Annotated in this window: 37 protein-coding genes; 28 read left to right on the top strand and 9 right to left on the bottom strand. The window is 54.3% G+C overall.

The annotated features are described in order from the left end of the window. Nucleotides 1-379: 379 nt before the first annotated feature. Together A6013_RS15945 and mdtD are read left to right on the top strand one after the other, a co-directional pair. Nucleotides 380-1,087, top strand: a complete 708-nt coding sequence (locus A6013_RS15945; protein WP_028014903.1) for a FadR/GntR family transcriptional regulator — start codon at nucleotides 380-382, stop codon at nucleotides 1,085-1,087. After that, nucleotides 1,084-2,517 carry a multidrug transporter subunit MdtD gene (mdtD, locus tag A6013_RS15940; protein ID WP_069733410.1) on the top strand — a complete coding sequence of 478 codons (1,434 nt, stop codon included), beginning with the start codon at nucleotides 1,084-1,086 and terminating at the stop codon, nucleotides 2,515-2,517. Before A6013_RS15945 ends, mdtD begins: the two co-directional genes overlap by 4 nt. Here the strand turns inward: mdtD and rbsR are convergent. The 7 genes from rbsR to kup form a co-directional block, all read right to left on the bottom strand. Next, entirely contained in the window at nucleotides 2,483-3,475 is a 993-nt protein-coding gene (gene rbsR / locus A6013_RS15935; protein ID WP_028014905.1) for a ribose operon transcriptional repressor RbsR, read from the bottom strand. The two genes, mdtD and rbsR, sit on opposite strands and share 35 nt — an antisense overlap. Before the next feature lie 3 nt (nucleotides 3,476-3,478). Next, nucleotides 3,479-4,408 carry a ribokinase gene (gene rbsK, locus A6013_RS15930; protein ID WP_041911755.1) on the bottom strand — a complete coding sequence of 310 codons (930 nt, stop codon included), beginning with the start codon at nucleotides 4,406-4,408 and terminating at the stop codon, nucleotides 3,479-3,481. A 108-nt stretch (nucleotides 4,409-4,516) separates the two neighbouring features. Then, a complete protein-coding gene (rbsB, locus tag A6013_RS15925; RefSeq protein WP_010426610.1) occupies nucleotides 4,517-5,407 on the bottom strand; it encodes a ribose ABC transporter substrate-binding protein RbsB in 891 nt (296 codons plus the stop codon). 27 nt (nucleotides 5,408-5,434) lie between these two features. After that, nucleotides 5,435-6,400, bottom strand: a complete 966-nt coding sequence (gene rbsC, locus A6013_RS15920) for a ribose ABC transporter permease (protein ID WP_006808742.1) — start codon at nucleotides 6,398-6,400, stop codon at nucleotides 5,435-5,437. A gap of 4 nt (nucleotides 6,401-6,404) precedes the next feature. After that, the gene (gene rbsA, locus A6013_RS15915; protein WP_041911754.1) at nucleotides 6,405-7,910 is read right to left on the bottom strand and encodes a ribose ABC transporter ATP-binding protein RbsA; all 1,506 of its coding nucleotides are present in this window, start codon (nucleotides 7,908-7,910) and stop codon (nucleotides 6,405-6,407) included. Nucleotides 7,911-7,917: 7 nt separating this feature from the next. After that, nucleotides 7,918-8,337: a D-ribose pyranase gene (gene rbsD, locus A6013_RS15910; RefSeq protein ID WP_063437512.1), complete on the bottom strand. Its 420-nt coding sequence runs from the start codon at nucleotides 8,335-8,337 to the stop codon at nucleotides 7,918-7,920. Between the two features lie 227 nt (nucleotides 8,338-8,564). Then, nucleotides 8,565-10,433, bottom strand: coding sequence for a low affinity potassium transporter Kup (kup, locus tag A6013_RS15905; RefSeq protein ID WP_045261172.1), 1,869 nt, complete (start codon nucleotides 10,431-10,433; stop codon nucleotides 8,565-8,567). Between the two features lie 221 nt (nucleotides 10,434-10,654). On the opposite strand from kup, the gene ravA reads away from it, so the two are divergent. Then, nucleotides 10,655-12,151 (top strand): ATPase RavA, encoded by a 1,497-nt coding sequence (ravA, locus tag A6013_RS15900; RefSeq protein ID WP_049001581.1) that lies wholly within the window; start codon nucleotides 10,655-10,657, stop codon nucleotides 12,149-12,151. Beyond that, on the top strand, nucleotides 12,145-13,596 hold the full coding sequence (gene viaA, locus A6013_RS15895; protein ID WP_028014911.1) for an ATPase RavA stimulator ViaA: 1,452 nt from the start codon (nucleotides 12,145-12,147) through the stop codon (nucleotides 13,594-13,596). Before ravA ends, viaA begins: the two co-directional genes overlap by 7 nt. Here the strand turns inward: viaA and asnA are convergent, their stop codons facing one another. Then, nucleotides 13,597-14,589 (bottom strand): aspartate--ammonia ligase, encoded by a 993-nt coding sequence (gene asnA / locus A6013_RS15890; RefSeq protein WP_069733409.1) that lies wholly within the window; start codon nucleotides 14,587-14,589, stop codon nucleotides 13,597-13,599. It lies immediately after the preceding gene. Nucleotides 14,590-14,740: 151 nt separating this feature from the next. Between asnA and asnC the strand changes: the two genes are divergently transcribed. The 24 genes from asnC to phoU all read left to right on the top strand — a co-directional run bounded on the left by asnC (nucleotide 14,741) and on the right by phoU (nucleotide 39,990). Further along, complete coding sequence (asnC, locus tag A6013_RS15885; RefSeq protein ID WP_008500198.1) at nucleotides 14,741-15,199, top strand: transcriptional regulator AsnC; 459 nt, start codon at nucleotides 14,741-14,743, stop codon at nucleotides 15,197-15,199. A 90-nt stretch (nucleotides 15,200-15,289) separates the two neighbouring features. Continuing rightward, nucleotides 15,290-15,739, top strand: a complete 450-nt coding sequence (gene mioC, locus A6013_RS15880; RefSeq protein ID WP_069733408.1) for an FMN-binding protein MioC — start codon at nucleotides 15,290-15,292, stop codon at nucleotides 15,737-15,739. Between the two features lie 374 nt (nucleotides 15,740-16,113). Next, nucleotides 16,114-18,003, top strand: a complete 1,890-nt coding sequence (gene mnmG / locus A6013_RS15875) for a tRNA uridine-5-carboxymethylaminomethyl(34) synthesis enzyme MnmG (RefSeq protein WP_048961467.1) — start codon at nucleotides 16,114-16,116, stop codon at nucleotides 18,001-18,003. A gap of 107 nt (nucleotides 18,004-18,110) precedes the next feature. After that, complete coding sequence (gene rsmG / locus A6013_RS15870) at nucleotides 18,111-18,734, top strand: 16S rRNA (guanine(527)-N(7))-methyltransferase RsmG (protein ID WP_049001577.1); 624 nt, start codon at nucleotides 18,111-18,113, stop codon at nucleotides 18,732-18,734. A gap of 616 nt (nucleotides 18,735-19,350) precedes the next feature. Next, nucleotides 19,351-19,731: a F0F1 ATP synthase subunit I gene (atpI, locus tag A6013_RS15865; protein ID WP_008500194.1), complete on the top strand. Its 381-nt coding sequence runs from the start codon at nucleotides 19,351-19,353 to the stop codon at nucleotides 19,729-19,731. Nucleotides 19,732-19,739: 8 nt separating this feature from the next. Continuing rightward, on the top strand, nucleotides 19,740-20,555 hold the full coding sequence (atpB, locus tag A6013_RS15860) for a F0F1 ATP synthase subunit A (protein ID WP_028014916.1): 816 nt from the start codon (nucleotides 19,740-19,742) through the stop codon (nucleotides 20,553-20,555). A 49-nt stretch (nucleotides 20,556-20,604) separates the two neighbouring features. Next, nucleotides 20,605-20,844: a F0F1 ATP synthase subunit C gene (atpE, locus tag A6013_RS15855; RefSeq protein WP_000429386.1), complete on the top strand. Its 240-nt coding sequence runs from the start codon at nucleotides 20,605-20,607 to the stop codon at nucleotides 20,842-20,844. A 48-nt stretch (nucleotides 20,845-20,892) separates the two neighbouring features. Further along, a complete protein-coding gene (atpF, locus tag A6013_RS15850; protein WP_003862370.1) occupies nucleotides 20,893-21,363 on the top strand; it encodes a F0F1 ATP synthase subunit B in 471 nt (156 codons plus the stop codon). Between the two features lie 14 nt (nucleotides 21,364-21,377). Further along, a complete protein-coding gene (atpH, locus tag A6013_RS15845; RefSeq protein WP_003862369.1) occupies nucleotides 21,378-21,911 on the top strand; it encodes a F0F1 ATP synthase subunit delta in 534 nt (177 codons plus the stop codon). A 12-nt stretch (nucleotides 21,912-21,923) separates the two neighbouring features. After that, complete coding sequence (gene atpA, locus A6013_RS15840) at nucleotides 21,924-23,465, top strand: F0F1 ATP synthase subunit alpha (RefSeq protein ID WP_003862367.1); 1,542 nt, start codon at nucleotides 21,924-21,926, stop codon at nucleotides 23,463-23,465. Nucleotides 23,466-23,516: 51 nt separating this feature from the next. Next, nucleotides 23,517-24,380 (top strand): F0F1 ATP synthase subunit gamma, encoded by an 864-nt coding sequence (atpG, locus tag A6013_RS15835; RefSeq protein WP_003862364.1) that lies wholly within the window; start codon nucleotides 23,517-23,519, stop codon nucleotides 24,378-24,380. A gap of 31 nt (nucleotides 24,381-24,411) precedes the next feature. Further along, nucleotides 24,412-25,794 carry a F0F1 ATP synthase subunit beta gene (gene atpD, locus A6013_RS15830; RefSeq protein ID WP_003862362.1) on the top strand — a complete coding sequence of 461 codons (1,383 nt, stop codon included), beginning with the start codon at nucleotides 24,412-24,414 and terminating at the stop codon, nucleotides 25,792-25,794. 20 nt (nucleotides 25,795-25,814) lie between these two features. After that, the gene (locus A6013_RS15825) at nucleotides 25,815-26,234 is read left to right on the top strand and encodes a F0F1 ATP synthase subunit epsilon (RefSeq protein WP_006177560.1); all 420 of its coding nucleotides are present in this window, start codon (nucleotides 25,815-25,817) and stop codon (nucleotides 26,232-26,234) included. Nucleotides 26,235-26,372: 138 nt separating this feature from the next. Continuing rightward, nucleotides 26,373-27,743: a bifunctional UDP-N-acetylglucosamine diphosphorylase/glucosamine-1-phosphate N-acetyltransferase GlmU gene (gene glmU / locus A6013_RS15820; RefSeq protein WP_049137078.1), complete on the top strand. Its 1,371-nt coding sequence runs from the start codon at nucleotides 26,373-26,375 to the stop codon at nucleotides 27,741-27,743. Between the two features lie 223 nt (nucleotides 27,744-27,966). Beyond that, nucleotides 27,967-29,796, top strand: a complete 1,830-nt coding sequence (glmS, locus tag A6013_RS15815) for a glutamine--fructose-6-phosphate transaminase (isomerizing) (protein WP_069733407.1) — start codon at nucleotides 27,967-27,969, stop codon at nucleotides 29,794-29,796. Nucleotides 29,797-30,238: 442 nt separating this feature from the next. Beyond that, nucleotides 30,239-30,820 (top strand): chaperone-usher fimbrial major subunit, encoded by a 582-nt coding sequence (locus A6013_RS15810; protein ID WP_069733406.1) that lies wholly within the window; start codon nucleotides 30,239-30,241, stop codon nucleotides 30,818-30,820. 70 nt (nucleotides 30,821-30,890) lie between these two features. Further along, the gene (locus A6013_RS15805; RefSeq protein ID WP_049001568.1) at nucleotides 30,891-31,577 is read left to right on the top strand and encodes a fimbrial chaperone; all 687 of its coding nucleotides are present in this window, start codon (nucleotides 30,891-30,893) and stop codon (nucleotides 31,575-31,577) included. Nucleotides 31,578-31,594: 17 nt separating this feature from the next. Beyond that, nucleotides 31,595-34,117 carry a fimbria/pilus outer membrane usher protein gene (locus tag A6013_RS15800; RefSeq protein ID WP_069733413.1) on the top strand — a complete coding sequence of 841 codons (2,523 nt, stop codon included), beginning with the start codon at nucleotides 31,595-31,597 and terminating at the stop codon, nucleotides 34,115-34,117. Nucleotides 34,118-34,126: 9 nt separating this feature from the next. Continuing rightward, nucleotides 34,127-35,200, top strand: coding sequence for a fimbrial protein StgD (gene stgD, locus A6013_RS15795; protein ID WP_052954293.1), 1,074 nt, complete (start codon nucleotides 34,127-34,129; stop codon nucleotides 35,198-35,200). A 245-nt stretch (nucleotides 35,201-35,445) separates the two neighbouring features. Further along, nucleotides 35,446-36,486, top strand: a complete 1,041-nt coding sequence (pstS, locus tag A6013_RS15790) for a phosphate ABC transporter substrate-binding protein PstS (protein ID WP_028014923.1) — start codon at nucleotides 35,446-35,448, stop codon at nucleotides 36,484-36,486. Between the two features lie 81 nt (nucleotides 36,487-36,567). After that, nucleotides 36,568-37,527 (top strand): phosphate ABC transporter permease PstC, encoded by a 960-nt coding sequence (gene pstC, locus A6013_RS15785; RefSeq protein WP_028014924.1) that lies wholly within the window; start codon nucleotides 36,568-36,570, stop codon nucleotides 37,525-37,527. After that, complete coding sequence (gene pstA / locus A6013_RS15780) at nucleotides 37,527-38,417, top strand: phosphate ABC transporter permease PstA (protein ID WP_014881893.1); 891 nt, start codon at nucleotides 37,527-37,529, stop codon at nucleotides 38,415-38,417. Before pstC ends, pstA begins: the two co-directional genes overlap by 1 nt. Nucleotides 38,418-38,464: 47 nt before the next feature. Then, complete coding sequence (gene pstB / locus A6013_RS15775) at nucleotides 38,465-39,238, top strand: phosphate ABC transporter ATP-binding protein PstB (RefSeq protein ID WP_069733405.1); 774 nt, start codon at nucleotides 38,465-38,467, stop codon at nucleotides 39,236-39,238. Nucleotides 39,239-39,264: 26 nt separating this feature from the next. After that, entirely contained in the window at nucleotides 39,265-39,990 is a 726-nt protein-coding gene (phoU, locus tag A6013_RS15770) for a phosphate signaling complex protein PhoU (RefSeq protein WP_003861153.1), read from the top strand. A gap of 44 nt (nucleotides 39,991-40,034) precedes the next feature. On the opposite strand, the gene yieH is transcribed toward phoU, so the two are convergent. Beyond that, nucleotides 40,035-40,700, bottom strand: coding sequence for a 6-phosphogluconate phosphatase (gene yieH / locus A6013_RS15765; RefSeq protein ID WP_047366739.1), 666 nt, complete (start codon nucleotides 40,698-40,700; stop codon nucleotides 40,035-40,037). Nucleotides 40,701-40,730 lie beyond the last annotated feature (30 nt).

The raw sequence follows: 40,730 nt of genomic DNA, 5'->3' as shown, positions 1-40,730 counted from the left end.
TCCGAGGACGTTAAGAATCCATGTCACTTTGAGTGCCCACACAGATTGTCTGATAAATTGTTAAAGAGCAGTGCCGCTTCGTTTTCGCTGCGGCGCGGGGTGTGCATATTACGCTTTCCCGCTTCAGAGTCAAGCGTTTATTTTCGCTGCTCTCTGCTGACCCGGCGGCGTGTGTGCCGTTGTTCCGTGTCAGTGGAGGCGCATTATAGGGCGTTATTCTTAAGTGACAAGAGGAAATTCAAAAAAAGTTTCTGACCGTGTTTTTTTTCACCAACAGAGGTGATATCAAGCTACAAATTGTTCTATTTGATGTATCTGCAACCACAATCACATTCGAGGTGGCATAATTAACAGCATGAAACATTAAGGAATAAAAGCGATGCCATTAAGCGCACAACAGCTGGCCGCCCAAAAAAATCTGTCCTATGTGCTGGCAGAAAAGCTGGCGCAGCGGATTTTAGCGGGTAAATATGCCCCGGGGAGCATCCTGCCGGGCGAATTGGAGCTGGGTGAGCAGTTTGGAGTAAGCCGTACCGCGGTTCGCGAGGCGGTGAAAACCCTGACGGCAAAAGGTATGGTACTTCCACGCCCTCGTATTGGCACGCGCGTGATGCCACAGAATAACTGGAATTTTCTCGATCAGGAGCTGCTCTCCTGGTGGATGACCGAAGACAACTTTCATCAGGTCGTCGATCACTTTCTGGTAATGCGCAGCAGTCTTGAACCTCAGGCATGCCTGCTTGCCGCCACGCTCGGGACAGCAGAGCAGAAAGCGCAGCTTAACGCACTCATGGAAGAGATGGTGTTCCTGAAAAAACACTTCAACCGGGAACGATGGATTGAGGTCGATATGGCCTGGCATGAACATATCTATATGATGAGCGCCAATCCGTTCCTCACTTCCTTTGCTTCGTTATTCCATTCGGTGTACCACACCTACTTTACCTCTATTACACAAGACGAAGTGGTAAAGCTGGATTTGCATCAGGCGATAGTAGATGCCATTCAGGAGAGCGACGGGCAGCGAGCCCTGACTGCATGTCAGGCATTGCTGACCGCACCAACCCACCAGCAGGTAAATAAATGACAGAGAAAAAAGCGCGCAGCATGGCCGGATTGCCGTGGATTGCAGCCATGGCGTTCTTTATGCAGGCACTGGATGCCACCATCCTCAATACGGCGCTTCCCGCCATTGCGCAAAGCCTTAACCGCTCCCCGCTGGCAATGCAGTCCGCCATCATCAGCTACACCCTCACGGTGGCGATGTTGATCCCGGTAAGTGGCTGGCTGGCCGATCGCTTCGGTACCCGCAGAGTTTTCATGCTGGCCGTAACGCTCTTTACGCTCGGTTCACTGGCCTGCGCGCTCTCCACTTCATTAACGGAGCTGGTTATCTTTCGCGTACTGCAAGGAATAGGCGGCGCGATGATGATGCCGGTGGCGCGCCTCGCTTTGCTGCGTGCCTACCCACGCAGCGAACTGCTCCCCGTACTCAACTTTGTCACCATGCCGGGGCTGGTCGGCCCAATACTTGGCCCGGTCCTCGGGGGTGTGCTGGTTACCTGGGCAAGCTGGCACTGGATTTTCCTGATTAATATTCCGATTGGCGTGGCAGGGCTGATCTATGCCCGCAAATATATGCCGAACTTCACCACGCCAAGGCGCAGCTTCGATATGGGCGGCTTTTTCCTGTTTGGACTGAGCCTGGTGCTGTTCTCAAGTGGCATGGAGCTCATTGGCGAGAAGCTCGTTGAAACGTGGCTGGCGCTCGCCGTCATCCTCAGTGGTATTCTGCTGTTCCTTCTTTATATACGCCATGCGCGTCGTCACCCGACACCGCTTATCTCTTTATCTCTCTTTAACACCCGAACCTTTTCCGTCGGGATCGCGGGCAATATTGCCTCACGTCTGGGCACGGGCTGCGTACCGTTCCTGATGCCATTGATGCTGCAGGTGGGGTTCGGCTACCCGGCGCTGATTGCCGGCTGCATGATGGCGCCCACGGCAATGGGTTCCATTCTGGCGAAATCAACGGTCACGCAGGTACTGCGCTGGTTTGGCTATCGTAAAACGCTGGTTGGCGTGACGGTCTTTATCGGTCTGATGATTGCGCAGTTCTCGCTGCAATCCGCGGCGTTACCGGTCTGGATGTTGATCCTGCCGCTGTTTGTGCTGGGAATGGCGATGTCAACGCAGTTCACGTCGATGAACACCATCACCCTTGCGGACCTGACCGACGAGAACGCGAGCAGCGGCAACAGCGTACTGGCGGTGACCCAACAGCTGTCGATCAGCCTCGGGGTAGCCGTGAGCGCGGCGGTGCTGCGGTTTTATGAAGGGTTTGGCGGCACGAATACCGTTGAGCAGTTCCACTATACCTTTATCACCATGGGCGCGCTTACCGTGGTGTCGGCGCTGGTCTTTATGTTGTTAAAACCGAAAGATGGCCGGAACCTGATTAAAGAGCGTCACAAAGAGAAAGCTAAACCGAACCGCGTTCCATCAGAACAGGAGTAAGCTGCAAACGTTGCTGTTGCAGCGTGGGCTGCGCCATACGGTGGATCAACACGTCTATGGCCAGCTCACCCAGTTCATCCTTCGGCTGATGGATCGTGGTCAGCGGCGGCGTCATGTAGCGCGCCAGTTCGATATCATCGTAGCCCACGATAGCCATATCGTCCGGAACGCGCAGTCCCGCCTGATACAGCGCCTGATAGGCACCAAACGCCATCGCATCGTTGCCGATAAACACCGCCTGCGGGCGAGGCTCTTGCGCCAGCAGCGTCTGCATTGCCTCGAAACCGCCGTTAAACTCGAAATCGCCGGTGATGCGATAGCCATCAGGAATGGCAAGCCCTGCCCGCTCCATTGCCGAAAGATAGCCTTCCAGACGCAAGCGCGCCGGGGTTTTATCCAGCGGGCCGGTAATGCAGGCAATGCGGGTATGGCCTTTATCAATCAGGTGCTGCGTCGCCATATCGCCGCCCAGCAGCGAGTTATCCTGAATCAGATCGCTGGTCCCGTCGAACGGCGCCCAGTCCATCATTACCGTGGGAATAGAAGGGTAGCGCTGAATGATCTCTTTTGAAGGTTGATGCGTTTCGGTACAGAGCAGCAGCAGCCCGTCGACGCGTTTTTGCATCAGCGTTTCCAGGTTGCGGTTCATGCGCTGCTCGTCGCCTTCAGTATTGCACAGCACCAGACTGTAGCCACGCTCGAAGCAGCTGCGCTCTACGCCACGAACAAGTTCAGAATAGAAAGGATTGGTACTGGCCGTGATCAGCATGCCGATGGTGCGCGTCTGGTTAAGCTTCAGACTGCGCGCCAGCGCCGACGGCGCATAGTTGAGATCTTTTACTGCGGCTTCGACTTTCTCCCGAATCGCCTCGCTGACGAAGCGGTCGTTATTAATAACGTGAGAGACGGTCGAAGTAGAAACGCCCGCCATGCGGGCGACATCTTTCATCGTAGCCAAGCGTTACCCCTGCTGACTTAAGAATTCATCGATCTCTTTACGCCACGGAACGGAAGGCTGTGCGCCTTTGCGCGTCACCGCAATCGCGGCGGCGGCATGCGCAAAGCGGATCGCGTCATCCATCGCTTTTCCTTCCAGCAATGCCGTCGCCAGCGCACCGTTGAAGGTGTCTCCAGCGGCGATGGTATCGATGGCTTTGACCTTAAAGCCCGGCACGCGACGGCCTTCGCCATTGACGCTAGCCCACACCCCGCGGCTACCAAGAGTAATGATAACGGTCCCGATGCCTTTTGCATGCAGCACTTTCGCCGCACGCGCGGCATCATTGTCATTTTCAACGCGAATGCCCGTCAGCTTTTCCGCTTCGGTTTCGTTCGGCGTAATGATGTCCACCAGTGCCAGCAGTTCATCTGATAATACACGGGCAGGCGCAGGGTTAAGTACGACAGTTGTATGATTTTCATGCGCAATTTTCGCGGCGGTCAGCACGCTTTCAACCGGAGACTCCAGCTGCATCAGCAGGGCTTCCGCTCCGGCGATGATCCCACGCTGCGCTTCGACGCGTTCAGTCGTTAACGCGGCGTTAGCCCCCGCATGAATACCGATGACATTCTCACCTTCCGCATTGACGAAGATCAGCGCCACACCGGTAGATTCCCCTTCAACAACGCTGACGGGTGCAGTATCGATGTTGTCACTTGCCAGCTGCTTGCGTACGCGCTCGCCGGTATCGTCATCACCCGTACAGGCGATAAACGCGATATTCGCCCCGCTGCGCCCGGCGGCAACTGCCTGGTTTGCGCCCTTACCGCCAAACGCGACCTGATACTGATTGCCGGTGACGGTTTCGCCCGGAGTGGGGAACGTTTCAAGGTTAAGAATGTGATCGGCATTGATACTGCCAAGGACGACGAGGTTGCCTGCGGTTTTCATGTATTGAGGTGTCCATCTGAGAGCGCCACCGGTATTACCCGGTGGCGTATGCCACACTTTTCTTTTATTTGGTGTCCCTCAGGCAGCCAGCGACTGCCTGAATCGCCTTTACTGCTTAATGACCAGCTTCAGGTCAACAGGGTATTTGGCCTGAACTTTTTCGCCCTTCAGCACTTTGTCGGCAGTTTCAACGCCAGTCGCGCCAATCTGCTCAGGCAGCTGAGCGATGGTCGCAGCCAGTTTGCCATCATTTACTGCTTTTTCACCATCCGGCGTGCCGTCAAATCCGACAACCATCACATCTGATTTACCCGCAGTCTGGAGCGCACGCAGCGCACCGAGCGCCATCTCATCGTTCTGTGCAAATACCGCCTGCACATCTGGATGCGCGGTCAGCAGGTTCTGCATGACGTTCAGACCCTTAGTACGGTCGAAGTCTGCCGGCTGGCTGGCCAGCACGTTGAATTTGTGTGCAGCCACGGCCTGCTGGAAGCCTTCACCACGTTCACGGGCCGCGGAAGTCCCGGCAATGCCCTGCAGTTCGATAACTTTCGCGCCTTCACCGGCTTTCTTCGCGATGTAGTCACCAGCAATTTTACCGCCCAGCACGTTATCAGACGCAATGTGGCTCACAACTTCGCCTTTCGTTGCCTGACGGTCCAGAGTGATCACCGGAATTTTCGCCTGGTTTGCCATCTTCACGGCGTTACCTACGGCATCAGAATCGGTTGGGTTGATCAGCAGAATTTTGGTGCCACGAACGGTTAAGTCCTGAACGTTAGCCAGCTCTTTCGCCGGGTTGTTCTGTGAATCCAGCACCACCAGGTTGTAGCCCAGTTTGTCCGCTTCTTTCTGCGCACCGTCCTTCAGGGAGACGAAGAACGGGTTGTTCAGGGTAGAGACAACCAGCGCGATGGTGTCTTTCGCCATGGCGTTAGCACTTACGGTTGCGCTCAGCGCGACAGCGGAAACCAGGGTAGCCAGTTTTTTCATGTTCATATCTAAGATGTCCTGTAGTGTCGTCAGTTACTGTTTTTTGTTGTCTACCAGTACCGCCAGCAAAATCACCACTGCCTTAACGATCATCTGGTAATAGGAGGAAACACCTAACAAATTCAAACCATTATTCAGGAAACCGAGGATCAGTGCGCCGATCAATGTCCCAACAATGCGACCTTTACCGCCCGCAAGGCTCGTACCGCCCAGAACCACCGCCGCGATGGCATCCAGCTCGTACCCCGTCCCCGCCGTCGGCTGTGCGGAAGAGAGGCGCGCCACTTCGATGATGCCCGCCAGAGAGGCCAGCAGGCCGCACAGGGAGTACACGATAATTTTGACTTTATTAACGCTGATACCGGACAGGCGCGTGGCCGCTTCGTTACCACCCAGCGCATAGATATAACGTCCCAGACGGGTATGGTGCAGCATGTACCACGCCGCCAGGAAGACGATAGCCATGATCCAGACCGGAGTCGGGACACCCAGCGGGCGACCGATACCGAACCAGCCAAACAGATCCGCGTTATCCGTAAACCCGGTATTCACCGGGCTACCGTTGGTGTAAACCATGGTCACACCGCGCAGCAGCAGCATCATCACCAGCGTGGCGATAAACGCCTGAACGCGGCCTTTTGCCACAATCACACCGGTAACGGCACCAATCGCCGCGCCAGCCGCCAGTGCAGCCGCAACGGCCACCAGCGCGTTGACCTCAATTCCCACAATTGAAGCGGCGATCGCACCGGTGAGCGCCAACAGGGAACCGACGGACAGATCGATACCCGAGGTCAAAATCACCAGCGTCATGCCGACCGCCATAATGGCGTTCACCGACGTCTGCTGCAGAATGTTGAACAGATTATTGACGGTAAAAAAGTTCGGGCTCATGGTCGAGACAATCGCGATCAGCACCAGCAGGGCAATCAGCGATTTTTGTTCCATCAGCCATGCCTTTGTGAAATAGCGGCGACCAGAAACAGCCTGGGTAGTCATCTTCTTACTCCTGATTCACGCGATTAAGCTTGCCCACAGCGGCAGCCATCAGAACTTCCTGGGTGGCCTGCTCGCGAGTGAATTCACCGCCGAGATGCCCTTCATGCATGACGATAATGCGATCGCTCATGCCTAATACTTCTGGCATCTCGGAAGAGACCAGAATGATGCTCAGACCGTCGGCTTTGAACTGGTTAATCAGCTGATAGATCTCTTTTTTCGCGCCCACGTCCACGCCGCGGGTTGGCTCGTCGAGGATCAACACTTTCGGGCGAGTCATCAGCCCGCGGGCAATCGCCACTTTCTGCTGATTCCCGCCGGACAGCAGGCCAATAGCCTGCTCCATCGACGGGGTTTTAACGTTGAAGAGACGGATAAAATCACTGACCGCCTGCTGCTCATCTTTATGCTTCAGGCTGCCGCCGCTATGGCTGAAATAGCGCAGCGCGGTGAGGGACATATTCTCTTTCACCGACATGCCCAGCACTAAGCCGTCGCGCTTGCGGTCTTCGGAGATATAGACGATGCCGTTCGCCAGCCCGTCCTGAGGCGAGCGGGTCACCACTTCATGGCCGTCAAGAGTAACGTAACCGCTGGTGCGCGGCAGTGCGCCGTACAGCACTTTCATCAGCTCGGTACGGCCCGCGCCCATCAGGCCCGCCACGCCCAGGATCTCGCCCTGACGCAGGGTAAAGGTCACATCATTTACGCCTGGGCCGCAGAGGTTATCTACCTTCAGGCGGATCTCGCCCGGTGCTTTGTCCAGATGCGGATATTGGTCTTCGAGCTTACGTCCCACCATCATTTCGATCAGCGTATCTTCGGTCAGCGTCGCCACTTCGCGCTCGGCGATAAACTGGCCGTCGCGGAAGACGGTAACGTCGTCGCAAATTTCGAAGATCTCTTTCATGCGGTGAGAGATATAGACAATGCCGCGCCCCTGCGCTTTCAGTTCGCGGATCACGCGGAACAGGGATTCGGTTTCGGTATCGGTCAGGGCATCGGTCGGTTCATCCATAATGATGACCTTCGACTCGAAGCTCAGCACCTTCGCGATTTCCACCATCTGCTGATCGCCGATGGAGAGGTCGCCCACCAGGCGGTCGCTCTTAAAGCGCAGGTTCAGCTTCGCCAGCAGCTTGTCCGCTTCGGCGTACATGGTTTTCCAGTCGATTTTGCCGAACCGGTTCACGAACTCGCGGCCCAGGAAGATGTTCTCCGCAATGGTCAGCTGCGGGATGAGGTTCAGCTCCTGGTGAATAATGCCGATGCCCGCTTCCTGAGAGGATTTCGGGCCGTTAAAGGTGGTTTCTTTACCCAGCCAAACGAGTGAACCGGCATCGCGCTGGTAGATCCCGGTCAGCACTTTCATCATGGTGGATTTGCCGGCACCGTTTTCGCCCACCAGCGCCATCACGCGTCCTGGGTAGACGTTAAGCGCCGCACCGGAGAGGGCTTTTACGCCCGGGAACGACTTATCGATCCCTTTGAGTTGCAGTAATGCGTCCATGATGGCCTCAAAAGGTGACGCCAGCACAGAGAATGATATTCGCATACGGGGAACACTCCCCGCTGCGAATCACCGCCTGACTGTCTGCGGTTTGTTGTTTGAACTGTTCGTGCGTTGTGTAACGAATTTCTATGGTGTTTCCCTGGTGTTGTTGCAGTTGCTCAATGTGGCTGAGCAACGTTTCGTGGAGTTGCGGATTATGTTGTTTGATTTCCGCCGCGAGAATGGCCGCCTCAACCTGCATCTCCGTCGTCACCACCTCCAGTACCTGCATAAACGAGGGCACGCCCTGCGTTAACGCCATATCGATACGGGTTGTGCTGCGCGGAACCGGTAAGCCTGCATCGCAAACCACCAGCGTATCGGTATGCCCAAGACGGGAAATAACCGATGAGATTTCTGAGTTGAGAACCGTGCCTTTCTTCATTTTCTTGCTCCACTAGCGAAACGTTTCGCTAAAAATAGTGTAGCCGCATAAATGTTCAGAAAACCATCATGACGTAACGGATTTGTGATCAACGTCGAAACGTTTCGCTAAGTGAAATGGAGGGGGAGGTAAATGCAAAACGGTAACCGTCAGGTTACCGTTTTAGATGTTTGCGCCCTCTCCCTGTGGAAGAGGGACGGGGTGAGGGTATCAGGCCGCACGAAGACTTAAATCTCGACCTGCGTCCCCAGCTCAATGACGCGGTTAGGCGGGATCTCAAACTGGTCAGGCGCGCGCAGGGCGTTACGCTGCAGGATCAGATACAGCTTGCCGCGCAGACGCAGGTACCATGGGCGCTTGCCGATGATCAGCGACTCGTGGGACATAAAGAACGACGTCTCCATCATCCGGCAGCTTAACCCTTCCAGACCGCAGCGGTGGAACACCTCTTCCACGTTCGGCGTTTCGCGCCAGCCGTAGCTCGCCACCACGCGCCAGAAGGTCGGGGACAGCTGCTCAATCTGTACGCGGCGCACGTTGTGAACGTACGGCGCATCTTCGGTGCGCAGCGTCAGCAGGATCACGCGCTCGTGCAGCACTTTATTGTGCTTAAGGTTATGCATCAGCGCAAACGGGATCACATTCAGGGCACGAGACATGTAAACCGCGGTACCCGGCACGCGCACCGGCGGGGATTTCTCCAGCGACGCGATCATCGCCTCCAGAGAATTACCGTGCTCATGCATGCGGCGCAGCAGGCGGAAGCGCTCGCTTTTCCATGTGGTCATGACAATGAACATCAACAGGCCCAGCGTCAGCGGCAGCCAGCCACCGGAGACAATTTTGTCGAGGTTCGCAGAGAACAGCGGCACGTCAATGCACAGGAAGCCCACCAGAATCATCCCCACGAGGAACTTATTCCAGTGCCAGTTGCGGTACGCCACCGTGGTGGAGAGAAGCGACGTCAGCACCATCGTACCGGTCACGGCAATACCGTAGGCCGCCGCCAGATTACTGGAGTGTTCGAAGCTAACAATCACGATCACAACAGCAAAATAGAGCAGCCAGTTAACGAACGGGATGTAGATCTGGCCCGACTCCATCTCTGAGGTATGGATGATGCGCATTGGCGAGAGATATCCCAGACGAACGGCCTGACGGGTTAGAGAGAACACCCCGGAAATCACCGCCTGAGAGGCAATCACGGTCGCCAGCGTTGCGAGGATCAGCATAGGCACCAGCGCCCAGTCAGGTGCCAGCAGGAAGAATGGGTTCTTAATCGCTTCCGGGTTCTTGAGCAACAGCGCGCCCTGACCGAAGTAGTTCAGCACCAGCGACGGGAGCACCACAATAAACCATGCCACGCGGATAGGCAGCTTCCCGAAATGCCCCATGTCAGCATAGAGCGCCTCCACACCGGTGATGGAGAGCACGACCGCACCCAGCGCCACGAAGGAAACCACTTTGTATTCAAGGAAGAAATGCACCGCCCAGTAAGGGTTCAGTGCATGCAGCACTTCCGGGTTCGCGATAATGCTGCGTAAACCGAGCGCCGCCAGGATCAGGAACCAGGCCAGCATAATCGGCGCAAACAGTTTGCCCACCAGCCCGGTACCGTGTTTCTGGATCATGAACAGCAGCGTCAACACGATGATTGCCAGCGGGACAACCCAGGCATCAAGCTGCGGGGCAATAATCTCCAGCCCTTCAATCGCCGAGAGCACCGAGATAGCCGGTGTTATCACCACTTCCCCGTAGAAGAAGCTGCCACCTATCAGGCCGATAATCACCAGCACAGACGTCATTCTGGCCGAGGTATTGCGACCGGCAAGGGACATCAGGGTCAGGATCCCGCCTTCGCCCGCATTATCTGCACGCATAACGAAGGAGAGATATTTAACGGAAACGACCAGAATCAGCAGCCAGAAGATGAGGGACAGGAAGCCAAACACGGCATCGCGCTCAACACCAAAGCCAAACTGGCCGGACAAACATTCACGAAGCGTATAAAGTGGGCTGGTGCCGATATCACCGTAGACAACCCCGATCGCCGCAAGCGTTATTGCGGGTAATGATTGCTTATTATCAGTGCTCATAGACTAGTCTTTTCGTTTAAATAACAAATGTGTTCCTGTCCCTTGGTCCACAAAAAGCGCACAGTATGCACGATTCATTGCAAAATCGTACCCCTAAATGCAACCGCATTAATGTAGCGCAAAGAAAATTGCGCCGCACTTCAGCCTATTACCAGCCCTGACTGAAACGTCTATACTCGCTTCAATTGGCCGCCACAACGGCGAAAGGATGCAAAACTATTATGGCTCACTCACATTTATTAGCAGAAAGAATTTCCCGCCTCAGCAGCGCGCTGGAGAAAGGCCTTTACGAGCGTAGCCACGCCATTCGCCTTTGCCTGCTGGCGGCATTGAGCGGTGAAAGCGTATTTCTGCTGGGACCGCCGGGCATTGCCAAAAGTTTGATTGCACGCCGCCTAAAGTTCGCTTTCCAGAACGCTCGCGCATTCGAGTATTTGATGACGCGCTTCTCCACGCCAGAAGAAGTTTTCGGCCCGCTTTCTATTCAGGCGCTGAAAGATGAAGGGCGCTATGAGCGTCTGACGGCGGGCTATCTCCCGGAAGCGGAAATCGTCTTTCTTGATGAGATCTGGAAAGCCGGCCCGGCCATTCTGAATACCCTGCTGACGGCAATCAACGAACGCCGCTTCCGCAACGGCGCGAGCGAAGAGAAGATCCCCATGCGCCTGCTGGTGGCCGCGTCAAACGAACTGCCCGAAGCCGACAGCAGCCTGGAAGCGCTGTATGACCGTATGCTGATCCGCCTGTGGCTGGATAAAGTCCAGGATAAATCAAACTTCCGTTCAATGCTGGTGAGCCAGCAGGACGAAAACGAAAACCCGGTGGCACCTTCACTGCAGGTGACGGACGAGGAGTACCATCAGTGGCAGGAAGAGATCGGCAAAATTAAGCTGCCCGACGCCGTCTTTGAGCTGATCTTCATGCTGCGCCAGCAGCTTGATTCCCTGCCTTCCGCCCCGTACGTCTCGGATCGTCGCTGGAAAAAAGCGATCCGTCTGCTCCAGGCCAGCGCGTTGTTCAGCGGTCGCGACGCGGTCGCCCCTATCGATCTGATCCTGCTAAAAGACTGCCTCTGGCACGACGCAGAAGGCATGAACCTGATGCAGCAGCAGCTGGACGTTTTGATGACCGGGCACGCCTGGGGGCAGCAGGCGATGCTCAACCAGCTGGGGGCGATTGCCCAACGGCGCATTCAGCTCCAGCAGCAGCAAAGCGATAAAACCGCGCTAAAAGTGAACCGACTGGGCGGCATGTTCGCCCGCAAACCGCATTACGAGCTACCCGCCGATCTGACCGGCACGACGCTGACACTGCTGCTCCAGCAGCCCCTCAAGCTGCATGATATGCAGGTGGTGCACATTACGATTGAACGCGAGCCGCTGGCGCAGTGGCTGGATAAGGGCGGGGAGATCCGCGGAAAGCTCAACGGCATCGGTTTCGCGCAGCCGCTGAATATGGAAGTGGACAGCAGTCAGCACCTGGTGATCCGCGACGTGAGCCTTCAGGGATCGCGTCTTGCGCTTCCCGGCACCGCCTCGGACAGCGTGCCGGAAGAGATTAAACAGCAGCTGGAAGCGCTGGATACCGAATGGCATCAGCAGCACACCCGCTTCAGCGAGCAGCAAAAATGCCTCTTTATTCATAGCGATTGGCTAGGTCGCATTGAAGCCAGCCTGCAGGACGTCAGCGCGCAGATCAAACAGGCGCGTCAATGCTAACGCTGGACACGCTCAATATGATGCTGGCCGTCAGCGAGGAAGGGTTGATCGAGGAGGTGGTGATTACCCTTCTGGCATCGCCGCAGCTGGCGGCCTTCTTTGAAAAATTCCCGAAACTCAAAAAAGCGATGACGGACGATCTCCCGCGCTGGCGCGACAATCTGCGGCAGCGGTTTAAGGAGACAGAAGTCCCGCCCGAACTGACGGAGGAAGTCGCGGCCTATCAGCAGTGTCAGCGGCTATCGACGCCACAGTTTATCGTCCAGATCCCGCAAACCCTTACCCTGCTCGATAAAGTCCACTCTCCGTTTGCCAGCCAGGCCAGAACGCTGGTCACAGAAAACGTCACCTTTACCCCGGCGCTGCACACGCTCTTTTTACAGCGCTGGCGCCTGAGCCTGGTCGTCCAGGCTACCACGCTGAACCAACAGCTTCTGGATGAAGAGCGGGAACAGCTGCTCAGCGAAGTCCAGGAACGCATGACGCTGAGTGGCCAGCTCGAAGAGGTGCTGGTAGAAAATGAAAACGCCGCTGGTCGCCTTTGGGATATGAGCGCCGGGCAGCTGCGGCGCGGGGATTATCAACTGATCGTGAAGTACGGCGACTTTCTTACCCAGCAGCCGGAGCTGATGAAGCTCGCGGAACAGCTCGGCCGCTCGCGAGAGGCCAAATCGGTCCCAAAGAAGGATGCCCCGATGGAAACCTTCCGCACCCTTGTACGCGAACCGGCTACCGTGCCGGAGCAGGTCGACGGACTCCAGCAAAGCGATGACATCCTGCGCCTGCTGCCGACCGAGCTAAGCACGCTGGGGATGACCGAACTGGAGTATGAGTTTTACCGGCGGCTGGTGGAAAAACAGCTTCTCACCTATCGGCTGCACGGCGAAGCCTGGCGAGAGAAGCTCAGCCAGCGCCCGGTCGTGCATCAGGACTTTGATGAGCAACCGCGCGGGCCGTTTATTGTCTGCGTGGATACGTCCGGCTCAATGGGCGGCTTTAACGAGCAGTGTGCGAAGGCGTTCTGTCTGGCGCTGATGCGCGTGGCGCTCGCTGACCGCCGTCGCTGCTTTATCATGCTCTTCTCCAGCGAAGTCGTGGGCTATGAGCTGACGAACCAGCAGGGCATTGAGCAGGCCATCCGCTTTTTAAGCCAGCGTTTTCGCGGCGGCACCGATCTGGCCAGCTGTTTTCGCAGCATTGTAGAACGGATGCAGGGCGGCGACTGGTACGACGCTGACGCGGTGGTGATTTCCGATTTCATTGCCCAGCGGCTGCCGGAAGATGTGGTAAATAAAGTGAAGGAGCTGCAGCGCGTGCACCAGCACCGTTTTCATGCCGTGGCGATGTCCGCACATGGAAAACCCGGCATCATGCGCATCTTCGATCATATCTGGCGCTTTGATACCGGGTTGCGTAGCCGCCTGCTCAGACGCTGGCGGCGTTAATTAAAGAAGAGAATCGACGCTTTCACGTACCTGCTGCGGCCAGACCCCACACTGCACCTGACCAATGTGAGACAGTTGCAGCAGCAGCATGGTCAGACGGGACTGCCCGATACCGCCGCCGATGGTCTGCGGCATTTCACCGCGCAGCAGCGCCTGATGCCACTCTAATTTAAGGCGATCTTCATCACCGGTCACCGCCAGCTGGCGCTTCAGCGCCTCTGCATCCACGCGGATCCCCATCGAAGAGAGCTCAAACGCATCTTCCAGAACCGGGTTCCAGACCAGAATATCGCCATTCAGACCGGCATATTCGCTTTCGCCCGCGGTGCTCCAGTCATCATAATCCGGCGCACGAACGTCGTGACGTTTGCCATCAGACAGTTTGCCGCCGATGCCAATCAGAAATACCGCGCCCAGTTCTTTGGCGATCGCACGCTCGCGGCCTTTGGCATCAAGATCCGGGAAGCGGCTCAGCAGTTCCTGGCTGTGGACAAAGTGGATCGTATCCGGCAGGAACGGTGCCAGACCAAACTCTTTGCTCACGGCCGCTTCGGTCGCTTTGATCCCCGCGTAGATCGCCTCAACGGTGGATTTCAGCGTGCCGACGTGGCGCTCGCCGTCACCCATTACGCGCTCCCAGTCCCACTGGTCAACGTAGACAGAGTGAATCGGGGAGAGGCGGTCTTCATCGGGGCGAAGGGCTTTCATGTGCGTGTAGAGCCCTTCGCCCGCGCTGAAGTCGTGTTGTCCCAGGGTTTGACGCTTCCACTTCGCCAGGGAATGCACCACTTCGAACTGGGCGTCTGGCAGTGTTTTCACTTTTACCTGTACCGCTTTTTCGCATCCAGACAGGTTATCCTGCGTCCCGTCACCCACGCGGCTCAGAATCGGCGCCTGAACTTCAATAAGACCAAGCTTCTCTTCCAGTTGGCGGGAAAAATGGGATTTTACGAAACTGATCTGGCGTTGTTTTGCGATGTAAGCGGTTTTCATTATTTATACTCCTGCGTCCTGTTGATAATGATTAAGCAACAGAAACGACACTTAATTCAATAACCCATCAACAAAAAGCCACCTTCACTTTTGATTCGTTAAAATAAGACGCTAGAATAGACGTATTCATTAATCTTCATAAGAAAAAGCTATGGAAAATTATCAGATCGACAATCTGGACCGCGGCATCCTTGAGGCCTTAATGGCTAATGCCCGTACAGCCTACGCCGAACTGGCGAAACAGTTTGGCGTCAGCCCGGGAACCATTCACGTTCGCGTAGAGAAGATGAAGCAGGCAGGGATCATTACCGGTGCGCGCATCGACGTCAGCCCGAAGCAGCTGGGTTACGACGTCTGCTGCTTCATCGGCATTATTCTTAAAAGCGCAAAAGATTACCCCTCCGCGCTGGCAAAACTGAACGCGCTCGATGAAGTCACCGAGGCTTACTACACCACCGGGCATTACAGCATCTTTATTAAGGTGATGTGCCGATCCATCGATGCCCTCCAGCAGGTACTTATCAACAAGATCCAAACAATCGATGAAATTCAGTCCACCGAGACACTGATCTCCCTGCAAAACCCGATCATGCGTACCATCCGCCCGTGATCGGGCAAATTCATTCCCACATTTTCCACAGGTAGATCCCAGCTCGTTCACAGCGTACAATGATCCCCTCTTTATCTGAGCGAGCGATCAATGGCGGACATTACCCTTATCAGCGGCAGCACTCTTGGCGGTGCGGAATACGTAGCGGAACATCTGGCTGAGAAGCTGGAAGATGCAGGCTTTTCTACACAAACGCTGCACGGGCCGCTGCTTGAAGATCTCCCGGTTGACGGGGTCTGGCTGCTGATCACCTCCACGCACGGCGCGGGCGATCTGCCGGATAACCTGCAACCTTTATATGACGAACTGCTGGAACAGCAGCCCGACCTGTCAAACGTCCGTTTTGGCGCAGTGGGGATCGGCAGTCGTGAATATGACACCTTTTGCGGGGCAATAGAGAAGATCGAAGCCGCTGTTACCGCTTGCGGAGCAAAACAGCTGGGTGAAACGCTCAAGATCAACATCCTCGATCATGACATTCCGGAAGATCCAGCCGAGATCTGGCTCGCGGAATGGAAAAATTTACTCAAAAACGATTAAAGATCGCGCGAACAGATGTGGATAACTCTGGTTAAAAGCTCGTATTAACCCGTAGTTATCCAAAGAACAACCCTAGCGTAGTTTTTGGCCTGTGTATAAAGTCGCGATCTGATCCCAGCTTATACGGTCCTGGATCACCGATCATTCACAGCAAACGATCCTTCCTAACTGCATGATCTTATTTGCAGGATCGGACTTATCCACACGTGTCCGCGATCCTAATAAGAGATCACAATAGAACAGATCTCTAAATAAAAAGATCTTCTTTTTAATAGCCCAGGATCCCAATGCTTTCTCGAAAGACTAAAGTTGAGTAGAATCCACGGCCCGGGCTTCAATCCATTTTCATACCGCTTTACGCGAGGCAGACCACCATGTTTTATCAGGATCCTTTTGACGTCATCATCATTGGCGGGGGTCATGCAGGCACTGAGGCCGCAATGGCCGCAGCGCGAATGGGTCAGCAGACCCTGCTTTTGACACACAATATCGACACGCTGGGACAAATGTCCTGTAATCCGGCGATTGGCGGCATTGGGAAAGGACACCTGGTAAAAGAAGTGGATGCACTTGGCGGCCTGATGGCGAAAGCGATCGATCATGCGGGCATTCAGTTTAGGATACTAAACGCGAGTAAAGGCCCTGCTGTTCGCGCCACTCGTGCGCAGGCAGACCGCGTGCTTTACCGCCAGGCCGTGCGCACCGCGCTGGAGAACCAGCCGAACCTGATGATCTTCCAGCAGGCGGTAGAAGATCTTATCGTTGAGAACGATCGCGTCGTGGGCGCCGTGACCCAGATGGGCCTCAAGTTCCGCGCCAAAGCCGTGGTGCTGACGGTCGGGACATTCCTGGACGGCAAAATCCATATTGGTCTGGACAACTACAGCGGTGGCCGTGCTGGCGATCCGCCGTCCATTCCGCTGTCTCGTCGTCTGCGTGAACTGCCGCTGCGCGTCAGCCGTCTGAAAACCGGCACGCCGCCGCGTATCGATGCGCGCACCATTGATTTCAGCGTACTGGCCCAACAGCACGGTGATAACCCGATGCCGGTTTTCTCGTTCATGGGCAACGCGGCGCAACACCCGCAGCAGGTACCGTGCTACATCACGCATACCAACGAAAAAACCCATGACGTGATCCGCAATAACCTCGATCGCAGCCCAATGTACGCTGGCGTGATCGAAGGGATCGGCCCACGTTACTGCCCGTCGATCGAAGACAAAGTGATGCGCTTTGCCGATCGTAACCAGCATCAGATCTTCCTGGAGCCGGAAGGGCTGACCTCGAACGAAATTTACCCGAACGGCATCTCCACCAGCCTGCCCTTCGACGTGCAGATGCAAATTGTTCGCTCAATGCAGGGGATGGAGAATGCGAAAATCGTTCGCCCTGGCTACGCTATTGAGTACGATTTCTTCGACCCGCGTGACCTGAAGCCGACGCTGGAGAGCAAATTCATCCACGGCCTGTTCTTCGCGGGGCAGATTAACGGCACCACCGGCTACGAAGAAGCCGCAGCGCAGGGTTTGCTTGCCGGTCTGAACGCTGCCCGCTTCTCGGCCGAGAAAGAGGGCTGGGCACCGGCGCGTTCTCAGGCCTATCTGGGCGTTTTGGTCGACGATCTCTGCACGCTGGGCACCAAAGAACCGTACCGTATGTTTACCTCTCGCGCGGAATATCGTCTGATGCTGCGCGAGGACAACGCCGACCTGCGTCTGACCGAGATAGGCCGCGAGCTGGGTCTGGTAGATGACGAACGCTGGACGCGCTTCAACGAGAAGCTGGAACGTATTGAACAGGAACGTCAGCGCCTGAAAACCACGTGGGTAAACCCACAGGCGGAAACCGCTGCCGAAGTGAACGCTCACTTAACAGCGCCGCTGTCGCGTGAAGCCAGCGGCGAAGATCTGCTGCGTCGTCCTGAAGTCACCTACGAGAATCTGGTCAAACTGACTGCGTTCGCACCGGGCCTTGAAGACGCTGAAGCTGCCGAGCAGGTCGAAATTCAGGTGAAGTACGAAGGCTACATCGCGCGTCAGCAGGATGAGATCGAAAAACAGCAGCGCAACGAAAACACGCTGCTGCCGGAAATGCTGGACTACCGTCAGGTGACGGGCCTTTCCAACGAAGTGATCGCTAAGCTGAACGATCACAAACCGGTATCGATTGGCCAGGCCTCCCGTATCTCGGGCGTTACGCCGGCGGCGATTTCGATCCTGCTGGTGTGGCTGAAAAAGCAGGGCATGCTGCGCCGTAGCGCGTAATTGACATTGCTTTTGGCGGGTAGCGCTTCGCTGGCCCGCCCTACTTATTCGTAGGCTCGGTAAGCGGCAGCGCCACCGGGCAAAAAAACTCTCAACAGGTATTCACCGTGCTCAACAAACTCTCTCGTCTGCTGGATCAGGCAGGTATTTCGCTCACCGATCACCAGAAAAACCAGCTGGTGGCGTATGTCGATATGCTGAACAAATGGAATAAAGCGTACAACCTGACGTCTGTGCGCGATCCCAACGAGATGCTGGTTCGCCATATTCTCGATAGTATCGTGGTGGCGCCGTACCTGAAAGGTGAACGTTTTATCGATGTGGGGACGGGGCCGGGTTTGCCGGGCGTTCCGCTGTCGATTGTCCGACCCGAGAGCCATTTCACGCTGCTGGACAGCCTGGGCAAGCGCGTGCGCTTTTTACGCCAGGTTCAGCATGAACTGAAGCTCGATAACATCACGCCCGTACAGAGCAGGGTAGAGGAGTTTCCGGCAGAGCCGCCGTTTGACGGCGTTATCAGCCGTGCGTTTGCTTCGCTCAATGACATGGTGAGCTGGTGTAAGCATCTGCCAGCAGAAGATGGCCGTTTTTATGCGCTGAAAGGACAGCTGCCCGGTGATGAAATTGAACAGCTTCCGGACGGTTTTAGCGTTGAAACCATCGAGAAATTAAACGTTCCGCAGCTCGACGGTGAACGTCATCTGGTGATAATTAAGCCAAACAATTTTTAAAAAAATAATAAAAAATGTGGAATTTGTGCTGTTCTGAGTATGTTAAAAAACAGCACAACTAACCGGGATTAACCAGAGAGCGTTTAACCGCTTTTTTACCAGGGATTTTCTTGCGGTTAACCTCACGTCGATTATTCATCGCGAAGATAGTCAACTATGAAAATATCAGCCTGCTAAAAGTGGAAGGCTGTAACCAGAACGCAATGTTAATTATTTATTAAGAATGTCAATAAAAGGTTTTTATTGTGTACGGGGCTGTTTTGAAAATAGTTGCGATATTTTGTGTTTAATTTCAGAAAGATAATCCTGGGCGATTTACGGCTTTGATAAATACAACCTTATCGCAAATGTGTGTTTTGTGATCTCGTGCACGCTTTGTAGTCAACGTTTTCGCGCTGTTTGCAGTTTTGCTCGAAGGTCGATGCTTTCTACGAAAGTTAAAAAATAGCGCTGGGGAAAAATATTTAAACATTTATTCACCTTTTCGCTACTTAATGTTTGAAATCACGGGTACGCACCGTATAATTTGTCCGCTTTTTGATGCTTGACTCTGAGCCTTAAAGGACGTTTTATACGACACGCGGCATACCTCGAAGGGAGCAGGAGTAAAAACGTGATGTCTGTGTCGCTCTTGAGTAGAAACGTTGCTCGTAAGCTTCTGTTCATTCAGTTTCTGGCTGTGATAGCAAGTGGACTGCTGTTTAGCCTCAAAGACCCCTTCTGGGGCATCTCCGCCGTGTGCGGGGGTTTGGCGGTCGTGCTGCCAAACGTGTTGTTTATGATTTTTGCCTGGCGTCATCAGGCGCATACACCCGCCAAAGGCCGCGTGGCCTGGTCCTTCGCCCTCGGCGAAGTGTGTAAGGTGTTGCTGACCTTTGCTCTACTGGTGATGGCGCTGGCGGTTTTGAAAGTGGTATTCATGCCGCTGATAGCAACGTGGGTTTTGGTGCTGGTGGTACAAGTTCTGGCTCCAGCTGTAATCAATAACAAAGGGTAAAAGGCATCATGGCTTCAGAAAATATGACGCCGCAGGATTACATAGGTCACCATCTGAATAACCTTCAGCTGGACCTGCGTACATTCTCGCTGGTGGATCCACATAACCCCCCGGCCACCTTCTGGACGATCAACATCGACTCCATGTTCTTCTCGGTGGTTTTGGGTCTTCTGTTCCTGGCCATGTTCCGCAGCGTTGCTAAAAAAGCGACCAGCGGTGTTCCAGGGAAATTCCAGACGTTCGTTGAGATGATCATCGGCTTCGTCCATGGCAGCGTGAAAGACATGTACCATGGTAAGAGCAAGCTGATTGCTCCGCTGGCCCTGACCGTGTTCGTTTGGGTCTTCCTGATGAACCTGATGGACCTGCTGCCAATTGACCTGCTGCCGTTCATCGGCGAGCACATCTTCGGCCTGCCTGCGCTGCGTGTTGTACCGTCTGCGGACGTGAACATCACCCTGTCGATGGCGCTGGGCGTGTTTATCCTGATTCTTTTCTACAGCATCAAAATGAAAGGCGTAAGCGGCTTTGTGAAAGAGCTTACCTTGCAGCCGTTCAACCACTGGGCGTTTATTCCGGTCAACCTGATCCTGGAAGGCGTTAGCCTGCTGTCCAAACCTGTTTCACTGGGTCTGCGACTGTTCGGCAACATGTATGCGGGTGAGCTGATTTTCATTCTGATCGCGGGTCTTCTGCCGTGGTGGTCACAGTGGGTTCTGAATGTGCCATGGGCCATTTTCCACATCCTGATCATTACGCTGCAAGCCTTTATCTTCATGGTTCTGACGATCGTCTATCTGTCGATGGCGTCTGAAGAGCACTGATTTTTTACCAACACTACTACGTTTTAATTGAAACAAACTGGAGACTGTCATGGAAAACCTGAATATGGATCTGCTGTACATGGCTGCCGCTGTGATGATGGGTCTGGCGGCTATCGGTGCTGCGATCGGTATCGGCATCCTCGGAGGTAAATTCCTGGAAGGCGCAGCGCGTCAACCTGATCTGATTCCTCTGCTGCGTACTCAGTTCTTTATCGTTATGGGTCTGGTGGATGCTATCCCAATGATCGCTGTAGGTCTGGGTCTGTACGTGATGTTTGCTGTCGCGTAGTAGTTGTTTTAAAACCCCAAGCCACAGAAATTTAAGAGGTATTGTGCTGTGAACATGAACGCAACAATCCTCGGCCAGGCCATCGCGTTTATTCTCTTTGTCTGGTTCTGCATGAAGTATGTATGGCCGCCTTTAATGGCTGCCATCGAAAAACGTCAGAAAGAAATTGCTGACGGTCTGGCTTCCGCAGAACGCGCTAAGAAAGATTTGGACCTTGCACAGGCCAACGCGACAGACCAGCTGAAAAAAGCGAAAGCTGAAGCTCAGGTAATCATTGAACAGGCTAACAAGCGCCGTTCTCAGATCCTGGACGAAGCCAAAGCTGAAGCAGAACAGGAACGTACTAAGATCGTGACACAGGCTCAGGCTGAAATTGAAGCTGAGCGTAAACGTGCTCGTGAAGAACTGCGTAAGCAGGTTGCGATTCTGGCTGTTGCTGGCGCCGAGAAGATCATCGAACGTTCCGTGGATGAAGCTGCTAACAGCGACATCGTGGACAAACTTGTCGCTGAACTGTAAGGAGGGAGGGGCTGATGTCTGAATTTGTTACGGTAGCTCGCCCCTACGCCAAAGCAGCTTTTGACTTTGCTGTCGAACACCAAAATGTCGATCGCTGGCAGAATATGCTGGCGTTTGCCGCAGAGGTGACGAAAAACGAACAAATGGCCGAGTTGCTTTCCGGTGCGTTAGCGCCTGAAACCCTCGCCGCGTCGTTTATCGCCGTGTGCGGAGAGCAACTGGATGCCAACGGCCAGAACCTGATTAAGGTCATGGCAGAAAATGGTCGTCTCCGTGTGCTCCCGGATGTTCTCGAGCAGTTTGAGCACTTACGTGCCCTTAGTGAAGCAACTGCAGAAGTCGAAGTGACTTCCGCGACTGAACTGAGTGACGAACAGCTTGCGAAAATCACCGCCGCGATGGAAAAACGTCTGTCACGCAAAGTTAAGCTGAATTGCAAAATCGATAAGTCTGTAATGGCAGGCGTAATCATCCGCTCGGGTGATATGGTCATTGATGGCAGCGTACGCGGCCGTCTTGAGCGCCTTGCAGACGTCTTGCAGTCTTAAGGGGACTGGAGCATGCAACTGAATTCCACCGAAATCAGCGAACTGATCAAGCAGCGCATTGCTCAGTTCAATGTTGTGAGTGAAGCTCACAACGAAGGTACTATTGTTTCTGTAAGTGACGGTGTTATCCGCATCCACGGCCTGGCCGATTGTATGCAGGGTGAGATGATTTCCCTGCCGGGTAACCGTTACGCTATCGCACTGAACCTGGAGCGCGACTCCGTAGGTGCAGTTGTGATGGGTCCATACGCTGACCTCGCCGAAGGCATGAAGGTTAAGTGTACTGGCCGTATTCTGGAAGTGCCGGTTGGCCGTGGCCTGCTGGGTCGCGTTGTTAACACCCTGGGTGCGCCAATCGACGGTAAAGGTCCGGTTGAGCACGATGGCTTCTCCCCAATCGAAGTTATCGCACCAGGCGTTATCGACCGTCAGTCCGTTGATCAGCCAGTGCAGACTGGTTATAAGTCCGTTGACGCCATGATCCCAATCGGTCGTGGTCAGCGTGAACTGATCATCGGTGACCGTCAGACCGGTAAAACCGCGATGGCAATCGACGCCATCATCAACCAGCGTGACTCCGGCATCAAATGTGTGTACGTGGCTATCGGCCAGAAAGCGTCCACCATTTCTAACGTGGTTCGTAAACTGGAAGAGCACGGCGCACTGTCTAACACCATCGTTGTGGTAGCAACCGCGTCTGAATCTGCTGCACTGCAATACCTGGCGCCATACGCCGGTTGCGCAATGGGCGAATACTTCCGTGACCGCGGTGAAGATGCGCTGATCGTATACGATGACCTGTCTAAACAGGCTGTTGCTTATCGTCAGGTTTCCCTGCTGCTCCGTCGTCCACCAGGACGTGAAGCATTCCCGGGCGACGTATTCTACCTCCACTCTCGTCTGCTGGAGCGTGCTTCCCGCGTTAACGCGGAATACGTCGAGAACTTCACCAAAGGTGAAGTGAAGGGTAAAACAGGTTCTCTGACCGCGCTGCCGATCATTGAAACCCAGGCGGGTGACGTTTCTGCGTTCGTTCCGACCAACGTAATCTCCATTACCGATGGTCAGATCTTCCTGGAAACCAACCTGTTTAACTCCGGTATTCGTCCGGCTGTTAACCCGGGTATCTCCGTATCCCGTGTGGGTGGTGCTGCTCAGACCAAGATCATCAAGAAACTGTCCGGTGGTATCCGTACCGCGCTGGCACAGTATCGTGAACTGGCTGCGTTCTCTCAGTTCGCATCCGATCTGGACGAAGCAACCCGTAAACAACTGAGCCACGGTCAGAAAGTGACCGAGCTGCTGAAGCAGAAACAGTACGCTCCAATGTCTGTTGCTCAGCAGGGCCTGGTACTGTTCGCGGCTGAACGCGGTTACCTCGAAGATGTGGAACTGGCGAAAATCGGTAGCTTTGAAGCCGCTCTGCTGGCTTACGTCGACCGTGATCACGCTCCGCTGATGCAAGAGATCAACCAGACCGGTGGCTATAACGACGAAATCGAAGGCAAGCTGAAAGCTATCCTCGATTCCTTCAAAGCAACCCAATCCTGGTAATCGTCCGGCGGCTTGTCTCAGGGCAAGCCGCCTGGCATTGAGGAGAAGCTCATGGCCGGCGCAAAAGAGATACGTAGTAAGATCGCAAGCGTCCAGAACACGCAAAAGATCACTAAAGCGATGGAGATGGTCGCCGCTTCCAAAATGCGTAAATCGCAGGATCGCATGGCGGCCAGCCGTCCTTATGCAGAGACCATGCGCAAAGTGATTGGTCACCTTGCAAACGGTAATCTGGAATATAAGCACCCTTACCTGGAAGAACGCGACGTTAAGCGCGTGGGCTACCTGGTGGTGTCGACTGACCGTGGTCTGTGTGGCGGCTTGAACATTAACCTGTTCAAAAAACTGCTGGCGGATATGAAAGGCTGGTCTGATAAAGGCGTTCAGTGCGATCTGGCACTGATTGGCTCTAAAGGCGTCTCTTTCTTTAACTCCGTTGGTGGCAACATTGTCGCTCAGGTGACCGGTATGGGTGATAACCCGTCCCTGTCCGAACTGATCGGCCCGGTTAAAGTGATGTTGCAGGCCTACGATGAAGGCCGTCTGGACAGACTGTACGTTGTCAGCAACAAATTCATTAACACCATGTCTCAGGTTCCAACGCTCACTCAGATGCTGCCGTTACCGGCATCAGAAGATGACGAGCTGAAGCAGAAAGCCTGGGATTACCTGTATGAACCCGATCCGAAACCGCTGCTGGATACCCTGCTGCGTCGTTACGTTGAATCTCAGGTTTATCAGGGCGTTGTAGAAAACCTGGCCAGCGAGCAGGCCGCACGAATGGTGGCGATGAAAGCCGCGACCGATAATGGCGGCAGCCTGATTAAAGAGCTGCAGTTGGTTTACAACAAAGCTCGTCAGGCCAGCATTACTCAGGAACTCACCGAGATCGTCTCGGGGGCCGCCGCGGTTTAACCAGGTTTACGAATTACGTAGAGGATTCAAGATGGCTACTGGAAAGATTGTCCAGGTAATCGGCGCCGTGGTGGACGTCGAGTTCCCTCAGGACGCCGTACCACGCGTGTACGACGCGCTTGAGGTACAGAATGGTAACGAGAGCCTGGTGCTGGAAGTTCAGCAGCAGCTCGGCGGCGGTATCGTGCGTACCATCGCCATGGGTTCTTCCGACGGTCTGCGTCGTGGTCTGGAAGTTAAAGACCTTGAGCACCCGATCGAAGTCCCGGTAGGTAAAGCAACGCTGGGTCGTATCATGAACGTATTGGGTCAGCCAATCGACATGAAAGGCGACATCGGCGAAGAAGAGCGTTGGGCTATCCACCGCGCGGCACCTTCCTACGAAGAGCTGTCCAGCTCTCAGGAACTGCTGGAAACCGGCATCAAAGTTATCGACCTGATGTGTCCGTTTGCGAAGGGCGGTAAAGTTGGTCTGTTCGGTGGTGCGGGTGTAGGTAAAACCGTAAACATGATGGAGCTGATCCGTAACATCGCGATCGAGCACTCCGGTTACTCCGTGTTTGCGGGCGTAGGTGAACGTACTCGTGAGGGTAACGACTTCTACCACGAAATGACCGACTCCAACGTTCTGGACAAAGTATCCCTGGTTTACGGCCAGATGAACGAGCCACCAGGAAACCGTCTGCGCGTTGCGCTGACTGGTCTGACGATGGCTGAGAAATTCCGTGACGAAGGCCGTGACGTTCTGCTGTTCGTTGATAACATCTATCGTTACACCCTGGCCGGTACCGAAGTATCTGCACTGCTGGGTCGTATGCCATCAGCGGTAGGTTATCAGCCTACGCTTGCGGAAGAGATGGGTGTTCTTCAGGAACGTATCACCTCTACCAAAACCGGTTCTATCACCTCCGTTCAGGCGGTATACGTACCTGCGGATGACTTGACTGACCCATCTCCAGCAACCACCTTTGCGCACTTAGACGCAACCGTGGTACTGAGCCGTCAGATCGCGTCTCTGGGTATCTACCCGGCCGTTGACCCGCTGGACTCCACCAGCCGTCAGCTGGATCCACTGGTTGTTGGTCAGGAACACTACGACACCGCGCGTGGCGTACAGTCCCTGCTGCAGCGTTACCAGGAACTGAAAGACATCATCGCCATCCTGGGTATGGATGAACTGTCTGAAGAAGACAAACTGGTGGTAGCACGTGCGCGTAAGATCCAGCGCTTCCTGTCCCAGCCGTTCTTCGTTGCGGAAGTATTCACCGGTTCTCCGGGTAAATACGTTTCCCTGAAAGACACCATCCGTGGCTTTAAAGGCATCATGGAAGGCGAATACGATCACCTGCCAGAGCAGGCGTTCTACATGGTTGGTTCCATCGAAGAAGCCGTGGAAAAAGCCAAAAAACTTTAACGCCTTAATCGGAGGGTGATATGGCAATGACTTACCACCTGGACGTCGTCAGCGCAGAGCAACAAATGTTCTCTGGTCTGGTCGAGAAAATCCAGGTAACGGGCAGTGAAGGTGAACTGGGTATTTTCCCGGGTCACGCACCGCTGCTCACCGCCATTAAGCCTGGTATGATCCGCATCGTTAAACAGTTCGGTCACGAAGAGTTTATCTATCTGTCCGGCGGCATTCTTGAAGTGCAGCCTGGCAGTGTGACCGTTCTGGCCGATACCGCTATTCGTGGCCAGGATCTCGACGAAGCGCGAGCCCTGGAATCGAAGCGTAAGGCTGAAGAGCACATTAGCAGCTCTCATGGTGACGTGGATTACGCTCAGGCGTCTGCGGAGCTGGCCAAAGCGATCGCGAAACTGCGCGTTATCGAGTTGACCAAAAAAGCGATGTAACACCGGCTTGAAAAGCACAAAAGCCAGTCTGGATACCAGACTGGCTTTTTTTTTGATCCTTAATTCATGATGAAAAAGATGTAGAATTTTAGGCATCAAACGTTTTTACTTCTCACTCAAACTACCGTCAGGATGCGTATGTCAAACAGTGCGATGAGCGTGGTGATCCTTGCCGCTGGCAAAGGTACCCGCATGTATTCCGATCTGCCTAAAGTGCTCCACACGCTGGCAGGAAAGCCAATGGTGCAGCATGTCATTGATGCAGCGAATGAACTGGGTGCCCGTCAGGTTCACCTGGTCTACGGCCACGGCGGCGATCTGCTTAAGAAGACGTTGAGCGATGATGCGCTCAACTGGGTGCTTCAGGCTGAACAGCTGGGTACCGGTCATGCGATGCAACAGGCTGCGCCGTTCTTTGCCGATGACGAAGATATTCTGATGCTCTACGGCGACGTTCCGCTGATCTCCGTTGAAACGCTGACTCGCCTGCGTGCAGCCAAGCCGCAGGGCGGCATCGGTTTATTGACCGTTGTGCTGGACGATCCAACGGGCTATGGCCGTATCACGCGTGAAAACGGCAACGTAACGGGTATCGTTGAACATAAAGATGCCAGTGATGAACAGCGCAAGATTCAGGAGATCAACACCGGCATCCTGATTGCTAATGGCGCGGACATGAAGCGCTGGCTCTCTCAGCTCGACAACAATAACGCGCAGGGTGAGTACTACATCACCGACATCATTGCGATGGCATATCACGAAGGGCGTGAGATCGCCGCCGTTCATCCGGCGCGCATCAGCGAAACGGACGGCGTGAATAACCGCCTGCAGCTTTCCCGTCTTGAGCGTATTTATCAGTCCGAGCAGGCCGAAAAACTGCTGCTCGCGGGCGTGATGCTGCGCGATCCGGCGCGTTTCGATTTGCGCGGCACCGTGTCTCACGGGCGCGACGTTGAGATCGATACTAACGTTATCCTGGAAGGTAACGTCACGCTGGGTAACCGCGTCAAAATCGGCGCTGGCTGCGTGATTAAAAACAGCGTCATCGGTGACGACTGCGAAATCAGCCCGTACAGCGTGGTGGAAGACGCGCGTCTTGATGCGGCGTGTACCATCGGCCCGTTTGCGCGTCTGCGTCCGGGTGCTGAGCTGCTGGAAGGCGCGCACGTGGGCAACTTCGTGGAAATGAAAAAAGCGCGTCTGGGTAAAGGCTCCAAAGCGGGTCATTTAACCTATCTGGGCGATGCGGAGATTGGCGACAACGTGAATATTGGTGCAGGAACCATTACCTGTAACTATGACGGCGCCAATAAGTTTAAAACCATCATCGGCAATGACGTGTTCGTGGGCTCGGACACGCAGCTGGTGGCACCGGTTACCGTGGGTAACGGCGTGACCATTGCCGCCGGCACGACCGTCACGCGCGACGTAGCGGATAACGAGCTGGTGTTAAGCCGCGTGCCGCAGGTACACAAGCAGGGCTGGAAACGCCCGGTGAAGAAAAAGTAACAACAAGGCGGGTGGCGCTACGCTTACCCGCCCTACGATTGAGTAGGCCTGATAAGGCGTAGCCGTCATCAGGCAAACCCGGGAGAGGAGATAAATATATATCTCCCCCACAAGCAGTACCCATAAAAATAACCCCACTCTCTACAAGGCTCGGGGCGCCCGGAAAGGGTAAATACAGGTCAGCGACAACGCAGGCATAATGCCTAAATTCGGAATCTAAAATATGTGTGGAATTGTTGGCGCAGTTGCGCAGCGTGATATTGCTGAAATCCTTCTCGAAGGTTTACGTCGTCTGGAATACCGTGGTTACGACTCTGCCGGTCTGGCTGTCGTGGATGCAGAAGGGCATATGACCCGTCTGCGTCGTCTCGGTAAAGTGCAGATGCTGGCCCAGGCCGCGGAAGAACACCCGCTGCACGGGGGTACCGGTATTGCGCACACCCGCTGGGCGACGCACGGCGAACCGTCTGAAGGTAACGCGCACCCGCATGTGTCTGAACACATCGTGGTGGTGCATAACGGCATTATCGAAAACCACGAACCGCTGCGCGAAGAACTGAAAGCGCGCGGCTATACCTTCGTCTCTGAAACCGACACCGAAGTGATTGCTCACCTGGTGCACCGGGAGCTGGCAAAGGGCGGTACGCTGCGTGATGCGGTGCTGCGCGCTATCCCTCAGCTGCGCGGTGCGTATGGTACGGTGATCATGGACTCCCGCGATCCATCTACCCTGCTGGCCGCGCGTTCCGGTAGCCCGATGGTTATCGGTTTGGGCATGGGTGAAAACTTTATCGCCTCCGATCAGCTGGCGCTCCTGCCGGTCACCCGTCGCTTTATCTTCCTGGAAGAGGGCGATATCGCGGAAGTGACGCGCCGCAGCGTGACCGTCTTCGACACCAAAGGCGAGCAGGTGAAGCGTCAGGAGATCGAATCTAACCTGCAATACGACGCGGGCGACAAAGGCGCTTACCGTCACTACATGCAGAAAGAGATCTACGAGCAGCCGAACGCTATCAAAAACACTCTGACCGGGCGCATCAGCCACGGCGAGGTGGATCTGAGCGAGCTGGGGGCAAACGCCAACGAACTGCTCGGCAAGGTTGAACATATTCAGATCGTAGCCTGCGGTACCTCATATAACTCCGGTATGGTCTCTCGCTACTGGTTTGAATCCCTGGCGGGCGTGCCATGCGACGTGGAAATCGCGTCTGAGTTCCGCTATCGCAAGTCTGCGGTGCGTCGTAACAGCCTGATGATCACCCTTTCCCAGTCCGGCGAAACGGCGGATACGCTGGCAGCGCTGCGTCTGTCTAAGGAATTGGGTTATCTGGGCTCGCTGGCCATCTGTAACGTCCCGGGCTCATCCCTGGTGCGTGAGTCCGATCTGGCGCTGATGACCAAAGCGGGTACCGAAATCGGCGTGGCCTCCACCAAAGCGTTTACCACTCAGTTGACCGTTCTGCTGATGCTGGTGGCGAAGCTGGCGCGTCTGAAAGGCGAAGATGCTTCCGTTGAGCACGACATCGTTCACGGTCTCCAGGCGCTGCCGAGCCGTATTGAGCAGATGCTGTCTCAGGACAAACGCATTGAAGCGCTGGCGGAAGATTTCTCTGACAAACATCACGCCCTGTTCCTGGGTCGTGGCGATCAGTATCCTATTGCGCTGGAAGGCGCACTGAAGCTGAAAGAGATCTCCTACATCCACGCGGAAGCCTACGCGGCAGGCGAGCTGAAGCATGGCCCGCTGGCGCTGATTGACGCGGATATGCCGGTCATTGTTGTCGCACCGAACAACGAACTGCTGGAAAAACTGAAATCCAACATCGAAGAGGTGCGCGCCCGCGGCGGCGTGCTGTACGTCTTCGCTGATAAAGATGCCGGTTTCGCCAGCAGCGACAACATGCATATCATCGAGATGCCGCACGTTGAAGAGGTGATTGCACCGATCTTCTACACCGTTCCGCTGCAGCTGCTGGCTTACCACGTGGCGCTGATCAAAGGCACCGACGTTGACCAGCCGCGTAACCTGGCGAAATCGGTCACCGTAGAATAATCCCTTCTGTTAATGGCTACACGACGTGTAGCCATTTTTTCCTTACTTTTTCTCATCAGCTTTCTCTTTGCTATCAATCATCTTATTCTGACGCATTTCGTTACTTTATTGTGTGAATAATGAACGAGATTGCTTCTAGGCATTAGTATTTTCTATTTTGATCACTAAACGATCAGCTTTTATTAACGGAATCCTAAAAATGGTTTGTTTATAAAATATGTGTCCTTTTTATGTGTATACTGAAAAGGAATTTTAATGATAAAGCAAAAATAATATTATATTTGTTTTTCTCTATTATTATTCCAGCTATGGTTCGTCATTATTCCATTAATTTAAACTCCCCCCTTGAAGATCATTCTTCCTGAAGAATATTATTTCATCGCATTTGGGATGGCGTTGTCTTTATGATAAACGCAATATTGATTTAATTAATGGAGTTATCATGAAAAATAATGGAATTACGGTGGCGATTGCACTCGCATCGGCGTTAATGGCAGGACAATCATTTACTGCGGATGGTACGGTTCATTTCCGCGGAGAGGTTATTGATTCAACGTGTGAAGTGACGCCTGATACCGCCGATCAGACGGTGAATATCGGCCGCGTTGCCAAAACGACGTTCTCCGGCATTGACTCAACGGCGTCAGTAAAAGATTTCCATATTAAACTGGAGAAATGCCCTGCAACCTATACTCAGGCAGCAGTTCGTTTTGACGGAACAGAAGATAAAGACACCATCGGCAAAGGATATTTGTCTATTGGCACGCCTGTTAACGGTGAAGCGGATACTGACGGTATTTACACCGGCGAAGGTGAAGCCGTTACTGCTACCGGCGTTGCAATCAAGCTCTTCAACCTGAACGATGATACGGCGATCCCGCTGTATAACAATTCAAATTATGTTGCTATCACCGACGGCAAAGCGGACATGGGCTTCAAAGCGAAGTTTGTGCAGACGCTGGCTACGGTTACGCCGGGTACAGCGAACGCGGATTCCCAGTTCACCATTGAATACCTGAAATAATCTTCAGCTGTTCGCCAGGAGCCTGTTTTATCCTTTTTGCAGGCTCCTCCACAGGATGTGAGGATAACTGATGTATTTACGGCGTTTGTTGACTCTGTTCATCATGCTCTCTTTTTCATTTTTAACACCCTTGTCGACGGCTGGCGTCATTATTGGCGGAACCCGCGTTGTTTATAGTAGCGATAAATCCGATGCGACAATTAGCATAAAAAATAACGAAGCGACCACGCCTTATCTCATACAGACGTGGGTCGATCCTTTTAAAGGCGATACAGCGTCGAATAAACCTCCTTTTACCGTTATTCCGCCGGTTTCAAGGCTGGAGGCCGGGCAGGAGAAAGTATTGCGCATCATGAAAGTGAAGGGCGAACTGCCTCACGATCGGGAATCGCTGTTCTGGCTCAACATCAAAAATATTCCGCCGTCCAGTTCAAACCCCAATTCGCTCGAAATTGCGATTAAGACGCGGATAAAACTTTTTTGGCGTCCGGCGACCCTGAATATCACGCCTGAACGGGCTGCGGCGAAGGTTAAATGGCGTGTTCAAAACCAGCAGCTCGTGATTGAAAATCCGAGCCCGCTACATATTAACGTTATGAATGTCACCGTCGATAAAAAAGACGTTCCCTTAAACATCATTCCCCCTTTTGACACCGTGCGTTTGCCGCTTCCGGAAGGGATTAACGGCCATGCGCTGGTCTGGCGTTTCGTTAACGATTTTGGGGCAATCAGTCAGGAAATTCACGTCACGCTGTAAACATAGGGATGTTTGATATGGGGTGTTTCCGTTTTTTCATTGCGCTGGCCTCGGGGGTATCTCTCGGCTTTTCAGGCGTGACGCTGGCAAAAGATATCTTTAACCCTGCGCTTCTTGAAATTGACCATCCGGTGGATGTTGATATCCACCAGTTTAACCGCGCCAATACGTTACCTGCGGGCTCTTATAAGGTTGATATTCATGTTAACGATGAGTTTATCGATAGCCGGGAGGTCACTTTTATTGAAGATAAGGCTGGCGATGGGCTGCATCCCTGTTTTAAGCACGTCAGGACGGTGCTTGCGGAGCTCGGGACTAAGGTGGCGGCGATCGGTTCGCTGGATCGCCTGGACGAAAACGCCTGTGTGGACCCTACCCCGCTGATCCCTGGCGCCACATGGACGTTCGATACCGATAAGCTGCTGCTCAACGTCACGCTGCCGCAGATTTACATTGATACCACCGCCCGCGGCACCATCAATCCTGCCCGCTGGGATGAAGGTATTAATGCGTTGATGATGAACTATGACTTTTCCGGCTCCAGCACGTTGCAGTCTGATGATGACGACAATAGCGATTTCTACTATCTGAACCTGCGAAACGGGGCGAACATTGGCGCGTGGCGTTTACGCAATTACAGCACGCTAAACATCATTGACCGTCATTCGGATTACCATTCCATCAGCACCTATGTGCAGCGAAACCTCGCGACGTTACGCAGCCAGATCATGCTGGGTGATACCTGGACCGCGAGCGATGTCTTCGACAGTACCCAGGTGCGCGGCGTGCGCCTGTATACCGATGATGAAATGCTTCCTTCCAGCCTGACGGGCTTTGCGCCGGTCGTTCGGGGCGTAGCGAAAAGCAATGCGACGGTGATTATTCGGCAGAACGGCTACATCATTTACCAATCTGCCGTGCCGCAGGGACCGTTTGCGCTAAAGGATCTAAACACCACCAGCTCCGGCGGCGACCTGGACGTGACCATCAAAGAAGAAGACGGCAGTGAGCAACACTTCACGCAGCCCTACGCCTCGCTGGCCATCCTCAAGCGTGAAGATCAGACCGACGTCGATATCAGCGCGGGTGAACTGCGCGATCAAAGCGAATTCCAGCCCAACGTTTTTCAGGCGCAGGTTCTGCACGGCTTTCCTGCCGGGATTACGGTATACGGTGGCGTGCAGGCCGCGGAAGCGTATCGCTCGGCAGCGGTGGGGGTCGGCAAAGATATGGGTGCAGTTGGCGCGTTTTCCGTCGATATCACCCAGGCACGCGCGCAGTTTAAGGACGAGGACTCAGAGGAGTCCGGCCAGTCCTGGCGTTTTCTCTATTCGAAACGGTTTGATGAGACGGATACCACGCTGAGGCTGGTGGGGTATCGCTACTCAACACAGGGCTACTACACCCTCAATGAATGGGCGTCACGCCAGAACAGTCAGCGCGATTTCTGGGTAACGGGCAACCGACGCAGTCGGCTTGAAGGGTCCTGGACGCAGAATTTCGGCGATGGCATGGGGAACATTTATCTCACGCTGAGCCGCCAGCAGTACTGGAAAACCGACGAAGTTGAACGCCTGGTTCAGCTTGGCTACAGCAATGTCTGGCGGTCGCTTTCCTGGAACCTCTCCTGGAACTACAGCGATTCCATCACCACGGCGCAGAGCGCGGAGTATACAGATAGCGACGATCGAGAAAGCGAACAGGTTTTTATGCTGTCGTTCTCCGTGCCGCTGTCAGCATTGCTGCCGGACAGCTATGTGAGCTACGGCCTCACGCAGAACAACAGCGGAAAAGGAATGCACCAGCTTGGCCTGAACGGTACGGCGCTTGATAACCGTAATCTCTCCTGGAACCTCCAGCAGTCCTGGGATGCGGATGACAGTGTGTACAGCAGCAGCGCGGGGGTGGGATATGACGGAACCTATGGTTCGGTTAACGGCAGCTATGACTACAACCAGGACAGCCAGCGGCTCAACTACGGCGCGCGCGGCGGGATCCTGCTGCATGGCGATGGAGTGACGTTCTCGCAGGAGATGGGTGAAACCGTGGCGCTGATTAAAGCACCCGGTGCAGCCGGTCTGGCAATGGAAAACGGCACCGGTACGGCAACCGACTGGCGAGGCTACACCGTTCAAACGCAGCTTAACGCTTACGATGAAAACCGTGTGGAAATTGAGAGCGGCTATTTTGAAAAAGCGAACGTCGAGCTGGAGAACAGCGTGCTTAACGTCATCCCCACGCGAGGTGCGGTGGTGCGGGCGGAATTTATCACCCACGTTGGCTATCGCGTGCTCTTTGAGGTCACACAGGCCAACGGCAAACCGGTTCCATTTGGCGCAGTGGCGTCTGCCGAACTGGCGACGGGCAGCGTGTCGGGCATTACCGGCGAGAATGGCGAACTGTATCTTTCGGGCATGCCGGAAGAGGGAACGTTCACGCTGAAGTGGGGGAGTGAAAAGACAAAACCTTGCAAGGTCCATTATCAGTTCCCCAAACCAACGGGTGTTGAACTGGTTCAAACAGCGGTCGTGTGCCAATAGGGAAATGAGATGAAACGACGTATCACTTTTATAGCAGTCGCCATGCTGCTTTTTACCCCTTTTTCCCACGCTGCGACGACAGAAGGCGGGGTGTGTTTCGCCATCGGCGGCACCTATATTTTCAATCTGAATCTTAACGGGGCAGAAATACCGGCAGATAAAAACCAGGCGGGAACCGAGGTGCGCGATCTGACGACCCTGCAATCGCCTTCCCAGTATAAACTGGGATGTAACTGCCTGACCCATTTCACCACCACGTTTCGTAGCGTCTACTTCACCGCGCGTTCGCCCTTAAGCGTTAATACCGTTAAAAATGGATATACCTACTACAGGTTGAACGATCACCTCAGTATTGCGTCCTCTATTCACGTGCTGGGACGTGACTATCTCGCCGTTCCCTTTGAGGCGGAGCCCAACCGGGTGACGTCCGGTATCTACTGTTATACCTCCAGTGTAGAGGGCTCAGAGGCAACGCTTGATACCGGCTCTCAGGTAAAAATATCGTTTTTGATCGACAAGCCCTTTATTGGAAAAATTACCGTTCCGGGTACGACGATTGCCACGCTCTATGGCGGTATCGATGAAGCGTCCTCTCTGGCAAGTACCGAGAAGCTCGCCGAAATAAAAATTGCCGGAGACATCGTGGTACCGCAAAACTGCGAGATTGCGCCGGGTCAGTCGCTGGAAATTGATTTTGGAAAAATTCCCGCCAGCGCGTTTTCAGCCACCAAAGGCGAGGCGGTCGGTAGCCGCAAAATCCGCAAGATGATACAGGTGAAATGTACCGGCATGCTGGATGAGAACATCGTCCGATCCGCTTTCCATGCCGATCCCGTTGACGCTGACGCCACGATGATGAAAGTGAACGGCAATGATGACGTAGGGATCGTTATTTATGATAAATGGGACCGCGTCGTCAACGTCAATGGGGGGAGCATGGAGATGGATATGGGAGCCAACCAGGGGGGCGCCGAAGTTAACTCGCTCACCTTCTCTGCTGCCCCGGCCAGCGCGACGGGGAGTATTCCGAAGCCCGGCGCCTTTGAAGCTTGGGCAACCGTGACCTTCGAAATTCAAAATTAATAACAACGGCTGTTTATGACAGCCGTTGTCATATTCACATCTTTGAACCAGGCTTAACGCATCTCAGTGTGACATTATCATGACAGGGATATGATTTTATTTGTATTAAAATCATTACCTTAACTCAAACGCGTTGATTGTCATAAAACTGTCATATTTCGTACATTTATCTGTCACCTGTTTGTCCTATTTTGCTCATCGTAGCCACTTAAACAATGATTTACGAAATCCTTGCAGGAGACATTATGAAAGTTATGCGTACCACTGTCGCAACTGTTGTCGCCGCGACCTTATCTCTGAGCGCTTTCTCTGCTTTTGCAGCAGCAAGCCTGACTGGCGCTGGTGCAACCTTCCCTGCGCCGGTGTATGCCAAATGGGCGGATACCTACCAGAAAGAAACCGGTAACAAGGTGAACTATCAGGGTATCGGCTCCTCCGGTGGCGTAAAACAAATTACCGCGAATACCGTTGATTTCGGCGCATCCGACGCTCCGCTGTCTGATGAAAAACTGAATCAGGAAGGCCTGTTCCAGTTCCCGACCGTGATCGGCGGCGTTGTGCTGGCCGTTAACATCCCTGGCCTGAAATCAGGCGAGCTGGTGCTGGACGGCAAAACCCTGGGTGACATCTACCTGGGCAAAATCAAAAAATGGGATGACGAAGCCATCACTAAGCTGAACCCGGGCGTTAAGCTGCCTTCGCAGAACATCGCTGTGGTTCGCCGTGCTGACGGCTCTGGTACCTCCTTCGTGTTCACCAGCTACCTGGCAAAAGTGAACGAAGAGTGGAAATCGAAAGTCGGCTCCGGCTCTACCGTTAACTGGCCAACCGGTCTGGGCGGTAAAGGTAACGACGGCATCGCTGCCTTCGTACAGCGTCTGCCTGGCTCTATCGGTTACGTAGAATACGCTTACGCTAAGCAGAACAACCTGGCTTACACCAAACTGGTTTCTGCTGACGGCAAACCGGTTAGCCCAACTGAAGAGAACTTCGCTAACGCAGCGAAAGGCGCTGACTGGAGCAAATCCTTCGCACAGGATCTGACTAACCAGAAAGGCGACAACGCGTGGCCAATCACTTCTACAACGTTCATTCTGATTCACAAAGATCAGAAGAAACCAGAGCAAGGTACTGAAGTGCTGAAGTTCTTTGACTGGGCATACAAAAACGGCGGTAAACAGGCTAACGACCTGGATTACGCCAGCCTGCCAGACAGCGTGGTTGAGCAGATTCGTGCTGCATGGAAAACCAACGTGAAAGACAGCAGCGGTAAAGCATTGTATTAATTTAGCATTCTGACGAAAATGGCGGGTGGCGCTTGCGCTTACCCGCCGATTTCGTAAACGCGTTTAACAGAAGAGTGATTTATGGCTGCAACCAAGCCTGCATTTAACCCTCCGGGTAAAAAAGGTGACATGATTTTCGGCGCGCTGGTCAAACTGGCTGCGCTGATTGTGCTATTGCTGCTGGGCGGCATTATCGTGTCTCTGATTTTCTCCTCCTGGCCGAGCATTCAGAAATTCGGTTTCTCCTTCCTGTGGACCAAAGAGTGGGACGCGCCGAACGATATCTACGGTGCGCTGGTGCCGATTTACGGTACGCTGGTGACCTCGTTCATCGCCCTGCTGATTGCGGTTCCGGTAAGCTTCGGTATCGCGCTGTTCCTGACGGAACTGGCGCCGGGCTGGCTGCGTCGCCCGCTGGGTATTGCCATCGAACTGCTGGCGGCAATCCCAAGTATCGTATACGGCATGTGGGGCCTGTTTATCTTTGCGCCGCTGTTTGCCACGTACTTCCAGGAGCCGGTAGGTAATGTTCTCTCCGCCGTTCCGTTTGTGGGAGCCCTGTTCTCTGGCCCGGCATTCGGTATCGGTATTCTGGCGGCAGGTGTGATCCTCGCCATCATGATTATTCCGTACATTGCGGCGGTAATGCGCGATGTCTTCGAACAAACACCGGTGATGATGAAAGAGTCGGCCTACGGCATCGGCTGTACCACCTGGGAAGTTATCTGGCGCATTGTCCTTCCGTTCACCAAAAATGGGGTGATCGGCGGCGTAATGCTGGGCTTAGGTCGCGCGCTGGGTGAAACGATGGCGGTCACCTTTATCATCGGTAACACCTACCAGCTCGACAGCGCTTCACTCTATATGCCGGGTAACAGTATTACCTCCGCGCTGGCAAACGAATTTGCCGAAGCGGAATCCGGGCTTCACGTCGCAGCGCTGATGGAACTGGGTCTGATTCTGTTCGTTATCACCTTCATTGTTCTGGCGATTTCCAAGCTGATGATCCTGCGTCTCGCGAAAAATGAGGGGGCACGCTGATGGCAACTCTCGAAATGCAAAGCACCGCTCAGCTTGCCGAATCCCGCCGCAAAATGCAGGCGAAGCGTCGTTTTAAAAACCGCATTGCGCTGACGCTTTCCATGGCAACGATGGCATTCGGCCTGTTCTGGCTGATCTGGATCCTGATGTCCACCATCACCCGTGGTATTGATGGAATGTCTCTGGCGCTGTTCACCGAGATGACGCCGCCGCCAAATACGGCGGGTGGTGGTCTGGCGAACGCCCTGGCGGGCAGCGGCCTGCTGATCCTGTGGGCGACCGTTTTCGGTACGCCGCTGGGCATCATGGCCGGCATCTACCTGGCCGAGTACGGGCGTAAATCCTGGCTGGCAGAGGTGATTCGCTTCATTAACGACATCCTGCTTTCCGCTCCGTCGATTGTCGTGGGCCTGTTTGTTTACACCATCGTAGTCGCGCAAATGGAACACTTCTCCGGCTGGGCGGGCGTAATTGCGCTGGCGCTGCTGCAGGTGCCTATCGTCATTCGTACCACCGAAAACATGCTGAAACTGGTGCCGGATAGCCTGCGTGAAGCAGCTTACGCGCTGGGTACGCCGAAATGGAAAATGATTTCTGCGATCACCCTCAAAGCGTCGGTCTCCGGGATCATGACCGGTATCCTGCTGGCTATCGCCCGTATTGCCGGTGAAACGGCACCGCTGCTGTTTACTGCCCTCTCCAACCAGTTCTGGAGCACGGACATGATGCAGCCGATCGCCAACCTGCCGGTGACGATCTTTAAATTTGCGATGAGCCCATTCGCGGAATGGCAGCAGCTGGCCTGGGCCGGGGTGCTGATCATCACCCTTTGCGTACTGTTGCTGAACATTCTGGCGCGCGTCATTTTCGCGAAGAAGAAACACGGTTAATTTTTTACGGCGCGGCAGCTCGCGGCGTCGAATGAGGAAATGAGTCAATGAGTATGGTTAATACTGCCCCGGGTAAGATTCAGGTTCGTGATTTGAACTTCTACTACGGCAAATTCCATGCCCTGAAGAACATCAACCTGGATATCGCTAAGAACCAGGTCACGGCATTCATCGGTCCGTCTGGCTGTGGCAAGTCCACGCTGCTGCGTACCTTTAACAAAATGTATTCGCTCTATCCGGAGCAGCGCGCTGAAGGTGAAATTATCCTGGATGGCGAAAACATTCTGACCCAGGCCCAGGATATCGCCCTGCTGCGTGCCAAAGTGGGCATGGTGTTCCAGAAACCGACGCCGTTCCCGATGTCCATCTATGACAATATCGCGTTTGGCGTTCGCCTGTTTGAGAAGCTCTCCCGTGCGGACATGGACGAGCGCGTGCAGTGGGCATTGACCAAGGCCGCATTATGGAACGAAACCAAAGATAAACTTCATCAGAGCGGGTACTCTCTCTCCGGTGGTCAACAGCAGCGTCTGTGCATTGCGCGCGGTATCGCCATTCGCCCGGAAGTGTTGCTGCTGGATGAGCCGTGCTCAGCGCTGGATCCGATCTCAACCGGCCGTATTGAAGAGTTGATCACCGAGCTGAAGCAGGATTACACCGTGGTTATCGTGACCCACAACATGCAGCAGGCTGCGCGTTGCTCAGATCACACGGCGTTTATGTACCTGGGCGAGTTGATTGAGTTCAGCGATACGGACGCGCTGTTCACCCGGCCCGCGAAGAAACAAACCGAAGATTATATTACTGGCCGCTACGGTTGATTTGCCTTAGTGCATGTGGAGAAACCATGGACAACCTCAATCTTAATAAACACATTTCAGGCCAGTTCAACGCAGAGCTGGAAAGTATTCGCACGCAGGTGATGACCATGGGTGGCATGGTTGAGCAGCAGCTTTCTGATGCGATTACGGCAATGCATAACCAGGACAGCGAGCTGGCGAAGCGCGTCATCGAAGGCGACCATAACGTCAACATGATGGAAGTGGCGATCGACGAAGCCTGCGTGCGTATTATCGCCAAGCGTCAGCCGACCGCGAGCGACCTGCGTCTGGTAATGGCGATCATTAAAACCATCGCCGAGCTGGAACGTATTGGTGACGTGGCGGATAAAATCTGCCGCACCGCGCTGGAGAAGTTTTCCCAGCAGCATCAGCCGCTGCTGGTGAGCCTGGAGTCGCTGGGCCGCCACACCGTGCAGATGCTGCACGACGTGCTGGATGCCTTTGCGCGTATGGATCTGGACGAAGCGGTGCGTATCTACCGTGAAGACAAGAAAGTCGACCAGGAGTATGAAGGCATTGTGCGTCAGCTGATGACCTACATGATGGAAGATTCCCGTACCATCCCAAGCGTGCTGACGGCCCTGTTCTGCGCGCGCTCTATCGAGCGTATCGGCGACCGCTGCCAGAACATTTGCGAATATATTTTCTACTTCGTGAAGGGTCAGGACTTCCGTCACGTGGGCGGCGACGAGCTGGACAAGCTGCTGGCGGGTAAAGATCCGAAAGAGTGATGGTTGTGGCGGGTGGCGCTGGCGCTTACCCGCCCTACGTTAGCTTAACGCGTAATATCCCACCCGCGTGCCTTCCACAACTCTGGCAATTGCGCCAGATCGGTAAAGGTCGTCACTTTTGGATGATCGATCGGCTTGTTGTGCGGATCGGCACAGAAGTAAAACACCTCCATCCCCGCATCAATCCCCGACTGGGCGCCCGCAGGCGAGTCATCCACCAGAATGCAGTTCTCCACGTTGACGTTCATCGCTTTCGCCGCGTGGAACATCAGGGCCGGATCGGGCTTCCAGCGCTGGATATCGTAGCCGCTGAACAGTTTTTCCGGAAAGTGGTGCAGCATTTCAAGCTTGCCCAGTGAATGCTGCATTTTGCTGACCGGACCGTTGGAAACTACGCAGATTGGCACCGTCATCGCATCCAGCAGCGCGTTAGCCCCGGCAATAACGTCCAGTTCTGAGTCAAAGAGGCGTGCGACCTCGGCGCGGTACACTGGTTCCAGCTCCGCTTTCGCCAGATCCACCCCGTGCTCTTCGTTAATGATGTCGATGATCTCGTACAGCTTCACGCCCTTAAAGCGTTTGAACACCTCTTCGAGATCGAGCGTAATGCCAAATTCCTGGAACATGGCGACATACGCGCGGGAACAAATGACCTCACTGTCGACCAGCGTACCGTCACAGTCGAAAAATACCGCTTCAATTCCGGACATGCCCTTCCCTTTTAACAAGTTTAACGTTTA

It is taken from the genome of Enterobacter sp. IF2SW-B1, from assembly GCF_001743375.1.
GTDB lineage: Bacteria > Pseudomonadota > Gammaproteobacteria > Enterobacterales > Enterobacteriaceae > Enterobacter > Enterobacter bugandensis.
The sequence above is the reverse complement of the archived record's forward strand: the minus strand, read 5'-3'. Positions and strand labels throughout refer to the sequence as shown.

Bases quoted from the DNA above. Each gene is read 5' to 3' on its own strand.
- asnC (WP_008500198.1), top strand. From the start codon at position 14,741: ATGGAAAATTATCAGATCGACAATCTGGACCGCGGCATCCTTGAGGCC.
- rbsC (WP_006808742.1), bottom strand. From the start codon at position 6,400: ATGACTACCCAGGCTGTTTCTGGTCGCCGCTATTTCACAAAGGCATGG.
- atpG (WP_003862364.1), top strand. From the start codon at position 23,517: ATGGCCGGCGCAAAAGAGATACGTAGTAAGATCGCAAGCGTCCAGAAC.
- mdtD (WP_069733410.1), top strand. From the start codon at position 1,084: ATGACAGAGAAAAAAGCGCGCAGCATGGCCGGATTGCCGTGGATTGCA.
- yieH (WP_047366739.1), bottom strand. From the start codon at position 40,700: ATGTCCGGAATTGAAGCGGTATTTTTCGACTGTGACGGTACGCTGGTC.
- stgD (WP_052954293.1), top strand. From the start codon at position 34,127: ATGAAACGACGTATCACTTTTATAGCAGTCGCCATGCTGCTTTTTACC.
- mioC (WP_069733408.1), top strand. From the start codon at position 15,290: ATGGCGGACATTACCCTTATCAGCGGCAGCACTCTTGGCGGTGCGGAA.
- ravA (WP_049001581.1), top strand. From the start codon at position 10,655: ATGGCTCACTCACATTTATTAGCAGAAAGAATTTCCCGCCTCAGCAGC.
- A6013_RS15805 (WP_049001568.1), top strand. From the start codon at position 30,891: ATGTATTTACGGCGTTTGTTGACTCTGTTCATCATGCTCTCTTTTTCA.
- A6013_RS15825 (WP_006177560.1), top strand. From the start codon at position 25,815: ATGGCAATGACTTACCACCTGGACGTCGTCAGCGCAGAGCAACAAATG.
- A6013_RS15810 (WP_069733406.1), top strand. From the start codon at position 30,239: ATGAAAAATAATGGAATTACGGTGGCGATTGCACTCGCATCGGCGTTA.
- rbsA (WP_041911754.1), bottom strand. From the start codon at position 7,910: ATGGACGCATTACTGCAACTCAAAGGGATCGATAAGTCGTTCCCGGGC.
- kup (WP_045261172.1), bottom strand. From the start codon at position 10,433: ATGAGCACTGATAATAAGCAATCATTACCCGCAATAACGCTTGCGGCG.
- phoU (WP_003861153.1), top strand. From the start codon at position 39,265: ATGGACAACCTCAATCTTAATAAACACATTTCAGGCCAGTTCAACGCA.
- atpE (WP_000429386.1), top strand. From the start codon at position 20,605: ATGGAAAACCTGAATATGGATCTGCTGTACATGGCTGCCGCTGTGATG.
- atpI (WP_008500194.1), top strand. From the start codon at position 19,351: ATGTCTGTGTCGCTCTTGAGTAGAAACGTTGCTCGTAAGCTTCTGTTC.
- atpD (WP_003862362.1), top strand. From the start codon at position 24,412: ATGGCTACTGGAAAGATTGTCCAGGTAATCGGCGCCGTGGTGGACGTC.
- asnA (WP_069733409.1), bottom strand. From the start codon at position 14,589: ATGAAAACCGCTTACATCGCAAAACAACGCCAGATCAGTTTCGTAAAA.
- glmU (WP_049137078.1), top strand. From the start codon at position 26,373: ATGTCAAACAGTGCGATGAGCGTGGTGATCCTTGCCGCTGGCAAAGGT.
- A6013_RS15945 (WP_028014903.1), top strand. From the start codon at position 380: ATGCCATTAAGCGCACAACAGCTGGCCGCCCAAAAAAATCTGTCCTAT.
- pstS (WP_028014923.1), top strand. From the start codon at position 35,446: ATGAAAGTTATGCGTACCACTGTCGCAACTGTTGTCGCCGCGACCTTA.
- rbsK (WP_041911755.1), bottom strand. From the start codon at position 4,408: ATGAAAACCGCAGGCAACCTCGTCGTCCTTGGCAGTATCAATGCCGAT.
- rbsB (WP_010426610.1), bottom strand. From the start codon at position 5,407: ATGAACATGAAAAAACTGGCTACCCTGGTTTCCGCTGTCGCGCTGAGC.
- A6013_RS15800 (WP_069733413.1), top strand. From the start codon at position 31,595: ATGGGGTGTTTCCGTTTTTTCATTGCGCTGGCCTCGGGGGTATCTCTC.
- atpA (WP_003862367.1), top strand. From the start codon at position 21,924: ATGCAACTGAATTCCACCGAAATCAGCGAACTGATCAAGCAGCGCATT.
- glmS (WP_069733407.1), top strand. From the start codon at position 27,967: ATGTGTGGAATTGTTGGCGCAGTTGCGCAGCGTGATATTGCTGAAATC.
- pstC (WP_028014924.1), top strand. From the start codon at position 36,568: ATGGCTGCAACCAAGCCTGCATTTAACCCTCCGGGTAAAAAAGGTGAC.
- pstA (WP_014881893.1), top strand. From the start codon at position 37,527: ATGGCAACTCTCGAAATGCAAAGCACCGCTCAGCTTGCCGAATCCCGC.
- pstB (WP_069733405.1), top strand. From the start codon at position 38,465: ATGAGTATGGTTAATACTGCCCCGGGTAAGATTCAGGTTCGTGATTTG.
- rbsD (WP_063437512.1), bottom strand. From the start codon at position 8,337: ATGAAGAAAGGCACGGTTCTCAACTCAGAAATCTCATCGGTTATTTCC.
- viaA (WP_028014911.1), top strand. From the start codon at position 12,145: ATGCTAACGCTGGACACGCTCAATATGATGCTGGCCGTCAGCGAGGAA.
- atpH (WP_003862369.1), top strand. From the start codon at position 21,378: ATGTCTGAATTTGTTACGGTAGCTCGCCCCTACGCCAAAGCAGCTTTT.
- mnmG (WP_048961467.1), top strand. From the start codon at position 16,114: ATGTTTTATCAGGATCCTTTTGACGTCATCATCATTGGCGGGGGTCAT.
- atpB (WP_028014916.1), top strand. From the start codon at position 19,740: ATGGCTTCAGAAAATATGACGCCGCAGGATTACATAGGTCACCATCTG.